Annotated in this window: 50 protein-coding genes, 1 tRNA gene and 1 pseudogene (2 of these 52 running past the window's edge); 23 read left to right on the top strand and 29 right to left on the bottom strand. The window is 72.0% G+C overall.

Translation table 11 applies throughout. The features are described from left to right. Together QSK37_RS02510 and QSK37_RS02505 are read right to left on the bottom strand one after the other, a co-directional pair. Positions 1-2,758, bottom strand: the 5' portion of a protein-coding gene (locus tag QSK37_RS02510) for a helix-turn-helix transcriptional regulator (RefSeq protein ID WP_285617211.1). It extends 143 nt beyond the left edge of the window; the window shows 2,758 of its 2,901 coding nt (coding positions 1-2,758); it begins with the start codon at positions 2,756-2,758; its stop codon lies beyond the left edge, outside the window. 199 nt (positions 2,759-2,957) lie between these two features. Further along, positions 2,958-3,401, bottom strand: coding sequence for an ATP-binding protein (locus tag QSK37_RS02505; RefSeq protein ID WP_285567047.1), 444 nt, complete (start codon positions 3,399-3,401; stop codon positions 2,958-2,960). 439 nt (positions 3,402-3,840) lie between these two features. Between QSK37_RS02505 and QSK37_RS02500 the strand changes: the two genes are divergently transcribed. After that, a tRNA-Ile gene (locus tag QSK37_RS02500) sits at positions 3,841-3,914 on the top strand. A 362-nt stretch (positions 3,915-4,276) separates the two neighbouring features. On the opposite strand, the gene QSK37_RS02495 is transcribed toward QSK37_RS02500, so the two are convergent. Beyond that, positions 4,277-4,924, bottom strand: coding sequence for a choice-of-anchor C family protein (locus QSK37_RS02495; RefSeq protein ID WP_285617210.1), 648 nt, complete (start codon positions 4,922-4,924; stop codon positions 4,277-4,279). Positions 4,925-5,440: 516 nt separating this feature from the next. Between QSK37_RS02495 and QSK37_RS02490 the strand changes: the two genes are divergently transcribed. After that, positions 5,441-6,346 carry a Sco1979 family transcriptional regulator gene (locus QSK37_RS02490; RefSeq protein ID WP_432705517.1) on the top strand — a complete coding sequence of 302 codons (906 nt, stop codon included), beginning with the start codon at positions 5,441-5,443 and terminating at the stop codon, positions 6,344-6,346. A 29-nt stretch (positions 6,347-6,375) separates the two neighbouring features. Here the strand turns inward: QSK37_RS02490 and QSK37_RS02485 are convergent, their stop codons facing one another. The 3 genes from QSK37_RS02485 to QSK37_RS02475 all read right to left on the bottom strand — a co-directional run bounded on the left by QSK37_RS02485 (position 6,376) and on the right by QSK37_RS02475 (position 9,781). Beyond that, a complete protein-coding gene (locus tag QSK37_RS02485) occupies positions 6,376-7,245 on the bottom strand; it encodes a Sco1979 family transcriptional regulator (RefSeq protein WP_285617208.1) in 870 nt (289 codons plus the stop codon). A 259-nt stretch (positions 7,246-7,504) separates the two neighbouring features. Further along, a complete protein-coding gene (locus QSK37_RS02480) occupies positions 7,505-8,467 on the bottom strand; it encodes a questin oxidase family protein (RefSeq protein ID WP_285617206.1) in 963 nt (320 codons plus the stop codon). A gap of 153 nt (positions 8,468-8,620) precedes the next feature. Further along, complete coding sequence (locus QSK37_RS02475) at positions 8,621-9,781, bottom strand: pyridoxal phosphate-dependent aminotransferase (protein ID WP_285617205.1); 1,161 nt, start codon at positions 9,779-9,781, stop codon at positions 8,621-8,623. Positions 9,782-9,842: 61 nt separating this feature from the next. On the opposite strand from QSK37_RS02475, the gene QSK37_RS02470 reads away from it, so the two are divergent. Beyond that, positions 9,843-10,382, top strand: a complete 540-nt coding sequence (locus QSK37_RS02470) for a helix-turn-helix domain-containing protein (protein WP_285617204.1) — start codon at positions 9,843-9,845, stop codon at positions 10,380-10,382. Positions 10,383-10,392: 10 nt separating this feature from the next. Here QSK37_RS02470 and QSK37_RS02465 read toward each other — a convergent pair whose 3' ends face one another. After that, positions 10,393-10,863, bottom strand: a complete 471-nt coding sequence (locus QSK37_RS02465) for a MarR family winged helix-turn-helix transcriptional regulator (RefSeq protein ID WP_285567037.1) — start codon at positions 10,861-10,863, stop codon at positions 10,393-10,395. A 579-nt stretch (positions 10,864-11,442) separates the two neighbouring features. Here QSK37_RS02465 and QSK37_RS02460 point away from each other — a divergent pair. From QSK37_RS02460 to QSK37_RS02450, 3 genes are all read left to right on the top strand, one after another. Beyond that, positions 11,443-12,741 (top strand): cation:proton antiporter, encoded by a 1,299-nt coding sequence (locus QSK37_RS02460; RefSeq protein WP_285617202.1) that lies wholly within the window; start codon positions 11,443-11,445, stop codon positions 12,739-12,741. Between the two features lie 116 nt (positions 12,742-12,857). Beyond that, the gene (locus tag QSK37_RS02455) at positions 12,858-13,355 is read left to right on the top strand and encodes a PH domain-containing protein (RefSeq protein WP_285617200.1); all 498 of its coding nucleotides are present in this window, start codon (positions 12,858-12,860) and stop codon (positions 13,353-13,355) included. After that, positions 13,352-14,848 carry a PH domain-containing protein gene (locus tag QSK37_RS02450; protein ID WP_285617198.1) on the top strand — a complete coding sequence of 499 codons (1,497 nt, stop codon included), beginning with the start codon at positions 13,352-13,354 and terminating at the stop codon, positions 14,846-14,848. Before QSK37_RS02455 ends, QSK37_RS02450 begins: the two co-directional genes overlap by 4 nt. A gap of 12 nt (positions 14,849-14,860) precedes the next feature. On the opposite strand, the gene QSK37_RS02445 is transcribed toward QSK37_RS02450, so the two are convergent. The 6 genes from QSK37_RS02445 to QSK37_RS02420 form a co-directional block, all read right to left on the bottom strand. Next, entirely contained in the window at positions 14,861-15,298 is a 438-nt protein-coding gene (locus tag QSK37_RS02445; protein WP_285617196.1) for a glycine-rich domain-containing protein, read from the bottom strand. A 271-nt stretch (positions 15,299-15,569) separates the two neighbouring features. Next, positions 15,570-16,730 carry an MFS transporter gene (locus QSK37_RS02440; protein WP_285617195.1) on the bottom strand — a complete coding sequence of 387 codons (1,161 nt, stop codon included), beginning with the start codon at positions 16,728-16,730 and terminating at the stop codon, positions 15,570-15,572. Positions 16,731-16,779: 49 nt separating this feature from the next. Further along, a complete protein-coding gene (locus tag QSK37_RS02435) occupies positions 16,780-18,033 on the bottom strand; it encodes an adenylosuccinate synthetase (protein ID WP_285617193.1) in 1,254 nt (417 codons plus the stop codon). A gap of 34 nt (positions 18,034-18,067) precedes the next feature. Then, positions 18,068-19,036 carry a type 1 glutamine amidotransferase family protein gene (locus tag QSK37_RS02430; protein ID WP_285617192.1) on the bottom strand — a complete coding sequence of 323 codons (969 nt, stop codon included), beginning with the start codon at positions 19,034-19,036 and terminating at the stop codon, positions 18,068-18,070. Between the two features lie 3 nt (positions 19,037-19,039). Beyond that, positions 19,040-20,029 carry a molecular chaperone DnaJ gene (locus tag QSK37_RS02425; RefSeq protein WP_285617191.1) on the bottom strand — a complete coding sequence of 330 codons (990 nt, stop codon included), beginning with the start codon at positions 20,027-20,029 and terminating at the stop codon, positions 19,040-19,042. Next, a complete protein-coding gene (locus QSK37_RS02420; RefSeq protein WP_285617190.1) occupies positions 20,026-20,820 on the bottom strand; it encodes an NUDIX hydrolase in 795 nt (264 codons plus the stop codon). The genes QSK37_RS02425 and QSK37_RS02420 overlap by 4 nt, the downstream gene beginning before the upstream one ends. 221 nt (positions 20,821-21,041) lie before the next feature. Here QSK37_RS02420 and ggt point away from each other — a divergent pair, with 221 nt between their 5' ends. The 3 genes from ggt (at position 21,042) to QSK37_RS02405 (ending at position 24,244) form a co-directional block, all read left to right on the top strand. Continuing rightward, the gene (gene ggt / locus QSK37_RS02415; protein WP_285617188.1) at positions 21,042-22,853 is read left to right on the top strand and encodes a gamma-glutamyltransferase; all 1,812 of its coding nucleotides are present in this window, start codon (positions 21,042-21,044) and stop codon (positions 22,851-22,853) included. Positions 22,854-22,975: 122 nt separating this feature from the next. Then, positions 22,976-23,299, top strand: a complete 324-nt coding sequence (cutA, locus tag QSK37_RS02410; RefSeq protein ID WP_285567018.1) for a divalent-cation tolerance protein CutA — start codon at positions 22,976-22,978, stop codon at positions 23,297-23,299. Positions 23,300-23,404: 105 nt separating this feature from the next. After that, positions 23,405-24,244, top strand: coding sequence for an oxygenase MpaB family protein (locus QSK37_RS02405; RefSeq protein WP_285617186.1), 840 nt, complete (start codon positions 23,405-23,407; stop codon positions 24,242-24,244). Positions 24,245-24,251: 7 nt separating this feature from the next. Here QSK37_RS02405 and QSK37_RS02400 read toward each other — a convergent pair whose 3' ends face one another. From QSK37_RS02400 to QSK37_RS02390, 3 genes are all read right to left on the bottom strand, one after another. After that, the gene (locus QSK37_RS02400) at positions 24,252-24,659 is read right to left on the bottom strand and encodes a PPOX class F420-dependent oxidoreductase (RefSeq protein WP_285617185.1); all 408 of its coding nucleotides are present in this window, start codon (positions 24,657-24,659) and stop codon (positions 24,252-24,254) included. A 285-nt stretch (positions 24,660-24,944) separates the two neighbouring features. Then, on the bottom strand, positions 24,945-26,105 hold the full coding sequence (locus QSK37_RS02395; RefSeq protein ID WP_285617184.1) for an epoxide hydrolase family protein: 1,161 nt from the start codon (positions 26,103-26,105) through the stop codon (positions 24,945-24,947). Positions 26,106-26,133: 28 nt separating this feature from the next. Further along, positions 26,134-28,350: an HAD-IA family hydrolase gene (locus QSK37_RS02390; RefSeq protein WP_285617183.1), complete on the bottom strand. Its 2,217-nt coding sequence runs from the start codon at positions 28,348-28,350 to the stop codon at positions 26,134-26,136. Between the two features lie 54 nt (positions 28,351-28,404). On the opposite strand from QSK37_RS02390, the gene QSK37_RS02385 reads away from it, so the two are divergent. Both QSK37_RS02385 and QSK37_RS02380 read left to right on the top strand, forming a co-directional pair. Continuing rightward, the gene (locus tag QSK37_RS02385) at positions 28,405-29,607 is read left to right on the top strand and encodes an ROK family transcriptional regulator (protein ID WP_285617181.1); all 1,203 of its coding nucleotides are present in this window, start codon (positions 28,405-28,407) and stop codon (positions 29,605-29,607) included. 35 nt (positions 29,608-29,642) lie between these two features. Further along, the gene (locus tag QSK37_RS02380; protein ID WP_285617179.1) at positions 29,643-30,086 is read left to right on the top strand and encodes a hypothetical protein; all 444 of its coding nucleotides are present in this window, start codon (positions 29,643-29,645) and stop codon (positions 30,084-30,086) included. A gap of 27 nt (positions 30,087-30,113) precedes the next feature. On the opposite strand, the gene QSK37_RS02375 is transcribed toward QSK37_RS02380, so the two are convergent. From QSK37_RS02375 to QSK37_RS02350, 6 genes are all read right to left on the bottom strand, one after another. After that, positions 30,114-30,692, bottom strand: a complete 579-nt coding sequence (locus QSK37_RS02375; RefSeq protein ID WP_285617177.1) for a histidine phosphatase family protein — start codon at positions 30,690-30,692, stop codon at positions 30,114-30,116. 49 nt (positions 30,693-30,741) lie between these two features. Then, complete coding sequence (gene ald, locus QSK37_RS02370; RefSeq protein ID WP_285567001.1) at positions 30,742-31,857, bottom strand: alanine dehydrogenase; 1,116 nt, start codon at positions 31,855-31,857, stop codon at positions 30,742-30,744. A gap of 101 nt (positions 31,858-31,958) precedes the next feature. After that, complete coding sequence (locus QSK37_RS02365) at positions 31,959-33,431, bottom strand: potassium/proton antiporter (RefSeq protein WP_285617175.1); 1,473 nt, start codon at positions 33,429-33,431, stop codon at positions 31,959-31,961. A gap of 98 nt (positions 33,432-33,529) precedes the next feature. Further along, a complete protein-coding gene (locus QSK37_RS02360; protein ID WP_285617173.1) occupies positions 33,530-34,150 on the bottom strand; it encodes an FMN-binding negative transcriptional regulator in 621 nt (206 codons plus the stop codon). A 78-nt stretch (positions 34,151-34,228) separates the two neighbouring features. Next, entirely contained in the window at positions 34,229-36,538 is a 2,310-nt protein-coding gene (pucD, locus tag QSK37_RS02355) for a xanthine dehydrogenase subunit D (RefSeq protein WP_285617172.1), read from the bottom strand. A gap of 234 nt (positions 36,539-36,772) precedes the next feature. Beyond that, positions 36,773-36,910: a hypothetical protein gene (locus QSK37_RS02350; RefSeq protein WP_285617171.1), complete on the bottom strand. Its 138-nt coding sequence runs from the start codon at positions 36,908-36,910 to the stop codon at positions 36,773-36,775. Between the two features lie 42 nt (positions 36,911-36,952). Here QSK37_RS02350 and QSK37_RS02345 point away from each other — a divergent pair, with 42 nt between their 5' ends. The 4 genes from QSK37_RS02345 to QSK37_RS02330 all read left to right on the top strand — a co-directional run bounded on the left by QSK37_RS02345 (position 36,953) and on the right by QSK37_RS02330 (position 42,169). Beyond that, on the top strand, positions 36,953-38,251 hold the full coding sequence (locus QSK37_RS02345) for a helix-turn-helix domain-containing protein (RefSeq protein WP_285617169.1): 1,299 nt from the start codon (positions 36,953-36,955) through the stop codon (positions 38,249-38,251). 212 nt (positions 38,252-38,463) lie between these two features. Next, positions 38,464-40,503, top strand: coding sequence for a bifunctional copper resistance protein CopD/cytochrome c oxidase assembly protein (locus QSK37_RS02340; RefSeq protein ID WP_285617168.1), 2,040 nt, complete (start codon positions 38,464-38,466; stop codon positions 40,501-40,503). A gap of 78 nt (positions 40,504-40,581) precedes the next feature. Beyond that, positions 40,582-41,538: a TIGR03621 family F420-dependent LLM class oxidoreductase gene (locus QSK37_RS02335; RefSeq protein WP_285617166.1), complete on the top strand. Its 957-nt coding sequence runs from the start codon at positions 40,582-40,584 to the stop codon at positions 41,536-41,538. Positions 41,539-41,620: 82 nt separating this feature from the next. Further along, positions 41,621-42,169 carry a retropepsin-like aspartic protease gene (locus QSK37_RS02330; RefSeq protein WP_285617164.1) on the top strand — a complete coding sequence of 183 codons (549 nt, stop codon included), beginning with the start codon at positions 41,621-41,623 and terminating at the stop codon, positions 42,167-42,169. Between the two features lie 251 nt (positions 42,170-42,420). Here the strand turns inward: QSK37_RS02330 and QSK37_RS02325 are convergent, their stop codons facing one another. Beyond that, the gene (locus QSK37_RS02325) at positions 42,421-43,104 is read right to left on the bottom strand and encodes a response regulator (protein WP_285617162.1); all 684 of its coding nucleotides are present in this window, start codon (positions 43,102-43,104) and stop codon (positions 42,421-42,423) included. Then, positions 43,101-44,255, bottom strand: coding sequence for a sensor histidine kinase (locus tag QSK37_RS02320; RefSeq protein WP_285617161.1), 1,155 nt, complete (start codon positions 44,253-44,255; stop codon positions 43,101-43,103). The genes QSK37_RS02325 and QSK37_RS02320 overlap by 4 nt, the downstream gene beginning before the upstream one ends. Before the next feature lie 142 nt (positions 44,256-44,397). On the opposite strand from QSK37_RS02320, the gene QSK37_RS02315 reads away from it, so the two are divergent. The 4 genes and pseudogenes from QSK37_RS02315 (at position 44,398) to QSK37_RS02300 (ending at position 49,025) form a co-directional block, all read left to right on the top strand. Beyond that, on the top strand, positions 44,398-45,144 hold the full coding sequence (locus QSK37_RS02315; RefSeq protein WP_285617159.1) for an ABC transporter ATP-binding protein: 747 nt from the start codon (positions 44,398-44,400) through the stop codon (positions 45,142-45,144). Between the two features lie 82 nt (positions 45,145-45,226). Then, on the top strand, positions 45,227-47,635 hold the full coding sequence (locus QSK37_RS02310) for an ABC transporter permease (protein ID WP_285617158.1): 2,409 nt from the start codon (positions 45,227-45,229) through the stop codon (positions 47,633-47,635). 449 nt (positions 47,636-48,084) lie between these two features. Next, positions 48,085-48,729: pseudogene (locus QSK37_RS02305) on the top strand (SMI1/KNR4 family protein); the annotation flags it as partial. Then, positions 48,726-49,025: a leucine-rich repeat domain-containing protein gene (locus QSK37_RS02300; protein WP_285617157.1), complete on the top strand. Its 300-nt coding sequence runs from the start codon at positions 48,726-48,728 to the stop codon at positions 49,023-49,025. The pseudogene QSK37_RS02305 and the gene QSK37_RS02300, both read left to right, overlap by 4 nt. Before the next feature lie 141 nt (positions 49,026-49,166). On the opposite strand, the gene QSK37_RS02295 is transcribed toward QSK37_RS02300, so the two are convergent. From QSK37_RS02295 to map, 4 genes are all read right to left on the bottom strand, one after another. Then, a complete protein-coding gene (locus QSK37_RS02295) occupies positions 49,167-50,213 on the bottom strand; it encodes a S1C family serine protease (RefSeq protein ID WP_285617156.1) in 1,047 nt (348 codons plus the stop codon). A 97-nt stretch (positions 50,214-50,310) separates the two neighbouring features. Continuing rightward, the gene (locus QSK37_RS02290; RefSeq protein WP_285618860.1) at positions 50,311-51,054 is read right to left on the bottom strand and encodes a metal-dependent hydrolase; all 744 of its coding nucleotides are present in this window, start codon (positions 51,052-51,054) and stop codon (positions 50,311-50,313) included. 161 nt (positions 51,055-51,215) lie between these two features. Continuing rightward, positions 51,216-52,178, bottom strand: a complete 963-nt coding sequence (locus QSK37_RS02285) for a DNA polymerase ligase N-terminal domain-containing protein (RefSeq protein WP_285566982.1) — start codon at positions 52,176-52,178, stop codon at positions 51,216-51,218. A gap of 33 nt (positions 52,179-52,211) precedes the next feature. Further along, positions 52,212-53,060 (bottom strand): type I methionyl aminopeptidase, encoded by an 849-nt coding sequence (map, locus tag QSK37_RS02280; protein ID WP_285617154.1) that lies wholly within the window; start codon positions 53,058-53,060, stop codon positions 52,212-52,214. A gap of 58 nt (positions 53,061-53,118) precedes the next feature. Between map and QSK37_RS02275 the strand changes: the two genes are divergently transcribed. Continuing rightward, a complete protein-coding gene (locus tag QSK37_RS02275) occupies positions 53,119-53,292 on the top strand; it encodes a hypothetical protein (protein WP_285566978.1) in 174 nt (57 codons plus the stop codon). 36 nt (positions 53,293-53,328) lie between these two features. Here the strand turns inward: QSK37_RS02275 and QSK37_RS02270 are convergent, their stop codons facing one another. Continuing rightward, positions 53,329-53,910, bottom strand: coding sequence for a hypothetical protein (locus QSK37_RS02270; protein WP_285617152.1), 582 nt, complete (start codon positions 53,908-53,910; stop codon positions 53,329-53,331). A 116-nt stretch (positions 53,911-54,026) separates the two neighbouring features. Here QSK37_RS02270 and ppgK point away from each other — a divergent pair, with 116 nt between their 5' ends. The 3 genes from ppgK to QSK37_RS02255 form a co-directional block, all read left to right on the top strand. Continuing rightward, positions 54,027-54,776 carry a polyphosphate--glucose phosphotransferase gene (gene ppgK, locus QSK37_RS02265; RefSeq protein ID WP_285617150.1) on the top strand — a complete coding sequence of 250 codons (750 nt, stop codon included), beginning with the start codon at positions 54,027-54,029 and terminating at the stop codon, positions 54,774-54,776. A gap of 99 nt (positions 54,777-54,875) precedes the next feature. Beyond that, a complete protein-coding gene (gene npdG / locus QSK37_RS02260; RefSeq protein WP_285617148.1) occupies positions 54,876-55,556 on the top strand; it encodes an NADPH-dependent F420 reductase in 681 nt (226 codons plus the stop codon). Further along, positions 55,553-56,320: the 5' portion of a ketopantoate reductase family protein gene (locus QSK37_RS02255; protein ID WP_285617147.1), read on the top strand. It continues 192 nt past the right edge of the window; 768 of the gene's 960 nt are visible here — the first part of the coding sequence; its start codon is at positions 55,553-55,555; the stop codon falls past the right edge of the window. Before npdG ends, QSK37_RS02255 begins: the two co-directional genes overlap by 4 nt.

Below are 56,320 nucleotides of genomic sequence, written 5' to 3'. Positions count from 1 at the left end.
CCTCGGCGACCAGGGCGGCGACCTCGTACTCGCGCCGGGACAGCCCGTGGGCGCCCCGGCCGGTGGCGCCGGGCACCCGCACGCCCTGCCGCCGGAGCTCGCGTACGGCCTGTGCGTAGAGCGTCCGCGCCCCGCAGGCCTCGAAGAGCGCGCTCGCGGCGCGCAGTTCGTCCCGTGCGCGCTCGCGCTCGCCGACCTCGGCGTACGCGAGGCCGGAGGTCAGCCGCGCGCGTCCGGCGTCGACCCGCAGCTCGGCTCCCTCCAGCACCTCGGCCGCCTCGCGGGCGGTCCCGGCCGCGGCGAGCGGGTCGTCCGTCCGCTGAAGGTGGGCGCGCGCCAGCCCGGCGAGGCCGACGTTCGCCGGGACGCTCGGGTGCGCGAGCTTGGCGGCCCGCTCGACCCACACTTGCGCTTCGTCGCACCGCGACCGTTCGGCCTCGATCCGCGCCATCACCTCACAGCACGCCATCAGCGCGGCCGGGTCGAGCTTGGGCCGGACGAATCCGTTGCAGGCCGTCACCAGGGCCTCGGCGCCCTCGTCGACCCGTCCGGCGTTGACGAGCGCGAGCGCGTGGACGTACTGGGCCATCGCGCCCCACCACTCGACCGTGTCGGCCGACCTGGCCATGGCCTGCTCTCCGAAGCGCAGGGCCTCCTCGTCGTCGCCGGTCCAGCTCGCCACGAGGCACTGCTGGGTCATCGCCATGACGAGCTCCTGGCCCGTGCCGAGCAGGCCCGCGACCCCGGCGGCCTCCTCGGCGGCGATCGCCGCGTCGGCGAGCCGGCCGAGCATGACGAGCGTGCGCGCCTGGCCGGCCATCAGGTGGGGGACCATGTAGCTCTGGCCGGTGGACCGGGCGATCGCGATGGCGCGGTCGAAGCGCCGCCGGGCGCTCTGGTGCCGCCCCATCATCGTCTCGGTCCAGCACAGCCAGGTGATGATGTCCATCCACTCGGCGATGTGCTCGTCGGGAGCCGCGGCGACGAGCCGGTCGGCCCGGTCGATGTGCCGCACCGCGTCGGCGATGCGCCCGCCGGCCAGCAGCGGCAGCGGGCGCAGCGAGGCGCTCGCCATCTCCAGGCCGGGCTCCCAGTCGGGCGCGCTGTCGGGCATCAGGTCCAGCACCGCGTTCGCGGCGCGGAAGTCGCTGCGGATCAGGCTGTCGGCGACGAGCCGCAGCCGCAGTCGTACGGCGGCCGCCGAACGCGGGTCGGAGATCCGGTGCAGCTCGTCCAGCAGCACGGTACGACCCTGGTGCGGGCGGCCGAGCATGCGTTCCATCAGCGCACAGACGCGGGCCGCCCGCGACCGCCGGGAGATGTCGTCCGGCGCCAGCAGGCGCAGCGCGTCGCGCGCCATGTCGCGGCCGCTGGTGATCTGGCCGCTCACCGCCTGCACGGTGGCCAGCTCCAGCAGCAGCTCAGGCCGTGACTCGTGGTCGGTCGGCATCAGCCGCAGTCCGGCACGGAACCAGTGCGCCGCGGTGGCGGGCGCCTGCGGCGCGGCGGCGCGCGCCGCCTCGACGAGCGTGGCGATCGCGGTCTCGTCCCCGAACCCGCCGGAGCGCTCGACGTGCCGGGCCCGTACGGTGGCGGGCGCGCCGAGCCGGGTCAGATGGGCGGCGATCCGGGCGTGCGCGGCGTGGCGCCATCCGGCCGCCGCGGACCCGTACACGGCGTTGCGGACCAGCGGATGACGGAACCGAAACCGGCCCGGCGAGGCGGGCCGGACGATGTCACGGGCGGCCAGCTCGCTCAGCGCCTCCAGCGCGACGGGCTCGGGTTTCTCGGCGGCGACCGCGGCCACGGCCGGCTCGAACTCGTCGGCGGCGGCGGCGCCCGCCTGCGCCACGAGCAGCGCGGTCGCCGACAGGCCGTCCAGCTCCATCTGCAGCGCCGCGCGCACCGGCGCCGGCAGCTCGTCCTGGTCGACGCCGTCGCCGGCCGCGGACCGGCGAGCACCGGGCACGCCCTGGTCCATGCGGGCGAGCGCCTCCAGGTAGAACGGGTTGCCGCCGCTCTCCTCGTACAGCCGCCGCCGCAGCTCCGGGCTCGTGCCGGGGCCGAGGAACTCCGTGACCTCGGCCTCGCTGAGCGGACCCACCGTGATCTGGCGGCCGTGCGCCTCGTTGAGCGCTCGCAGCCGCGCCGACGCCTGGGCCGGCCGGTAGGCCACGGCGATGAGCACCGGGCCGTGCGGCGGGTGCCGCAGAAGGTGGTCGAGCAGCTCGACCGAGCTGTCGTCGGCCCAGTGGACGTCGTCGAGGATCAGGACCAGGCCCGACTCGGCGGCCAGCTCACCGAGCAGTTGCCGCACCGCCCGGTAGAGGCGGTACCGCGCCAGGCCGGTCAGGTCGGTGCCGTCGTCCTTCCCGCCGGGCAGCGCCGGGAAGATCGTGGCCAGCAGCGAGGCGGCCTCCTCGCCGACGCCGTCCGGCAGGCCGTTCTCCTCCAGGTGATCGTCGAGCGCGTCGATCACCATGCCGAACGGCATCTCCTGCTCGAACTCGGCCGCCCGGCCCGCCAGGGGGAGCATGCCGTGGCTCCGCGCACCGGAGACCAGCTCGGCGAGGAGTCGTGTCTTTCCCGCACCCGGCTCGCCGGCCAGGCCGACCAGCGCGAACGTGCCGTCGATCGTGTCGAGGAGCCGGCCGAATTCGGCGAGGACCTCGCGGCGCCCGACGAGCGGGGGGTTCGCTTGACTCCCTGGGCCCGCTGCTGACGGTGCACCGGTCGGTCCGCTGGCACGCCAATGCATAGGAAATCCTTGGGGTGGCGGGTACCGCGGGCATACCGAGTCCGAGGATTGGTCAGCGGCAGTTTACCGAGATCGGCCGTCACTTCCTGTGTCAAAGGCCTGACTCTTTATGACCGGTTCCGTACGGGTGGTCCCGTTCGGGCGCGCGCGGATCCGGCTCGGGGCGGCTTTTGAGGAGGTGGGTGGGCGTTCGCCCGGGTCAGCGGATGGAGAGCATGGCCCAGACGGCCTTGCCCGTACCGGGCAGCGGCATCCATCCCCAGGCCCGGCTGAGCGCCTCGATCACGTGCAGGCCGCGGCCGTTCTCGCAGACGTCGTCGGCCGGGCGCTGCTTCGGATCGTCCTCGCTCGGGTCGGACACGATGAGCACGACGAACGTGCCCTGGCGTACGAGGCTGAGCTTGATCGGCGAGTCTCCGGCCGCGGCGGCGTACGGCGGGACGCCGTGCCGTACGGCGTTGGTGACGAGCTCGGAGATGATCACGGTGGCGTCGTCGACGAGGTCGTCCAGCCCCCACGACCGCAGCGTGGTGGTGGCGAACTCCCGCGCCCGGCGGGAGGAGGTGCTCGTCGGCCGCAGCGCGCACACCGCACCGCCGGGCGTGTCCGAACCGGGCTCGAAGACCGCGAGCGGCGGCAGCACATGAGGTCGTTCGCGGGTTACCGCATGCGGACGCCTCGTTACGGGGCGGCCGTCCATGCCGGAACCGCACGCTGTGCTGTACACGGGCATCTGGCGGGCCTCCAGACGGACTCGGGGCGGGACCGAGTGGCTTGATCGGCTATCTTCCTCCGTCCGCCAGAGCTATGCAAGAACTAATGCACACCCAAATGCACGTGCATTTGCTCGCTCGTTTTGGTGATGCGGTGAAGTGCTGAGACCTGAATTGGCTGGTGGTCGCGGTGGTGAGGGATAAAACGGACAGGGCGCGACGTGGCGAATGTGACCGCCGTCACTCAGGTTCCCTGAAAGAAACGTCCACGTCCGGCCGCTTCTCACCCGCTGGGCGGGGCCGGTGTGTCCGAGTTGCGTCCGGCATGACCAGGCGGGCAAGGTAGGGGGGCTTGATACACCAACGTTCGGGGCGGTAGCTCAGCCGGTCAGAGCAGAGGACTCATAATCCTTGGGTCGTGGGTTCGAGTCCCACCCGCCCCACGCGTCTTGGGTGCCCCATGCCCTTGCGGGCCTGGGGCGTCGCGTTCATTTGCCCCAGGGGGGCGACCCCCTGGAACCCCCGATGTGGGGGGCTCCGCCCCCCCACGCCCCCGTGGTGTCGGCGGTCGTTTCCGGGCGCTGCTCTGTGATGCCGGGCTTCCACGCCTCCGTGGTGTCGGTGGTTGTTTCCGGGGGCTGCTCTGTGAGGCCGGCGGTTCGTTTGGTTTTCGTTCTCTTCTGCGTGTGGCGCGGTGGGTGGGTCGTTCGTTGCTTCCGTGGTGTTGGGGGAGTGGTCCTGGAAAGGCGGAGGCCCTTGTCCACCGGGTTCGGTGGGCAAGGGCCTCGTGTTGCCGGGCGGTCCGTTACGGGCGGACGAGGCTGCAGACGGCTGGGTTGGACTGGGTGACGTTCACCGCGTCGATCACCGGGCCGTAACCGCCGCCCGTCGTGCTGGCGAAGGTCAGCGTCGAGGTCGGTGCGAAGGCGCGGAAGCGGAACCGCTGCGGGATGTACCCCATGTTGGTCCGCGACTTGCCCGCCGTGTTGAAGATGAAGTTCTTCTGGACGGTGGGGCGGCCGAGCGTGTGCTGGACCACCCGGGCGTAGCCGCGTTTGATCGTCGGGCCGCCGTCCGGGTTTCCCGCGAGAGCGAAGGTCACCGTGTAGCAGCCGCCGATGTGGGTCGAGAGCTGCTGCTCGATCGTTCCGGACTCGCTGCCCTCCAGGTCCAGCGACTGGCGGCCGTCGGCGGCCTGCCAGAAGTTGGCGCCCGTCAGGTCGACGTTGCCCTGAGTGACGCGCCACGGGCCGATCGTGCTGCCCGTGCCGTACCGGATGAAGGCGTTGGCCGGGATGACCGGGGCCTCGAAACCGCCGTTGGCGAGGGCCGGCACCGGGGCCGGCGCGGTGCGGGCCTGTGCGGCGGGCGTGGCGGCGGCGATGGACAGTGCGGCGGCGCAGACCGGCGGCAGGGCCCTGATCAGGCGGGAGACTTGCGGGCTACGAGGCATGATCCTTCTCCTTGATTGCGATCTGTTCTCGGCCGGGTGATTGGGTCCGAAAACACCCCCAGATCCCGGCGAGCACCTGCTGTAATTGAACAACAGCTCTGCGTGATCGACGGGAGCCACGCCGATCCCGGAAAAGACGAAGTGCCAGTTCAGGCGTTATGTGTGGCGAGGCGGTGACCGGGTGTCGCAATACCTGGGTGGCGCTGGGGAATCCGCGTTATGGTGCGTTCCAATGACCGGATTCGGCCACTCGGTAGGAAATTTCGGACTGACCAGTCAACTGGCTGCAAAGTGCCGGAATATGGGTTGGTTATGGGATCGGGGTGCGCGTGAGGTGCGACGCTCGTCCCCCGGCCGCCGATGCCGCATCCGACGGGTGGCCGGCGGGAGATCGTCGGGGTCCATGCCTCGTTGAAAGTTCTACAACACGCTGACGCGGCGACGCTACCTTGGGGGTTGCATCGGTAACAGCGAGTGGGACACTAGGCCGATTCCAGTGTCCTTAGGGGAAAGCACATGATCGGGTCCCAGCCCGACGGCGACGCGGCCGTCACCAACATGTTCGGTCATCACCGTGGTGGTCCCACCGTGTTGCGGATCGTGCTGGGCTCCCAGCTGCGCCGGTTGCGCGAACAGCGGCAGATCACCTGCGAGGAGGCCGGGGAGGCGATCCGTGCCTCGCACTCGAAGATCAGCCGGATGGAGCTGGGCCGTGTGCGGTTCCGGAGCCGCGACGTCGCCGACCTGCTGACGCTGTACGGGGTGACCGGCCCCGAAGAACGCCAGGCGATGCTCGCGCTGGCCGACCAGGCCAACGAGCCCGGTTGGTGGCACAGCTACTCCGACATCCTCCCGCCGTGGTTCGAGGTGTACATCGGCCTGGAGGAGGCCGCGTCCCGGATCCGCGCGTACGAGGTGCAGTTCGTCCCCGGGCTGCTGCAGACCGAGGACTACGCGCGCGCCGTGACCCTCCTCGGTCACCCGGACGCGCCCGGCCACGAGGTCGAGCGCCGCGTCGGCCTGCGGATGCGGCGGCAGTCGCTGCTGGAGGCCGAGGAACCCCCGCACCTGTGGGCGGTCGTCGACGAGGCCGTGCTGCGGCGTCCGCTCGGCGGCGCGCAGGTCATGCGCAAGCAGCTGAGACATCTGCTGGAGATGACCGAGTCGCCGAACATCACGTTGCAGGTCGTCCCGTTCGAGCTGGGCGGGCACGCCGCCGCGGGCGGGCCGTTCAGCATCCTGCGGTTCGCCGAGCGCGACCTGCCCGACGTGGTCTACCTCGAACAGCTCACCAGCGCTCTCTACCTCGACAAGCGCGAGGACGTCGACCACTACCTCGCGGTCATGGAGCGGCTCTGCATCGACGCCGAGCCGGCCACCGCGATCCGCGACACCCTCAACCGCATCCTCAAGGAGACCTGAGCCCCTCCGGGCCGGGCGGCGACGCCCGCTCAGATCTCCCGGATGATCTTGCTGATCAGGTCCATCGACTCCTGCGGCGACGCGCTCTGCACGCACAGGCGCTCCATGGCGGCGCCGTAGCTGTCCATGTCGTCGTCACGTTCCAAATACATCGCGCCGGTCAGCTGTTCCACGTATGCGATGTCGTGCAGCTCGGGCTCGGGGAAGCGCAGGATCGTGAACGCCCCGGCCTCACCCGCGTGCCCGCCGACGCGGAACGGCATCACCTGCACCGTGATGTGCTGGAGCCGCGCGGCGTCCAGGAGCGCCCGCAGCTGGGCGCGCGCCACCTCCGAGCCGCCGATCGGGCGCCACAGCGCCGCCTCGTCGATGACGGCCCACAGACGCACGGGGTTCGGCGCGGTCAGGATGCGCTGACGCCGCAGGCGCAGCTCGACCCTGCGGTCGATCTCCTCGTTCGACGGCGTCGTCCGGCCCTGGGCGATGACGGCGCGCGCGTAGTCCTCCGTCTGCAGCAGGCCGGGCACGAACTGCACCTCGTACGTGCGGATGACCTGCGCGGCCTCCTCGAGGTCCACGTACGGCCGGAACCAGGCGGGCATCGCGCCGCTGAAGGCCTGGAGCCACCCGGGCCGGTTCGCCTCCTGGACGAGGGTCAGGAGGGCGTCGCGCTCGTCCCGCCGGCTGATGCCGTACAGCTCCAGCAGCCGCTTGACGTCGTCCTCTTCCAGACCGGCCCGGCCGGTCTCGACCCGGCTCAGCCTCGACTCGCCCACGCCGATGGAGTCGGCCGCCTGCCGCCGGCCGAGTCCGCAGGACTCACGCAGCCGGCGCAGCTGTGCGCCCACGATCCGGCGGCGAACGGTGGGACGGTTCGCCGATTGGGCCGCGACCGCCAAGACTCCACCTCCGATCACCACAACGCGGGCAGAGTCTGCCATTGATTACCACCGGTGAACAGTCCCGACGGGAAAACCATTTCGCCCTGGCCTCGCCGATTACACCAAGAGGTGAGGAGACGGGCGAATCGCCCCCTGGTGGGAGGCGCCGCGCCGGGCCGCGGGGAGCGCCGGTGCTCTCGCCGCGAAGCGTTCGCCTGGACCGTCGGAGGATGGATCGTTGTTCGGCGCGAGAACATCTTTCATCTCGGGGAGAGGATCAGAATCCATCGGTCTTCATCCGGCGCAGCAGTGTGTCGGCGGCGGCGCGGTAGCGGGGGTCGGGAAGCAGGGCGTACTCCCGCTTGCACGCCTCGGCCAGCTTGATCGTGTGCTCGTCGCCGAAGTCGACGGCGTCGACGAGGATGCGCTCGGTCGAGGGCGGCTCATAGCCGGGCGCCGACGCGGGGGCGTCGACACCTCCGTTCGGGAAGACGTCCCACATGGCCGCGGCGGCCTGCCGCAGCGTGTCGTACGCGGGCCGGTGAAGGTCGGCCGGGAGGAGCGGGAGGAACAGCCGCAGCGCCGCCGGCGCGGTCACCGAGTGCACGAGCGGGACGGAGGGGCGTGGCGCGCGCTCGGCGTACAGTCCGGCGGTGGTGACGGTCAGCGCGCTCAGCGACAGGCCGATGTCCTCGCACGCGGGCGGCAGGAGCCGCAGGCTTCGCTCGGAGGCCGCCGGAACCGGTGTGTGGCGCGCCGCCCAGTAGCCCAGCCCCTGCGCCAGCTCGCGCAGTTGCAGCGGGCCGGGCTCCTCGGTGGCCTCGAGGCTGCGGACGGCGTGCGCGGTGCGGATGAAGCCGTGGGTGAGCATGCCGTACATGCCGGGCAGCAGGCGTGGCCACCACTCGAGCAGGACGTCGGGCCACGGTCTGTGGGAGAGCCGGGCCTCGAACATGGCGACCCAGTCGAGCACGCGGCGGAAGTCGCCGAGCGCGGCCCGCCATTCGACGGGGTCGTCGCCGGACAGGGGAGTGCCGCCCTCCGGTGGGTCGAGGTAGGCGCGGAGCCGTTTGTTCCGCTCGACCCACGTGGCGACGAGGTCACGGCAGCCGACGGTGGCCAGGGTCTCGGCGACCATGGGGGCGTGGTTGACGAAACCGGGGCCGAACTCGAATCCCACGCCCCGCAGCCGGTCGAGCGCGTCGTTCACGGTGTCGCCGTACGAGATCGTGCCGCTCATCCCGGACCTCCGTGAAAATGGAGAAGTTCGGTCTTGGCCTTTGCATTAATTTTATTAACTCATCTTGACTCTGCCTGTCAACTATCGCCCTATTAATCGCAAATCGGTAAATTCGGATGAGGTAATCGCCATTGGCGCAGGGCGTGCTCGGGGTCAGGCAAGTGCGGCGCGGAAGCGGTCGCCCAACCCGGCGAGGCGGCCTACCGGCTCGTTGGCGAAGACGAACCGCAGGTAGTGGCCGCCACTCGGGCCCCAGCCGTCCATCGGCGTCGCGGCGATCTTCGCGTGGGTCAGCAGCCGTCGTGACAGCGCGGCCGGGGTCAGGCCCAGAGGACGGGTGTCGAGGAGCAGCGACCAGCCGCCGTGCGGGCGCACGACCGGCTGGCCGGCCAGTTCTGCGAGAGTCGTCTCGCAGCGGCGGCGCAGCTCGGCGGTGGCGTTCGCCACGTCCTCGTCGGCGTCGGGCGCGGACAGCGCGGCGGCCACCGCCTCCTGGGCGATGCCGACCTGGCAGACGACGTTGGTCAGGCCGACGAGGCGGATGTCGTTCAGGATGGCGGCCGGGCCGACCACCCAGCCGACGCGCCAGCCGATGAGCCGCAGCTCCTTCGAGGCCGAGCCGACCGTGATCGTGCGCGCGGCCAGGGCCTCGTGCGACGCCGGATGGCTCACCGGCCGTCCGTCGAAGCGGATGCGCTCCATCGCGGCGTCGTAGACGAGCCACGCGTCGTGGCGCTCGCAGGCCTCGGCCAGTGCCGCCCAGTGGTCGTCGCCGAGCACCAGGCCGGTCGGCATCGCCGGGCCCATGACCAGGACGGCCGCGGTGTTCGGCCCGACCGCGGCCGCGAGCTTGCCGGCGTCGACCGACCATCCGGCCGGACCCGCGTGCGCGGTGACGAAGCGCGGGACGCCGCCGGCCAGCAGCACCCGGTTGACCAGGCCCGCGTAGATCGGATCGGTGAGGACGACCTCCTGGCCAGGCTCCACCGTCGCGAGCAGGGTGTTGAGGACCCCGTTCAGGCCGCCGGCGACGCTGACGCACTCGGTGCCGGGGTCGTACGTGCGGCCGGCGAGGCGGCCGACGTGCGCGGCGGCGGCCTCGCGCAGCGACGCGCGCCCCTGGAAGGGCAGGTAGCTGTTGGCGGCGTCGTCGTCGACCGCGGCGCGCGTCATCGCCAGGGCGATCTCGGGCGGCCGGATGTCGGTGTCGAGGTTCTCCAGGCGGAGGATCTCCGGGTCGTTCAGCGCGTCGGCCTCGTCGCCGACCACGTCGACGCCGATGCCGGGGATGTCCCGCAACCTGCTCACCGTCATGCCCGCTCCCCTGAGTTCGCTTTGCCGGTACGCCCGTACCACTATGCTGTTACGCGTGGACATGGCGCAAGTAGTGGGCGGCAACGTACGGCGGCTGCGCGCGGCGGCCGGGATCTCACTCGCCGATCTGGCGGCGACCTGCGGGGTCTCCAAGACCACGCTGCACGGCATCGAGCAGGGGCAGGGCAATCCGACGCTGAGCACGCTCTGGGCGCTGGCGACGGCGCTGGCGGTGCCGCTCGGCGAGCTGCTGGACCCGCCGGAGCCGCCGGTCGAGGTCGTCCGCGCCGCCGACGAGCGGCCGGAGGCGCGAGGCGACGCCGTCGCCGCGCGGCTGCTGCACCGCGTCCGGCTGCGCGGCACGGTTGAGGTGTACGCCATCGATGTCGCGGCGGCGGACCAGCACTCCGACGCGCATCTGCCCGGCGTGGAGGAGTGCCTCGTGCTCACCCGGGGCCGCGTCACGAGCGGGCCCGCCGACGCGCCGGTCGAGCTCGGCGAGGGCGACTCGATCCGGTTCGACGCCGCGCGTCCCCACGTCTACCGGGGCCACGACCGTGACAACCGCGCCGTGCTGCTCATGCTGCACCCCGAGGTCTGAGGCGCGGCGCTCAGCGCCGGGGTGACGGGCTCGCCGGCCCGACGTTCTCGATCAGGCGGTCGAGGTAGCCCGCGAACTCCTCGATCTCCCGTGGAGAGAAGCCCTCGAACACGACGTCGCGGCCCGCGCTCACGATGCCCGACAGCCGGGAGTGCGTCGCCTCCCCGGACTCGGTCAGGCGCACGACGGCCGCGCGACGGTCCGCGCTCGTACGGTGCCGCTCGATCAGCCCCTCGGCCTCCATCCGGGCGAGGTGACGGGTCAGGGTGGGACCCTCGACGTTCAGCATCCCCGCCAGCTCACGCTGGATCAGCGGGCCCCCGGCCTTCAACGCGGACAGCGCCGTCCACACGGCGAAGCTTGATCCGGCGGCGGCCAGCCGGTGTTCGAGATGGCCTCGCGCGGCCTTGGCCGCGAAGTGGAGCCGGCGCGCCAGCGTCTGCCTGGGATCCGGCCCGACGGCGTCCGCCCCCTCACGCATCGCTCACTCCCGGTCGTCGGCGCAGGATCCAGGGCCTGGCCGGCGCGGTGATGTTTCCGCAGGTGATCGCCATCATGCACGTCTCATCGCCGGAAGAGAAGCGTGCCGCGATCTTCGGCGCGTTAGGGCGATGGAGAGCTGGCGCGAGGGTGCCGGCGGTTGTCCGGAAGTGGTCCGTCGACCCTGCGGGCCGTCGCCGTGCACGGGGTACGGCGTGGGCGACTCCCCGGCTTGCTCATGCCAGGCGCGTTCCGCCCGGATCGGGGCGTTTCGGCCCGCCGCGCGGGACCGGCGGCCCGCACGATTACGGATCTTTCCCACCGCCGAGATGGCGAATTGTAACTGCCGCGACGTTTTGCCGATCAGCCGGAAATCGGATGATCTGGACGGGTTTTTCGTCGCCCATTACCGTGACCACCATGTTCAGCCAGGGGCGACAGAAGCGTGCTCGGGAGGTGGCCACACCTCGCTCCGACCGGTTATGCGGGAGTGTCCGCGGATCGGCATGGCTCCTCGCTCGCCACCGGCGACTCAACGCATGTGAGAGCCGAATGACCGAATTCGGGGAAATGGGGTCCGGTGAGAAGCCTTGCTCAGCACTCTGACCTGATCGTCGCTGCCGTCATGGCCGACATCGCCATCGTCCTGGTCGTGGGCGCCGTCCTCGGCCGGCTCGCGAGGTTCGTCCGCCAGCCACCGGTCATGGGAGAGATCGTCGCGGGCATAGCCCTGGGGCCCAGTCTGCTCGGCCTGTTACCCGGACATCTGACCGCCCGCGTCTTCCCGGCCGAGGCGCGGCCGTACCTGAACGCGGTGGCGCAGGTCGGACTGCTCGTGTTCATGTTCGGCATCGGCTGGGAGTTCGACAAACGCCTCCTCAAGGGCCGGCGCGGAGCCGCGGGAGCGGTCTCCCTGAGCTCGATCGCGCTGGCGTTCGGCCTCGGTGTCGTGCTCGCCACGACGCTGTACCACGACCATTCCACGGTGCGGGGTCACCACATCTCGTTCACGGCGTTCGCGCTGTTCATCGGGGCGGCGATGTCCATCACCGCGTTCCCGGTGCTGGCGCGGATGCTGACCGAGCACCGGATGATGGACTCGCCGGTGGGTGCGCTGGCGCTCGCGAGCGCGGCCATCGACGACGTGCTCGCCTGGTGCCTGCTGGCGCTGGTCGCGGCGATCGTGACCGCCTCCGGGTCCGGTGACCTGCTGCAGATCGCCGGGCTGGCGGTGCTCTACGTGGCCGTGCTGGTCCTGGTCGTCCGCCCGCTGCTCGCCTACTTCGTCCGCCGGTGGGCGCGCGACCGCGTCTCACCGCTCTTCGTCGTCGTGCTCATCGCCGGGCTGTTCCTGTCGTCCTACGCCACGACGTGGATCGGCATCCACGCGATCTTCGGCGCCTTCGCCTTCGGGTTCGTCATGCCGCGCGAGCCGGCCGACGTGCTGCGGGAGGGCATCAAGAGGCCCCTCGACCACGTCAGCATGGTGCTGATGCCGGTGTTCTTCATCGTCACCGGCCTGAACGTGGACATCAGCTCGATCTCCGGGCGCGGCTACGTCGAACTGGCCGGCATCATCGCCGTCGCCTGTGCCGGCAAGCTCCTCGGCGCGGCCGCGACGGGGCGGGTGTTCGGGATGCCCTGGCGCGAGGCGCGCACGCTCGGCCTCCTGATGAACACCCGCGGCCTGACCGAACTCGTCATCCTCAACGCCGGAGTGACGCTCGGCGTCCTGGACGGCCGGATGTTCACCATGATGGTGCTGATGGCGCTGGTCACGACCGGTCTGACCGGGCCTCTCCTGCCCAACGCCCCCGTACCGGTGGACGAGGCCACCCGGCTCGCGCCGCACATGGCCGAGACGGGCTCACGGGCGTAGCGGACGGGCCACGCGCAGCCGGGGGCTCCGGCCGACCGGAACATGACATTTGTAACGGTTCAATCAGGGACGTGCCGCTGTTCAGCGAGACGGCATGCTCTGTCAGGATCGACGTCATGGAGTCATCGGAGGCCGGGCTCCGGCCACCACGGCATCGCGTGAGCCCCCGCGCCCGTGCCTACTGGGCGGTCCGCGCCTCGGCCGGCTGGCTGATGCCGGTCGCCGCCCAGGTCATCTGGCTGGCCGCGGACACGGCGCGTCTCGGCCCGCACGTCGCCGGGCTCGTCCTGACGGCGGTCGTGGCCGCGGCGCACGTGACCGTCATGCCGCAGTGGCGATACCGCGTGCACCGGTGGGAGGCGACGCCCGAGGCCGTCTACACCCAGTCCGGCTGGTTCAACCAGGAACGGCGCATCGCGCCCGTCTCGCGCATCCAGACCGTGGACAGCGAGCGCGGGCCGCTCGAGCAGGTGTTCAGGCTCGCCAACGTCACGGTGACGACGGCGTCGGCGGCCGGCCCGTTGAAGATCCACGGCCTCGACCGCGACACCGCGCAGCGTCTCGTCGACGAGCTCACCGAGGGCACCAGCGCCGACCGGAGCGACGCCACATGACCGAGCGGACCGAGTGGCGGCGGCTGTCCGGGCGGATGCTCGTGATCCACCCGATCCAGGAGCTGCTGCGCGCCTGGCCGGTGCTGATCGGCCTGGTCTTCGCCGGTACCGCGGGCGGCCAGAGCTCGTGGTGGAGCCTCGGCGGGGCGATCGCCGTGATCGCGGCGGGCATGCTGCGCTGGTTCACCACGACGTATCGCGTCTCGGCCGAGCAGGTCCAGGTGCGCCGGGGCCTCCTCCGGCGCCGGCTCCTGACCGTTCCCCGCGACCGGATCCGCACCGTCGACGTCACGGCCAACCTCCTGCACCGCTCGCTCGGGCTGGCCAAGGTGGAGGTCGGCACCGGCCGTACCGACCGCAAGGACGACGCGGTCAAGCTCGACGCGCTGCACGTCGACGAAGCCACGCGTCTGCGGGCCGAACTCCTCCACCGCACGCCGGCGCGGCGCGAGACGGCGCGGGAGGAGACGGCGACCCCGAGCGAGGTGCTGCTGGCGGCGGTGCCCGCGGCGTGGGTGCGGTACGGCCCGTTCACGCTGACCGGCCTGGTCACCGTCGGGGTGATCGCCGGTGTCGCCGGGCGGGCCGTGAACGAGGCGCACCTGGACCCCGGGCGGCTCGGCCCGGTGAGCACGCTGCTGGAGCGGTGGGAGCACGCCGGGCTGCCGGCCGAGATCGCGGCGCTGGTGGCCGTGCTGGTCGTCGCCGTCGCGATCGCGTCCACGCTCGGCTACGTCCTGGCGTTCTACGGGTTCCGGCTCACGCGCAACACCCTGGGCACGCTCCACGTCACCCGTGGCCTCATCACCACCCGCTCGATCACGATCGAAGAACGGCGGCTGCACGGCGTCGAGATCAGCGAACCGCTGCTGCTCCGCGCCGTACGCGGCGCACGCTGCCTGGCCATCACCACCGGCCTGCGGGTCGGCCGTGGCGCCGAGCGCGGCGGGTCGCTCCTCCTGCCTCCGGCGCCACGCGCCGAGGCGGTGCGGGTCGGGGCGCTCGTCCTCGGCCCCACCACGCCGCTGACCGCGCCGCTCACCGGGCACGGGCGCCGGGCGGCACGCCGCCGCTACACACGCGCCGTCGGCCTCGCCGCGCTCGTCGTCGCGGCCTTGCTCGTCCTGTCGTGGACGGCCGGGTCGCCGGCATGGATCTGGCGTCTGTCGCTGGTGCTCCTGCCGGTCGCCGCGTTCCTCGCGTGGGACCGAGCGCGGTCCCTGGGCCATGCCCTGATCGAGGCGACTCTGGTGAGCCGCCGGGGCACGCTCGTACGGCGCCGGAGCGCGCTCGCGTGCGAGGGCGTCATCGGCTGGAACCTGCGACGGTCCTTCTTCCAGCGCCGGGCAGGCCTGGCGACACTCGTCGCGACGACCGCGGCCGGCCGCCAGCGGATCGACGTGCAGGACGTCCCGCTCGGCGAGGCGCTCCGCCTCGCGGACGAGGCGCTGCCCGGCCTTCTCACCCCTTTCCTCGACTCCGCGGACTCCTAGAGCTCTCGGGTCCTAGTGGCCGCCGGAGCAGCAGCGTTCGCAGTTGGCCGAGCAGGCGGCCCGGTCCACGTCCCACAGCTCATCGTCCACCGGTACGCCGGACCGTCGCATGACCTCGGTGGTCGTGGCGTTCCGCGCGGCCGCGTCGACGCGCTCGCCGCGCGCGTCCTCGGGCGCGTGGTGGATGAAGTGCCCCGCGACGCGGTCGCAGAAGTCGGCGTACTCCCGCGTGTGCAGGATGAAGGCGTGCCAGCCGTGGTCGACCGCCTTCGACGGTGCGAGCGGAGTCTCCGGGTTGCGGGCGCAGGCGACGAGGAAGGCCAGGGCCTGCCGCATGATGCGCTCGGCGCGCTCCCGGTCGACGTCCGCGTCGCGCTCGACGCGCGCCGCGAGCCGGTCGAACAGGGCGGCCGGGACCAGAGTCTCCACGACGGTCGGCTGCGCGGTCATGGGTCTTCCTCCGTCGGAGGGAGTGACCACTGGGGCCGTGCCTTTGATTCCCTCGCTCCGCTCGGTCACGACAGTCATATCTGCCCACTCCTTGGTGTGTCGGGTGCCTGGCCGTATGCGCACCCCGGTCGGCGCCCCCCACAGCGGGGTCGGCACCGCCGGCCCGGCGGGTCCGTGATCCGCCGCCGGCGACCAGTGATGTTCTCCCTGGCCAGATACCCGCCCGCCGCCCTCCTGACCCCCCGACGGAGATCACCGAGAGCTCGCCGGGTCAGTCGCGGGCGGCTCGCAGGGCGCCCGCGGGTACGGCGATGAGGGCGGTCATCACGGTGACGAGCGTCAGGGCGACCGTCAGGGACGTGCCCTGCGCGACGAAGCCGATGATCGGCGGGGCCAGCAGCCAGCCGGCGTACCCGACCGTGGCGACGGCCGCGACCGCCGTGCCCGGGTCGTGGCCCGGCGTGCGGCCCGCGGCGCTGAACGTCAGCGGAACCACCGTGGCCATGCCGATCCCGAGGACGGCGAACGCGACGATCACCACCGCCGTCACGGGCACCAGGAGGCCGACCGCCAGGCCGGTCGCACCGGTGAGCGCCGCCGCGCGGACGAGCCGGGCCGATCCGAACCGTTCGACGAGCCGGTCGCCCAGCAGGCGGGCACCGGCCATGGCCAGCGAGAACGCGGCGTATCCCCAGGCGGCGACGTCCTGCGGGGCGTCCGTGGCGGTGTGGAGGTAGACCGCGCTCCAGTCCGCGGCGGCGGCCTCGGCGAACAGTCCGCAGAAGATGACCCCGCCGAGCAGGAGCAGGCCGCGGTCGGGGATCGCGAAGACCTTCCCGGCGGCCGCCCGCGGCGCCGGGATGAGCCAGAACCCCGACACGAGGCTCACCACCCCCAGCGCGATCCCGACGATGAGCAGGTGCGTCGGGGCGCCCATGCCGGCGCTGGCGGCCAGGCCCGCGAGCCCGGAGCCCGTCAGGCCGCCGATGCTCCAGATGCCGTGCAGCCCGGACATGATCGAACGCCCGTACCTCTCCTGCACGACGACGCCGTTGGCGTTCATCGCGACGTCGAGCACGCCGCCGGTCGCGCCGAACAGCACCAGCGCCATGAAGATCGTGGGCAGCGCGGGCGCGAACGCGATGAGCGAGACGCTCACCGCCATCGTGATGCCGCCGATCCGCGTCATGCCCCGGCTACCGAACCGCGCGATCAGCCAGGCGGCGAGGGGTGCGGCGATCAGTCCGCCGACGGCGGCCCCCATCAGCGCCACACCCAGCCCGGCGGAGGACAGGTGCCGCGCCTCCTTGACCCAGGGCACGCGGCCGGCCCAGCTCCCCGCCGCCACACCGTGCACTCCGAAGGTGACGGCCACCGCGAGCCGCGCTTGACGGTCACGTCGGACAGGGGCGGCGACGGCGGTCATCGTCATGAGTCAATGATCGCGGACGTACGGGGATGCGCCGGCCACCTCGGCCGCGTCAGGCGACCGCGTGAACCCGACGTGCGGCGGCGTCTCCGCTGCTCGATGCCACCTTGTCCGACGCCGTCGGACCGTACGAACGGATCCAGACCGGAACGCCGAGCGCGTCCTCCACCGCTCCGGCCGGGTCGGCGCCCAGCGGCTCGTAGTGAGGGCGTGCGGTCAGGAGCCGTTCGGTGAGCAGCGCCTGACCGGTCAGGTCCGCGGCCGGCGCAATCCGGTCGCCGATGTCGTAGGAGCGGCAGATGAGCGGGGCGGGCGCGTCGAGGTGCGTGACGGCCAGCGAGTCCGCGCCGCCGGACACCGCGAGCGCGTACCGCAGCGCGACCGCGTCGAGATGCCCGGTGCGGAACGCGCCCTGCCAGCGGCCGTGCCGGTTGTGCGGTTCAGGCCGGTCGAGCCGCGGGTCCTCGGTCACGAACGGGCCCGGCCCGTGCCGCGTCTGGTACGCCCGCAGCACGCCCACGCGCCGTACGCCTCCGCCGCGCGCGGCCGGGCCCGCCTCGTCGAGCAGCGTCTCGGCGTTCGCGAAGGTCGTCGTCGACCACGTGGTGTACGGGTGGAAGCCGAACCGCTCGTCCAGCAGCACGCCCTGCGCGCCCTCGAACACCACGGGGCCGCGGCGCAGCAGCGCCGGCAGGAAGTCCTCCCCGCTGATCCGCACCCGGGCGGCGAAGGCGGTGAACGCGGCGACGCAGTCCTCGATCGCCGGCACGTCGAGCGGGCCGAGCTCGTCGAACAGGTGGTCGCGCAGGAGCCTCAGCCGCCGGCGCAGCCGCGCGGGGGAGCGGCAGTCGCCCACGCGTGGGGCCTCGTCCCCGGCCAGGGCGTACGACGCGGTCTCGCCGATGCCCATGCCGCACGACCCGTGCCGCAGCGCGGTGGCCCGCGCCCGGTTGGCCGCGCGGTGGTACGGCGTGGTGAGCAGCGCGTCGCGGTCGACCGTCAGCCGCTCCAGCGCGTCGCCGGCGCCGACGGACGCCAGGTGAGCCGACTCCGCGGCCAGCGCGAGCGGATCCACCAGCATGAACCGGGACAGGTGCGTCACCACACCCGGCGTGAACGTCCCCGAGCCGAACTGGGCGAACGTGTGGTGCCGCCCGTCGGCGGTCACCACGTTGTGCGCCGCCTGCGCGCCCCCGTTGAACCGCACCACCGCGGCGTACGGGCCGCGGGCGCAGAGCCAGTCGACGACCGTGCCCTTGCCCGCGTCCCCGTACCCGAGATCAACGACGATCACATGTTCGGTCACGGGGCGTGCCTTCTGGTTCGCTCGCTCCGCTCGTTCACAGGCGCGTGACCTCGGTGTCGGCCGGGTCGAGGCCGGTCGGGGCGGGCGTGACCGTGACCCGGCCGCGGTGGGCGCTCAGCGGGGCGAGGGCGCGGGAGACCGACTCGCCCGCGTCGGAGCCGAACTCGCGCAGGTGGTCCAGGCCCTCGTCGAGGTCGACCGCGTCCTCGGCGAGGCCCACGGTGAGGGCGATCGTCTCGCAGACGGCGTCGAGGTCGTCCAGGCGGATGACGTTCTGGCCGAGGTGGCCGCGCCAGAAGTCCAGCAGGCGGTCGTCGCGGGAGTGGCTCGCGCCCTCCGGGATGATGAAGTAGACCTCGAACTTGCGCTTCAGCTCCGCGATGATCGACGCCAGCGGGATGTCCTCGGCCGGCTCACCGCCGATGACCTTCGCGATCTCCCGCGCCTTCACCTTCGGGTAGGCCAGCTCGTCGCCGATGAGGAACAGGTAACCGCGCCGCCCGCGCTTCTCCAGGCAGTCCATGGCCGTGTGCCGCGCCATGAAGTACATGGCCAGCTCGTAGGACTCGGTCATCTGGCCGCCGCCACCGCCCTCGAGCAGGATCTTGCCGAGGTCGTCGTCCATCCGGTTGTCGGACTCGAACTGGCCGACCTGCAGGGGCGCCCGGTCGCAGGTGGCGTCGCCCACCGCGCCGAACAGGATCTGCGGGTGCTCGACGTACCCCTTGCGCATCAGCAGGCCGAGCAGGTCCGGCAGCTTCGACTGGAGCGTGCGCGGCACGGTCAGCATCGAGCCGGTGACGTCGAACAGCACGGCCAGCGCGAGCGACTCGGGGTGCTCGTCGTTGTCGCGGCTCTCGCGCACGGTCACGCCGTGCGGGTCGAGGTCCTCGTGCACCGTGCGCGCGCCGCTGTCGCTGTAGGCGAACGCGCTGACGTTGTGGGCGGCGCGGTAGTGCGCGCCGGCGTTGTAGACGTCCGTGGACCAGGTTCCGCTTCCCATGGGTCAGTTTCCTTCCGGGTGAGAGATGGCAGGCAGGTGGAACGGCCGGAACCGGCGCGGGCCGTACAGCCGTTCGAGCAGCTCGTCGAGTTCGGCGAGGAGCCGCCAGGCGTCCCGCGGCCGGCGGTGCCGCGCGGGGAGCACGCAGCCGCGCGCGAACGCCCGCAGGGCCTTGGGCGCGCGGTCGGCCATGAGGTACGTCATGCAGCGGGTGGCCATGAAGATGTCGGTGCCGCGGCCGGCCGTCTCGCGCGCGGGAACCTCCGGCGGATACCAGTCCGCCCGGCGGGGGACCATGGCCGGCACCCGTCCGCTGCGGTCCGGGTGACATCCGGGCACCGAGTAGCACCAGTCGACCAGCACGAGGCCGTGCCGCTCGGGGTGGATCAGCACGTGCTCGGGCAGCACCGCGCCGTGCAGCACGCCGGCCCGGTGCGCGAAGCCGAGCCCGACCAGCAGCCGCCGCCACATCCACGCGACGTCGCGGGGATCCACGCCGTCGGGGTTGGCGGCGCGCACCTCGGTGAGCGGGTGGAAGCCGTCGAGGCGGGCGATCGCGTTGACGCGGCGTTCGGCGCCCGTCGCCTCGTCGCGGTGCCGGAAGCTCTCCAGCAGGCGCGGGACGTACGGCAGGAACCGCCCGTCGCCGTCCTTCGGCAGCTGCCGCAGCGCGACGGCCTCGCGTTCGAGCAGGTCGTTCACGCCCGGGTCACGCGGAACCTTGACCATCGCGTCGCCCGCGTCGTACAGGTTGGCCAGGTCGCCGCGGACCGGGTCGCCGGCCAGCGTGTACGCGGCGCGGCGCGTGCGGATCGTCACCGGCCCGTACGCCCGCCACAGCGCGGTCAGCCGGTCGAAGGCCTCGCGCGGGCCGCCGGCGTCCGGGTGGACGAGCCGGACCAGCCGCCGGTACGCACGGGGACCGTCGGCGCCGAACAGCTCGGCGGGCGTCCGCGCGGTCTCGATGAGGCGCACGGCCTCGGCCTGGATCATCGGATCTCCTCCTCGCGCGAGGGCCGCAGCAGGGCCGGGTGCAGCAGGCGGGCGTCGCCGGCGCGGTAGAGGCGGGGGCGCGGGCCGCCGCGGCGGCCGCCGCGTTCGGAGGTCCCGCCGGTGCTCTCGACGAACCCGGGCACCGACAGGACCTTGCGGTGGAAGTTGCCGGCGTGCAGCTCCTCGCCCCAGACCGTCTCGTAGACGGCCCGCAGCTCCGGGATGGTGAACTCCGGCGCGCAGAACGTGGTCGCGAGCGCGGTGTACTCCAGCTTCGAGCGGGCCCGTTCGAGCCCGTCGGTGAGGATGGCCGCGTGGTCGAAGGCCAGTCGCCGGGTCGTGCCGGGCCGCTGTGAGCCGTGGCCCGTCAGGCCGAGGGCCGATACGGGCGTCCACGCCGCGGCGGCGGCGTCGCTGCCCGCCTCGGGCTCGGGCATCTCGGGGGCGAAGGCCAGGTAGGCGATGGAGACGACGCGCATGCGCGGGTCGCGCTCCGGCGCGCCGTAGGCCGCGAGCTGCTCCAGGTGGACCCGGTCCAGGGCGTCCGTGCGGACGCCGGTCTCCTCGGCGAGCTCGCGCGCGGCGGCCGCGTCGAGGCCTTCGGCGCGCGCGCCGCTCCGGACGAAGCCGCCGGGCAGTGCCCACCGGCCCTCCTGCGGCGGACCGCCGCGCCGGACGAGCAGCACGTGCAGGGCGCCGTCGCGGATGGTCAGCGCCACCACGTCGATGGCGACCGCGACGGGGTCGTAGGCCCGCGGGTCGTACGCCGCGAGGAACTCCTCTTCACCCATGAGTCCTTCTCAAGTTGAGTCAATCTCTATCTGAGGACAACGTACGTCATGGCGAGATCGTTTGTCGAGTACGTTTTTGCGGTAGTTGGTGGCAGGACGCGGCTCTTGGCCTGTTCTGGACCGTGCTGGGGGTAGCCGGGCGATCTTGTGGATCTCCGGCGCACGGGATGGCACAGTGGGGGACGCGTTCCTCGTGAAGCGCCGGACGATCAGGAGACGCAATGCGCCGACCCGCCGCCGTCATCGCACTCGCCACCGCGGCCCTGGCAACGCTGGTGGTGCCCGCCCAGGCGCGGCAACCCGCCGCTCACGCCCCGCAAGACGAGAAACAGGCGGTCGCGGTCGGGTACGGGGGAGCGGTCGCGAGCGTCGACCTGGACGCCAGCAGGAGCGGTGTCGAGGTGCTCCGCCACGGCGGCAACGCCGTCGACGCCGCGGTGGCCACCGCGGCCACGCTCGGCGTCACCGAGCCGTACGTCTCGGCCATCGGCGGAGGCGGCTACTTCACCTACTACGACGCCCGCACGCACAAGGTCTCCACCTTCGACGGCCGGGAGACCGGCCCGGCGAAGATGACCAAGGACTTCTTCATCGACCCGAAGACCGGCAAGCCGCTGTCGTTCAACGACGCGGTCACGAGCGGACTGTCCGTGGGCGTGCCCGGCACGCTCGCCACCTGGGACTCCGCGCTGCGCCGCTTCGGCTCCCGCCGTCTGGGCGACCTGCTCCAGCCCGCGATCAAGGTGGCGAAGAACGGGTTCACGGTCGACCAGGAGTTCGTCGACCAGACCACGGTCAACCAGGACCGCTTCAAGGACATCGTGCCGACGCGCGAGCTGTTCCTGCCCGGCGGCAAGCCGCCCGCGGTCGGCTCGACGTTCCGCAACCCCGACCTCGCCGCCACGTACGAGCAGATCGCCAAGAAGGGGCTCGGCTGGTTCTACGGCGGCGAGCTGGGCAAGGAGATCGCCACCACGGTGCAGCACCCGCCCGTCGACCCGAACGCCACGCGCGACGTACGGCCGGGCGTGGTGCGGTCGTCCGACCTGGCGCGCTACAAGGTGGTCCCGCGCGACCCCACGCACGTCGACTACCGCGGGCTCGACGTCTACGGCATGGCGCCCTCCTCCTCGGGCGGCTCGACCGTGGGCGAGGCACTGAACATCATGAAGCAGTTCAAGCTCAGCGACCCGGTCGAGGCGCTGCAGGTCTACCTCGAGGCGTCCAAGCTCGCCTACGCCGACCGCGGCGCGTACGTCGGCGACCCCGCGTACGAGAACGTCCCGCTGAAGACGCTGCTGTCGGACCGGTTCGCCCGCTCGCGCGCCTGCCTGATCAAGCCCGGCCAGGCTTTGACGGCGCCGGTCGCGCCCGGTGACCTGAAGGGCGAGGGCTGCACCACTCCGTCGGGCACCGGCCAGCAACTGCCGTACGAGGGTCCGCAGACCACGCACCTGGTCGCCACGGACAAGTGGGGCAACGTCGTCTCCTACACGCTGACGATCGAGCAGTTCGGCGGCAGCGCGCTCACCGTGCCGCACCGCGGGTTCCTGCTGAACAACGAGATGACCGACTTCAACTTCACGTCGTCCACTCCGGCCGGCTACCCCGACCCGAACCTGCCCGCCGCCGGCAAGCGGCCGCGCAGCAGCATGGCGCCGACGATCGTGCTGAAGAACGGCCGCCCGCTGCTGGCCGTCGGCTCGCCGGGCGGTTCGACGATCATCACGACGGTGCTGCAGATCCTGCTGAACCGCATCGACCTCGGCATGACGCTTCCGCAGGCCGTCGAGGCACCGCGCGCCACCCAGCGCAACACGGCCCAGACCGCCGCCGAGCAGGCGTTCATCGACAAGTACGGTGCGGCGCTGAAGGCCAAGGGGCAGGACTTCGTGCTGTTCCCCGGCCCGCCGGCGGGCGTGATCGGCTCGGCCGCGGGCCTGGAGTTCCTCGGCGGCGGCAAGGTGGAGGCGGTCGCGGAGAAGGTCCGCCGCCACGGCGGCAGCGCGCTGGTCGCCGTCCCCGCCCGCTGACCCCGGGCCGCCCCGCGGCCGGTCCGAGGGTGAGGCGGTCCTGACCGGAACGATGGTGTGATCTGTCGCTGCCGGACCGGACCGGGGCGCGGAGCTACGATCAGCGGGGAAGGAGTCGCTGTATGGCCGAGGCGTACGTCCAGGTGACGACGACCACTGATTCGCGCAAGGAGGCCGCCGAGCTCGCGAGGTCGGCGGTCACCGAGCGTCTCGCGGCCTGCGCCCAGCTGATCGGCCCGATCGCCAGCACGTACTGGTGGGAGGGGGAGATCGAGTCCGCCGAAGAATGGATGGTGCTGTTCAAGACCACCACCGACTGCTTCGAGGACCTGGCCGCCCAGATCACCGAACAGCACTCGTACGACACGCCGGAGATCATCGCGACTCCGGTCGTGGCGGGCAGTGCCGAATACCTGTCCTGGGTGCGGGAGCAGACGACCGAGTGACCTGATCCTCCAGGGGCCGCCGGCGTGTGACGGCTGCCATGAGAGGGTAATAAGTCAGTACTTATCCCTGTTTTCGTCGGGGTGCCCCCTCAAGGACGGTGAACGGTGAGCGAGGACTACGGCCTGTTCGGTCCCGGCTCCGTGACCTGGCGCGTGATGGCCGAGCCCGTGCAGATGATCGGCGGCTTCCGCGCCCTCATCCTGCAGGCGCTGCACCCGCCGTCCATGTGGGGCACCGCACAGAACTCCGAGCTCATGGACCCGCGCGCCGCCTGGGCGCGCCTCGGCCGCACGATCGAGTTCGTCCGCGTCCGCACGTACGGCACGCACGACGAGGTCGAGCGGGTCGGCCGCCGGGTCCGCAACCTGCACTCGCGGCTGAGCGGCCTCAACATGGACACCGGCGAGGTGTTCCCGGTCGACGCCCCGGAGAACCTCCTGTGGGTGCACATGGGCGAGGTCGACTCCTACCTCGACGTGGCGCTGCGAGCCGGCATCCCGCTGTCGCGGGCGGACGCCGACGCGTTCGTCGACGAACAGCGCCGCTCCGGCGCGGTCGTCGGCCTGGACCCGGCGGACATCCCCGCGTCGGTCGCCGAGATGCGCGACTACTACGCGGAGATGCGGCCGAGGATCTACGCCTGCCGGGAGGCGAAGGAGGGGCTGCGGCGGCTTTTCAACCCGACCGTGCCCCGCCAGTGGCTGCCGCTGAAGCTGGCCGCTCCGGGCATCGCGACGCTCGTCGTGGCGACTCTGCCCCGCTGGGCCCGCCGCATGTACGGCCTGCCGGCCACGCCGCTCGAGGACGTCTGGGCGACGACCTGGCTGAAGGCCCTGTACCGGGGCACGCAGGTCGTCCCGGAGGCCTGGCGCTACTCCCCGGACGCCCGCCGCGCGCGCGAGCTCACCCGCGGGAACGGCACGGACCTGGCCGTCGCGTCCTGACCCGCTCTCAGGCCTGCCCGCTGGCCACGGTCCGGTTGCCGGCCGCCGGGTCGACGCCGAAGCTGAGGATCCGGCGCGGGTGGACGCGGATGATGGGACCGGCCAGGTTCCCCGCCGAGTCCGCGGGTTCGGTGAGCGCCTCCGCGTCGCCGCGGATCTCCAGGCAGCGCACCGTCCACGGGTCGAACGAGGCGATGTCGTCCACCACGAAGGACACCTTCGACCCCGCCGCCACGTTGCGGAACTTCCGGCTGGCCGCCATGCGGTGCCCGCCGATGTCGATGGTGCCGAGCTCTTCGTTGAAGCCGAAGCCGACCGGATTGTTCTGCACGGTGCCGTCCGGCCGAACCGTGGCCAGCCGCCCCAGCCGCTGCTCGCGCAGGTAGTCCAGTTCCCGTTCGGTGAAGATCGCCATGGCCGCCTCCATCGGTGTCGTGCGTTACGGCCGCCACGGTAGGCCGAAGCCGATCACCGGGCCATCGGGCGAAAGCCGCTGCCGGCCTACGATGAAGGGCCTAGGACCCGGCGGACGGAGACGTCCCCCCCATGCCATCCGCGCCGGCCCTCCCGCGCCAGCGCCTCCATCTCGTTGAAGGCGTGCAGCGGCTTGAGCACCCTCCGGGCGGGGCGTCGCCCGGGGCGGGGTCCGTGCGGTCGGCGGCCGGGACGCCGAAACGCTGCTGGGCGGCCTGGCGGCTCGTCAGCGGACCAGGCGGAAGAAGGCGCGGACCTCCTCCACGAACAGTTCGGGCTGCTCGAAGGCGGCGAAGTGGCCGCCCCGGTCCAGCTCGTTCCAGTGCCGGATGTCGGTGAAGCGTTGCTCCGCCCACCGCCGGGAGGGACGGGGGTTCTCGTGCGGAAAGATCGAGCATCCGGCCGGGACGCCGATCCGATCGGTCGTCGCGCTGGCGAAGAGCCGCTGCACCTGCCGGAAGCTCTCCCAGTACAGCCGGGCGGCGGACGCGCCGCTCCCGGGCAGCCAGTAGAACATCAGGTTGTCGAGAAGCTCGTCCCGGGTGAGCGCGTTCTCCGGATGGCCGTCACAGTCGGTCCAGGAGCGGAACTTCTCGACGATCCAGGCGCACAGCAGCGTGGGCGAGTCCACCAGGCCGTACCCGATGGTCTGCGGCCGCGTGGACTGCTCCAGCGAGTAGCCGTCCTCCCACGCCTGGGCGTGCTCCAGTGCGTCGAGGGCGGCGCGCTCGGCGCCGGTGAGGTCGCCGAACGTGGCCGGATCCGGCGCGGCCAGGGGCGGCGTGAGGTGAATGCCGGCCACGTGCCCCGGGTCCTGCCGGCCGATGATCGTGGTGATCGTGGTGCCCCAGTCGCCGCCCTGCGCGCCGTACCGGTGATAGCCGAGGCGAGCCATCAGCTCGATCCAGGCGGCGGCGATCCGCTCCACGCCCCAGCCGGGTCCGGCCGGCTTGTCGCTGAAGCCGTAGCCGGGCAGCGAGGGGCACACCACGTGGAACGCGTCGCTCGCCCGGCCGCCGTACGCCGGCGGGTCGGTCAATGGGCCGATCACCTTGAGGAACTCCACGATCGAGCCCGGCCAGCCGTGGGTGAGGACGAGCGGCAGCGCGGCCTCGTGCGGCGAACGCACGTGCAGGAAGTGGATGCCGAGCCCGTCGATCGTGGTGCGGAACTGCGGCAGGGCGTTCAGCCGCCGCTCGGTGGCACGCCAGTCGTACTCCTCGGCCCAGTAGCGGCACAGTCGTCGCACGTAGTCCAGGGGGACGCCCTGGGACCAGTCCGCGACGGTCTCGCTCTCGGGCCATCGCGTCCGGGCCAGCCGGTCCCGCAGGTCGGCCAGCTCCGACTCCGGGACGTCGAGGCGGGTCGGGGTCACCGCATCGGACATGTCGTCCTCCTCCGTCGAGGTGGTGGCGTCATCGCGCGGCCAGCACGAGCGCCTGGTACGGGGCCAGCCGGACGCGGCCGGCCCTCGGCCGGTCGAGTCCGACGGCCGGATCGTCGGTGTCGAAGACCGCCGCCGCGGGCAGTTCCACATCGGCCACCGGCGTGTCACGCAGGTTCGCGACCGCCCAGAGCCCGCCTCTGCGGTACGCGACGACCGGTGCGTCGAGGGCGATCCGGCTCACATCGTCGGTGGCGGCCAGGAGATGCGCCAGCCGGCGCCGTGTCGCCAGCAGCCGAGACAGGGTGTTCAGGTGGGACGCCGGGTCGTCCGCCTGGACCGCGACGGTGTCGGGCTCCCCGCGCCCGCCGTCGGGCAGCCACGGCCGTCCGGTGGTGAAGCCCAGGCCCGGGCCCGGACGCCATGGCATCGGGGTGCGCACGACGTCGCGGCTCTCGCCGGGCTCGGCGGCGCCGAGCGGATCCACGGTGCGCTCGGCCGGCACGTGGCCGTCGCCGAGGCCGAGCTCCTCGCCCTGGAAGAGCCAGAACGTCCCCGGCAGAAGCGCCATCAGCACGTGCAGCGCCAGCGACCGGCGCCGGCCAGGCTCCCCGCCGCCGAACCGGGTCACCGCACGGGACCGGTCGTGGTTGCCCTGCACCCACGAGAGACGGGACGACGCCGTCGTCGCGGCTTCGAGCATGGCAGCGATCCGCTCGGCGTCCCAGCCGGTCTCCACCAGGCCGAACCAGAACGACGAGTGGAGCCGTTCATCCTCGACGAAGCGGGCCAGCGCGTGGGGATCGAGCTCGTACACCTCGCCGACGAGAAAGGCGCCGTGCCGGTCGGCGATCCGCCGCCAGCGTTCGTGGACGGCGTGCACGTCCGGCTGATGGATGTCGTGGCGGTGGTCCTGGCGGCGCCAGTCCATCGTCACTCCCCGCGCCGGCAGCACCTGACCCGCGGGAAGGGACGGATTGTCCCGCAGGTCCGCGTCCTTGACGAGGTACGCGGCAGTGTCGATCCGGAACCCGTCGAGCCCGCGCTCGAACCAGTACTCCAGCACCGTGTCGATCTCCGCGGCGAGCGCGGGGTCGCGCCAGTTCAGGTCGGGCTGCTCCGGACGGAACAGGTGGAGGTAGTACTGGCCGGTCGCCGGGCTGAAGGTCCACGCGGGGCCGCCGAAGTGGGAGAGCCAGTTGTTGGGCGGCCCGCCGTCCGGCGCCGGGTCCCGCCAGATGTAGTGCTCGCGGTGCGGGTCGGTCCGGGAGGAGGCGGCCGCCGTGAACCAGGGATGGGCGTCGCTGGTGTGGTTCACGACCAGATCGCCGATCACCCGCATCCCCCGGCGATGCGCCTGGGTGAGCAGTTCGTCCAGGGCGGCCTCGCCGCCGAACGACGGGTCCACGGCGTGGTAGTCGGCGACGTCGTAGCCGTGGTCGCGCATCGGCGAACGGAAGAAGGGGGTCAGCCACAGCACCTCGACGCCCAGCCGGGTCAGGTGATCCAGGTGGGAGCACACCCCGGCCAGGTCGCCCCAGCCGTCGCCGTCGGCGTCGGCGAACGACGGCAGGTACACCTGGTATCCCACGGCGTCGCGCCACCACGGCCGTACCCGGGAGCGCTCCAGCAGGTGGGCCAGCCGGCCGAGGCCGGGCAGGCGGAGGTCGCCGTCGAGCCCGCGCAGGGCCGCGGTGGGCATCCCGGCGGCCCGCCCGGCGGCGAGTCCGGGCGGCGAGTCCTCCACGACCAGGCAGGCGGACGGCGCGATGTCCAGCAGGGCCGCGGCCCGCAGGTACCCCTCGGGGTCGGGCTTGGCCGCCCCTACGTCGTCGAGCGTGACCAGCACCGGCGGGTCGATGCCGGCCGCGTGGAGCCGTTGCTTGGCCAGCCGGTCGTCGGAGGTCGTCACCACCGCCCAGGCGAGCCCCATCCGATCCAGTGCCGCGAGCAGGTCGCGCGCCCCGGCGGCCGCCGTGACGTCGGAGGCGTCGGCGTACTCCAACTCGTACTGGCGCTGTGCCGCGGCCTTGGCCGCCTCCTCGCCGAGTCCGGGCAGCAGGCTCCGTACCACGCGGACCGCCGGGTGGCCGTGCGCGGCAGTGAGCACCGTCTCGACGTCAAGGCCGTACTCGCGGGCCCAGGCCGACCAGGCACGCTCGACGGTGCCGTCGGAGTCGACCAGAGTGCCGTCCATGTCCAAGAGCACGCCCTCGACTCTCGCGAGGTCCAGCGGTCCCTGTCTCACAGCGCCTCCCCGTAATAAACTCGTGCGGCGAGCATAAACGAGGGAGTGGTGTCGATGGCAAGCCCCGCGAACCGATCGGGCTCGGTCCGTGCCCGTAATGCCCGCTGGCGCGGCGCGCTCGCCGTACTGGAGGAGATGCGGCGCGAACCGGGGGTGACGCGCGCCGCGGTGGCGCGCCGGCTCGGCCTGACGACCGGATCGGCCACCGAGATCACCGCCCGCCTGCGCGACCTCGCGCTGCTCGCCGAGACGCAGGCGGCGACGCTCGGGAGGGGCCGTCCGACGACCGTGCTCGGCCCGCACCCGGAGGGCCCGCTGGTCATCGCGGTCGACATCCGGCAGGAGGACTGGCGGTGCGCGGTCGCGGCACTCGACGGCGCACCGGACGTCGTCGAGGCGGAGGCACACGCGGACCGCGACCCGGCCGCCGTGATCGCCGCGATCGGCCGTGCGGTGCGCCGGGTCCACGACCGGCACGGCCATCGCGTCAGAGCGGTCTCGGTGGCGGTCGCGGCGACCGTCCGGAGCGGCGGCGTCGTCCAGGCCGCAAGCCTCGGGTGGGACGCGGTCGATCTCCGCGCGCTCACGGCCGACCCGCGGACGCCGCTGCTGATCGGCAACGACGCGACGCTCGCGGGCGTGGCCGAAGCCCGCCTGGGCGCCGCCGCCGGCGCGGTGGCGGCGCTGCACATCACGATCGAGGTCGGCATCGGCGGCACTCTGGTCGTCGGCGGCCGGCCGGTCGACGGCGCGACCGGCGCGGGCGGGGAGTTCGGCCACCTGCCGTTCGGTGACCCGGCACTTCGCTGCCCGTGCGGTGCCCGCGGCTGCTGGGACATGACGGTCGACGGCCGTGCCATCGCCCGCCACGTGGGCGACCCTCCGCCGCGCGACCCCCGTACCTACGCTCTGGAGGCCCTCCGCCGGGTTCGGGGCGAGCCGGCCGTACGGGCCGCGGTGGGCCGGGCCGCCGAGGCCTTCGGCGGCGGGCTGGCCGGCCTGATCAACGCGCTGGACCCGGACATCGTCACGCTCGGGGGCCTCGCGGAGCCCCTCCGCGCCGCGGCCGAGCCGCGGTTCACCGCCGCGCTGACGGACGGGCTCATGCGGTTCCGCCGCGCCGACCCGCCTCCGGTGGTCGCCGCCGCCCTCGGCGAGGCCGGAGCCCTCCACGGAGCGGCGGCCGCCGCGCTCGACCACGTCCTCACCGAGGACGGCCTGAACGCCTGGGCGGCGTTTGTCGGTGCGGGACGCTAGCTTCGCCCTGGTCGGTCCGAACGGAAGAGGGTGCCGTGGGAGCTTCGAGTTGGCAGTACTTCGTGCCGTATCAGGAGGATCTACAGGACGCTCTGCGGCGGTTGCGGCACAAGGTGTTCGAAGAGCGTGCCTACTACTGGGTGAAGGGAGCCGACTGGCGTCCTGAGAAAGACCGTGAGCCGTGGCCGGCGACCATCGAGGAGCTGTGGGAGGACGAGTGGGTGCATGAGTCCGGTACGCACTCGATCCTGGACATCTTCCGGGTGATCGGACCGGCCGAGCAGCCGGACTACAACACGGTGCAGCCGGTGTCGGCCGATGAGGCGTTCCGGCACCTGGGGGTGCGAGAGCTCACCCGCGCCCACGTCCCCGAGTTCGACGTCTTTCCCCGCGCACGGTGGATGGGCCGTTGCGCGGTCCTGCACGACGACCGGGGCCGGCCTCAGGAGATCTGTTTCTGGGGTCACTCCGGCGACTGACCCCCGACCATCAGCGGTCGTCCATCGTCAGAGCCGCGGGGGGAGGTTCCACGAGCCGATCACCGGCTGCTCGTGTTCGGTGCCCAGCGTGGACAGCGTGCCGGTGCCGAGGCGGAACAGCCGGCCGTCGGCGGGCGGCAGGCCCAGCCAGCGGGCGGTCAGGACGCGCAGGACGTGCCCGTGCGCGGCGAGCACCACGTCGTCGCTCCCGGTCAGCGCCGGCCGCACGCGCTCCAGGACCGCGTCCGCCCGCGCGCCGACCTGCTCGACCGTCTCACCGTCGAGCACGCCGTCACGCCACAGGTACCAGCCGGGCCGCTCCTCGCGGATCGCCGGGGTGCTCCGGCCCTCGTACGCGCCGTAGTCCCACTCCCACAGGCGTTCGTCCGTCTCCGCGCCGGTGAGCCCGGCGAGTTCCGCGGTGCGCCGGGCCCGCTCGGCCGGGCTGGTCAGGACGAGCGCGACCCGGCGGTCGGCGAACAGCGGCGCGAGCGCGCGGGCCTGCTTCTCGCCCTCGGGCGTCAGCGGCACGTCGGTACGGCCGGTGTGCCGGCCCTCACGGGCCCATTCCGTCTCACCGTGCCGCAACAGGATCAGTTCCCCCATACGCGGCACACTACGGGACCGGGACGTGCCGCTTCCCTCGCCCCGGCCCTCAGACGAGAAGGTCGTCCAGCTCCACGTGGTCGAGGCCGTGCGCCTCGGCGACCGGGTAGCTGGTCAGACGGCCCTCGTGCGTGCTGAGGCCCTGCGCCAGCGCGCGGTCGTCGGTCACGGCCTGCCGCCAGCCCTTGCCGGCCAGCGCGAGCGCGTACGGCAGGGTCACGTTGGTCAGCGCGTACGTGGAGGTGTTGGGGACCGAGCCCGGCATGTTCGCGACGCAGTAGAAGACCGAGTCGTGCACCGTGTAGGTCGGCTCGTCGTGCGTCGTCGGACGGGAGTCCTCGAAGCAGCCGCCCTGGTCGATGGCGATGTCGACCAGGACCGATCCTGGCTTCATCCGGGCGACCAGGTGGTTCGAGACCAGCGTGGGCGCCTTCGCGCCGGGGATCAGCACCGCGCCGATGACCAGGTCGGCGTCGACCACGGCACGCTCGATGGCGTACGTGTTGGACATCAGGGTCTTCAGCCGGCCCTGGTAGATCGAGTCGATGTGGCGGAGCCGGTCGATGTTCACGTCCATGATCGTGACGTCGGCGCCCATGCCGACGGCGATCTGGGCGGCGTTCAGGCCGGACACGCCGCCGCCGATGACCACGACCTTGGCTGGAGCCACGCCGGGCACACCGCCGGGCAGCACGCCGCGCCCGCCGTTGAACTTCATCAGGTTGTACGCGCCGACCTGCGGAGCGAGCCGGCCGGCCACCTCGGACATGGGCGCGAGCAGCGGCAGCGACCGGTTCGGCAGCTGCACGGTCTCGTAGGCGATCGAGGTGACACCGGAGCCCAGGAGCGCGTCGGTGCAGGGCCGCGACGCGGCCAGGTGCAGGTAGGTGAAGAGCGTCTGCCCCCGGCGCATCCGGTGGTACTCCGGCTCGATCGGCTCCTTGACCTTCAGGATCAGCTCGCCCGTCTCCCAGACGTCGTCGGCGGTCTCGAGGATCTTGGCCCCGGCGCCGATGTAGTCCTCATCGGGGATGTTCGAGCCCGCGCCCGCGTCACGCTCGACGAAGACCTCGTGGCCGTGGCGCACCAGCTCGTGCGCGCCGGCCGGCGTCACGGCGACGCGGTACTCATTGTTCTTGATCTCGCGCGGTACGCCGACCCTCACGATGCCTCCTCAGTTCATGTTCCTCACCAAGGGTGCGACGAGGATGACCAGGAGCGCGATGAGCAGCATGTATTGCTATTCCCAAGGATGCTGACACATTGTCACGTCCCGGGCGTGTCGTCCGCCTTCGTGAAGACGGTCTCGAGATGCGGGGCGTCGTCGGCCAGGACCAGCACCTCGTCGCCCGCCCGCATCTCGGTGCCGGAGCGGACCGGGACCAGGCGGCCCTCGCGGATCACGAAGCTGACCCAGGCGTCCTCGCCGCACGGAAGCTCGTCGACGGTCGCCCCGTCGGCGGCGGAGCCCGGCGCGACCTGGTAGCGGTGCAGCCCCTCCGGCTCCTCCTGAAAGCGTACGCCCAGGCTCCAGGGCTCGGGTTCGACGACCCGCAGCGGTATGCCCAGCCGGTGCGTGAGAGTGGGGACCGTCCCGCCCTGCACGATCACCGAGAACGCCACGACCACGAAGATGATCGCGTACGCCCGCGACGCGTCCGGCACGCCGGCCTGCACGATGAAGGTGCCGAGCAGGATCGGCACCGCGCCCTTCAGCCCCGTCCAGAGCACGAAGATCCGCTCCTGCCGCCGGAGCCGGACCGGCAGCAGCACGAGCCCGACGAAGACCGGGCGGATGACGAGGGCGAGCGCGAGCGCGAGCAGCAGGCCGATCCAGATCGCCCCACCGTGCGGCAGGTCGCGAATCTTGATCGTCAACCCGAGCATCGTGAACGCGACGATCTCGCCGAGGCTCGCCAGCGACGAGTGGAACCGCTCGATCTCCCGCTTGTACGGCGCGCGCTCGTCGCCGAGCACGATGCCGGCCGTGAACACCGCCAGGAAGCCCGAGCCGTGCGCCGCGGTCGCCAGTCCGTAGATCACCAGAGCGCCGAAGAGGACCCGCAGCGCGTACAGACCCCCGGACGGGAGCGGGACGCGGCGCATGAAGGTCAGCAGGAGCAGGCCGCCCGCGACGCCGACGGCCGCCCCGATCACCATCTGCCGGCAGAACTCGACGACGACCTCTCCGGCGGAGTGCCAGCCGGCGCCGCCGGCGCCCAGCAGCGCCACCATCAGCGCGATGCCGACGGGATCGTTCGCGCCCGACTCGCCCTCCAGCAGGGTGCCGGTGCGCCCGGCGATCTCCCGCCGCCCCAGCACGGAGAAGACCACGGCAGGGTCGGTGGGGGAGAGCGCGGTGCCGAGCAGCATCGCGATGCGCCAGTCGAGGCCGAACGCCTCGTGGGCCAGGACCGCCACGGCCACGGCGGTGACGAGCGTGCCGGCCACCCCGAGCCACAGCGTGGCCCCGGCCGCCGAGCGGAACCGGCGGCGGCCGATGTTCATGCCGCCGTCGAAGAGGATCACGGTCAGCGCGACGGTGACGACCTCTTCGACGACGGGCATCCCCACCCTGCCGAGGCCGGGCCAGATGTCGGAGGCGACCGCCGCGCACACCAGGAACATCGCCGGCGCCGGTACCCGTAGCCGCTCGCCGAACCGGCTCGAGAGCACCGCCAGGGTGCCGATCAGCGCGACCAGGAGGATGGCCCGGCCGAAGGGCTCGACGTCGGTCATGGCACTGCCTTCCCATTGGGGACACCAAGGACAGCGCCGACCAGACTTCCCGGCACACCTGTTCTTAACGTTATCTATATGTGCCTTCCGGGCGGTACTTAACGGCGCCGCAGCGCGTGGTCGCGGGCCGCGATGTCGGCCCGGGTGCCGCGTTCCTCGAGCCGGTCGGCGATCTCCCGCACGTGCTCGGCCTCCTTGTTCCCGCCGTACTTGAACTTGGCCCGCACGCCGGTCACGGTCAGCTCGAGCCCGCGGATGCCGGGCATCAGCCGCCGGTCCGGGTCCTCCTCGGCCGCGACCGGGAGCCGGCCGGAACCCGGCTCGAAGTGGGCGAGCTGCCGGTCGAGGATCGCGGCCTTCTCCGCGGGGTCGTCCACGACGCGGACGTCGCAGGCCAGCTGCACGGTCGCGTAGTACGACGTCGGCACTCCGCGCTCGATCGCGTCGCCGGGCGCGGTGTTCCAGTCCGAGCGGATGTAGGTGTAGTCGTCGATCACGGTGAGCAGGGCGCGCGGACGCTCGCCGAGCGGTTCCCACACCGGGTTGGGCCGCGCGAGGTGCAGCCACACGGTCCGCTCGCCGTCGAAGACGAAGTGGGTGGGGACCACGACCGGCAGGTCGCGGTCGCGGCCACCGGCGATCAGCTGGCCGAAGTCACGCCCGGCGAGCCAGGCGCGCCATTCGTCGTCCTCGGCCGAGTCCCAGGGGTGTACGAGCACTGCGAAACCTCCGATCGGGGGGCGATGCGGAGCAGATTAGAGGATCGGCCACCCGGCGCATGGAAGGCCACGAAGGTCTCAGACCGGGATTCCGCGGACGTACGCCCCCACGATGTGTTCCGGGCGCACCGGCACCCGCGTGAGCGGCGCGCCGCACGCGTCGCGGACGGCGGCCACGATCGCCGGCGTCGAGGACAGCGTCGGCGGCTCGCCGGCGCCGCGAAGCCCGTACGGCGCGTGCGGATCGGGGTGTTCGAGGATCCGCAGGCGCATCGGCGGCATGTCGAGGATCGTGGGGATGAGGTAGTCGGTGAAGGAGGGGTTGCGGATGCGCCCGTCCCGCACCTGGACCTCCTCCATCAGCGCGAGGCCGAGCCCCTGGGCCGTGCCGCCGTGGATCTGGCCCTCCAGCGCGATCGGATTGAGGATCTTGCCGACGTCCTGCACGGCGGCCAGCTCGACCACCTTGACCAGGCCCAGCTCGACGTCCACGTCGACCACGGCCCGGTGCACGCAGAAGGCGAACTGCGTGTGGGAGTCGCCCTGACCGGTGCGCGGGTCCAGCGGCGCCGTCGGCCGGTGGTGGAACTCCCGCGTCTCCTCGACGGCCCGGCCGCCGAGCACCTCGGCCAGCGGGACCGCGACGTCGCCGGCGACGACGTGCCCGCCGCGGAGCGTGCCGCCGGGCATGCCGGCGAGACGGAGCACTCGCTCCCGTACGGCCTCGCAGGCGGCGCGCACGGCGCCGCCGGTCATGTACGACTGGCGCGACGCGCTGGAGGAGCCCGCGGAGCCGACGGTCGTGTCCGCGGGCGCGACGGTCACCTGGTCGACGCCCAGCTCGGTACGGGCGATCTGCGCCTGGAGGGTGACCAGGCCCTGCCCGACCTCGGCGGCGGCGGTGTGCACCAGCACGACCGGTTCGCCGCCGGACACCTCCAGCCGCACCCGGGCGGTGGACAGGTCGTCGAACCCTTCGGAGTAGCAGATGTTCTTGATGCCGATGCCGTACCCGACGCCGCGGACGACGCCCTCGCCGTGCGTCGTGTTGGACACGCCGCCGGGGAGGTTCCGCAGGTCACCGGTGTCGGACGGCGGAGGAGGCGGGAGGTCGCGGACGCGGCGCAGCATGTCGGTGAGCGGCGCGGGCATGTCGACGACCTGCCCGGTCGGCAGGCGTGAGCCCTCCGACAGCGCGTTGCGCACCCGGATCTCAACTGGGTCCAGCCCGCACGCCTCGGCGAGGCGGTCCATCTGGGACTCGTAGGCGAAGCAGGCCTGCACGGCGCCGAAGCCGCGCATCGCCCCGCACGGCGGGTTGTTGGTGTACACGCCGTAGGCGTCGATCATGACGTTGGGCACGTCGTACGGGCCCGCGCCGAGCGAGGCGGCGTTGCCGACCACCGCCGGCGTGGAGGAGCAGTACGCCCCGCCGTCCAGGACGATCTCGGCCTTGACGTAGACCAGCCGGCCGTCCCGGTCGGCGCCGTGCTCGTAGCGGAGGGTCGCCGGGTGGCGGTGGACGTGGCCGGAGAAGGACTCTTCGCGGCCGTAAACGATCTTGACCGGGCGGGCCGTGCGCAGGGCGAGCAGGCAGGCGTGGACCTGCATGGACAGGTCCTCGCGCGCGCCGAACGCGCCGCCCACGCCGGACAGGGTGAGCCGCACCTTCTCCGGGGGCAGGCCCAGGACCGGCGCGATCTGCTCCTGGTCGACGTGCAGCCACTGGGTGGCGATGAACAGGTCCACGCCGCCGTCCTCGGCCGGCACGGCGAGCCCCGACTCCGGGCCGAGGAACGCCTGATCCTGCATGCCGACCTCGTACTCGCCGGTGACGACCACGTCGGCGGTGAACACCTCGCCGGTCCGCACCGGCTGGTGCCGCACGATGTTGCCGCGCTCGTGCACCTTCGGGCAGGCCGGGTCGAGCGCGGCGGCCCGCGCGTCGGTCACCGGCTCGCGTACCTCGTAGTCCACCCTGATCAGGTCGCAGGCCCGGCGGGCGGTCTCGGGGTGGTCGGCGGCCACGATCGCCACGGCCTCGCCCTGGTAGCGGACCCGGTCGATGGCGAGCACGGGCTGGTCCCGCAGCTCCAGGCCGTAGTGCTTGGCGCCGGGGACGTCCTCGTGCGTGAGCACCGCGTGCACGCCGGGGAGCCGGACCGCCTCGGTGAGGTCGATACCGCGGATCACGGCGCTGGGGTACGGGCTGCGCAGCGTGGCGCCCCACAGCATGCCGTCCATCCACAGGTCGGAGGAGTAGGCGAAGGCGCCCCGCACCTTCAGCACCCCGTCCGGCCGGACCGCGCTGTCGCCGACGCCGCCCGCGAACGACCGCCCGGTGACCGGCGCGCCCTCTCTCGCGTACGGACCGTCCTGCTGCGTCACGACGCCCACCTCCTGTCCCTACCCCTCACCGCAGTAGAGCAGGCGCGGAGGAGAAAGAGACAGGGACGATCTCACGAAACCGCCACTGGTCTTTGGCGAGATCTCCCGATATGCCGCATATGGGTCGGTCCGCGGGGCCGATGCCGGCTGGACCCCGCGGACGCGCCTCCGCCATCTTTCGCCAGATGCTTCTGGTAGAAGCCGGAGAAAACTATCCTTTTGAAGAGAAGGACGTCAGCAGCAGTGGAACACTCCTGGTGGACCGGAGTGACCGTCGCTGGTGACGGCGGCGGTCGCGGGCGTGCTCCCGGCGCCGAGCGAAATACCGGTCACCACCACGAGCATGGTCACGGCTCTCTTGAGTCGGTTCATGCGAACGGCCTCCATTAAGCGTTCGAGTAAAAGCAGGTAAATGTGGACAGTCAAGTAACACTCGGGCAAAGAATCCGGATGACGCGGATTCGTCAGGGTCTGTCACAGGCGCAGTTGGCCCTCCCGGAGCTGTCCGATAGTTACGTTTCCCTGATCGAGAGCGGTAAGCGCGTACCGACGCCCGACGTCGTGCGGCTGCTGGCCCGCAAGCTCGGCTGTTCGCCCTCCTACCTGTCCAGCGGCATCGACGAGGACGTCCAGGACCGGATGCGCGTGACCCTCGAGTACGCCGAGATCGCCCTGCAGAACGGCGAGGCCGCGGAGGCCCGTGACCGGCTCGGCGAGCTGCTGGCCGACCCCGACCTTTCCTCGCTGCCGGAGTACGCCCGGCGGGCCCGCTGGGCGCACGCGCTCGCGCTGGAGGCGACGGGCGGGCTCGACGAGGCGATCGGGGAGTTCGCGGCCCTGGCCGCGGTGCTGTCACCGGACTACGACACCGAAGAATGGATCCGGCTCAACATCGCGATGTCGCGCTGCCACCGGGAGAAGGGCGACGCCGCGCGCAGCGTCGCCGTGGCCGAGGGCGCCTTCACCCGCGTCACCGGCCGGCCCGGTCCGTGGAGCGACGAGACGGTCAAGCTCGGCGCGACACTGGTCGGCGCCTACCTCGAACGCGGTGACCTGGTCAGCGGCGGCCAGCTCGCCGAGCGCCTGATCGAGCAGGCGGACGCGATCGGCAGCCCGGCCGCCCGCATGGCCGCCTACTGGGAGGCGGCCATCGTCGCCCGCTACCAGGCCGACTTCGAGAAGGCCGTGACGTACGGGGAACGCGCCCTGGCGCTGCTCGGCGAGGCCGCCGACCTGCGCAACCTCAGCCGCCTGCGCGGCGAGTACGGCACGCTGATGCTCCTGGCCCGGCCGGACGCCGCCGAACGCGCCCGCGACGAGCTGCAGCGGGCGACGCGGGAGATGGCCGCCACGGCGGCCGGCGGCATCGACATCGCCCGGTGTCTGACCGAGCTGGCCCGGGCCGAGCTCGCCCTCGGCCAGCCGCGCAAGGCGGCCGACCGGGCCGCCGAGGCGCTCGACCTGCTCGGCGACGAGCCGCGCCCGGCCACCGCCGGCGCGCTCGTCGTGCTGGCGGAGGCCCGCATCCGCCTGGGCCGCGCGGACTCCGCGGTCGAGATACTCGACCGGGCCATGGCGTGCCTGCGGCGGATGGAGCCCTCCCGCGAGGCGGCCGAGGGCTGGTTCAACCTCGCCGAGCTGCTGTCGCAGACCGGCGACGAAGAACGCCGCACCGAGGCGTACCGGAACGCCCTGACCTGCGCGGGCCTGTAAGGGAAGCGGTGAGAGTGACCTGACGCGTAAAGTGGGCATGCCGAAAAGGCCACTCGGCGCGGCCCGTTGCCCGGTGGTGAATAAGGTGGGAAGGTCCCCGGTGCCCGTCCACCTCTGAGAGATCGACCTCGCCTCCATGACAAACCTTGACCGGCCCGAGCGCCGTCCGCGCCGCACGCCAGCAGCCCTTCGCGCTCCGGAGGCCGGGGCCCGTGCGTAGGCAGGGCGTGATCACCGCGCTGGTGGCCGCTCTCGCGGGCGTCGGCGCCATGGTCGCCGCGGGGCTCCTCGGCGGCGCGCTGCGCGAGCAGGTGATCCCCGGGCTGAGCGACGCCGGCACGCTGACGCGCTGGGGGCTGCCCCTCTCCCGCTTCGTCATGGAGGCCGGCGGCACGCTGACCGTCGGCGTGCTGCTCGGCGCCGCGGTCCTGCTCCCGTCCACGCGCGGCGTGCTCGACCCGCAGGCCGTCCGCTACCTGCGGGGCGCCTCGTGGATCGCGGCCGTCTGGGCGGCGGGCGCCGCCGCCACGCTGATCTTCACGGTCTCCGACATCCTCGGCCTGCCCGCCGGCAAGATCGTCGGCGGCAGCGAGCTGTCCAGCTACGTCGGCCAGATCCCGCAGGGCACGGCACTGATGTTCGTGGTGCTGCTCGCCGCGCTCATCGCGCTGCTGGCCCGCACCGCCGTCACACTGGGCAGCGCGGCGGGCCTGCTGGTCGTGGCGCTCGTCGCGCTGCTGCCGCCCCCGCTCACCGGGCACTCCTCGTCCTCGCCCAACCACGAGCTGGCCATCAGCGGCCTGGCGATGCACATCGTGGCGCTGTCGCCCTGGGTGGGCGGACTGCTCGCGCTCGTCTGGCACGCCACGCACGACGGCGACCACCTCGGCGTCGCCGCGGGGCGGTTCAGCCGGATGGCCCTGTGGTGCTACGTCGCGGTGGGCGTCAGCGGAGTCGCCAACGTCCTCTCCCGGCTGCCCGACCCGTCGCTGCTCTACACCACCGACTACGGGCGGCTGGTCCTGGTCAAGCTGGCCCTGTTCATCGTTCTCGGGATCTTCGGTTACCTCCACCGCGAGCGCACCCTGCCGGCCCTCATGGCGCACAACCCCAAGGGCTACGCCCGCCCGGCCGTGACCCGCCCGCCGTGGGCGTTCGTCCGCCTCGCCGGGGCCGAGGTCCTGCTCATGGCCGCGACCCTCGGCGTCGCCGTCGCGCTCGCCCGCACCGCCCCGCCCGCCGTGAACCTCGACGAGGACGCGGTCACCAGCATGATCGGGTTCCCGATGCCGCCGCCGATCACGGTCGCCCGGCTGGCGACGATGTGGCGGCCGGACCTGTTCTTCGCCGTGCTCGTCGTCGTGCTCGGCGGCCTGTACGCCGCGGGCGTCGCGCGGCTCCGCGCACGCGGCGACGCCTGGCCGCCCGGCCGGACGATCGCCTGGGGCGTCGGCCTGCTCACGATCGTCGCGGTCACGATGACCGGGATCGCGACGTACTCCCCGGTGCTGTTCAGCACGCACATGATCCAGCACATGGTCCTGTCGATGCTGAGCCCGATCCTGCTCGTGCTCGGCGCCCCGGTGACGCTCGCGCTGCGGGCACTGAAGCCCGCCGCGATCCGCGGCGACCGCGGGCCGCGTGAATGGCTGACGGTCATCCTGCACAGCCGGGCCCTGCGGTTCATCGGCCATCCCGCCACGGCCACCGTCATCTTCGTCGGCAGCACGTACGCGGTGTACTTCACGCCGCTGTTCGGCTACCTCATGCGCGCCCACGTCGGGCACCTGGCGATGCTCGTGCACTTCCTCGCCTCCGGCAGCCTGTTCTTCTGGGTGCTGATCGGCGTCGACCCGACACCCCGCAAGCTGCCGTACGTGGCCAAGATGCTGCTGCTGTTCGTGACGATGCCGTTCCACGCGTTCTTCGGCATCGCGCTGATGAACCTCGGCAAGCCGCTCGCGGCCGGGTGGTACACCTCCCTGCACCGCCCGTGGGGCACCTCGGTGCTGGCCGACCAGCACACCGGCGGCTCGATCGCCTGGGCGTTCGGCGAGATCCCGACGTTCATCGTGCTGATCGCGATGGTGCTGCAGTGGTACGCCGACGACCAGCGCCTGGCGCGGCGCCTCGAACGGCAGGCCGACCGGACGGCGGGGAAGACCGACGACGAACTGGCCGAGTACAACGCCTACCTCGCCTCGCTCGACAAGCGGCCCCCGTCGGCCTCCTCCTCTCCGCCCCAGGAATAGCGCGGTTCCGCTCCGGGCGATTCCGCCCCCGGCGTACGGCCATGGCGCCGGGCCGCGGGGTGCGACAGCGTGATGGGCATGGCTGACTTCCGGTTCTCGTTCAACGTCCTCGACATCGGCTCACGCGAACGGTTCATCGAGATCTGCCGGCGCGGCGAGGCGTACGGGTACGACACGGTCTTCGCCGCCGACCACCTGGGCTTCGCCGCCCCGTTCCCGGCCCTGGTCGCCGCGGCGGCGGCCACCGAACGCCTGAAGGTCGGCACGCTCGTGCTGAACGCCGCGTTCTGGAATCCCGCCCTGCTGGCCCGCGAGGTGGCCACGACCGACGTGCTCACCGGCGGGCGCCTGGAGCTCGGCCTCGGCTCCGGGCACATGAAGTGGGAGTTCGACGAGGCCGGCATCCCGTGGGAGTCCTTCGGCCCGCGCGCGGACCGGCTGGAGTCGACGATCCAGGAACTGGGGCGGCTGTTCGCCTCGGACGGGTACCCGCAGCAGGCGGCGACGCGGGAGGCACTGGGCCTGCCGCGGTTCGGACCCGTCCAGCGGCAGGGCTTCGGCGGGTACGGACCGCCGCTGATCGTCGGCGGCACGGGCGATCGGATCCTGCGGATCGCCGCCGACCACGCCGACGTCATCGCGATCGCCGGGCTGTACCAGATCAAGGGACGGCCACCGGGCACCTTCCGGCTCGGCACCGCCGAAGAGGCCGCCGAGCGCGTCCGGTACGCCCGTGAGCGGGCGGGCGACCGCGCCGGGCAGATCGAGTGGCACGCGCTGGTCCAGATGGTCATGGAGACCGACGACCGCGAGGCCGCCGCCGCGGGCCTGCTGGAGCGGTACGGCCACACGATGACCGCCGAGGAGATCCTCGACACCCCCTTCCTGCTCATCGGCACGGTCGAGGAGATGGCCGAGCAGATGCTGCGGAACCGCGAGCGCTTCGGGTTCACCTACTACACCGTCCACGGCCCGTTCATGGACGCGTTCGCACCCGTGATCGAACGGGTCCGTGCGCGCACGAAACCCTCGTGAACAGCGAAAACGTCCCTTTCGGTAACGTGACCAGCGCCGCTGATTACGGGTAAGGAAAGCCTCGTGCGGGAACGTCCGTCGTGTGTCCCGCACTGTGATCACCGGTCTGCTGCTGACGGCCGCGTTGCAGATCGCCATCGGCTGCGCCCACTCTCGCGTCGGCGCGATCCAGACCCCGCGTCCGGTCGGCCGGACGATGGTCGCGCCGCCGTCGCCGACGCCCCCGCCGACGATGCGTCCGGACGAGGTCACGCTGCCGATGCGGGTGGTCCGCGGGAACGGAGGCACGCTCGTCTACGTGCCGATGAAGGTCAACGGCCACGGGCCGTACGAGTTCGTGCTGGACACCGGCTCCTCCAACTCGTCGGTGGACCGCAGCCTGGTGCGCCGGCTGGGCCTGCCGCGCACCGGGCAGCAGCATCCCGTGCAGGGGGTGACGGGCAGTGGCATGGTGCCGGTCGTCCGGGTGCACCACTGGACACTCGGCGGGCTGCCCATGCACAGCACGTCGCTGTCGGTCGTCGACCTCGGCATCGGCGTGGCCGGCCTGCTGGGCTCGGACGAGCTGTGCCGGTTCGGCAACGTGATCCTCGACTTCCGGCACAACAGGCTCGTCATCCAGCGCCGCTGAACAACCCGCGGTCCTCCGGATGAGCGAGCGCGGCCGCACCGACCGTCGAATGAATATGGCGCAGCACCGCGAGCACCAGCACCGCGATCTGTCCGGCCGAGCGGGACCGCCACCGGGAGCCGATCGCCTTCAGGCGGACGCGCAGCAGGTCGGCGACGTAGTTGACGGTGTTCGAAGGCGATCGTGAATCGGCCGTCAGCGAGTTTCCGCAGCCAGGCCCGGTCTGCCAGCCGGTTCGGCTTCGCCTGCCCCTACCGTCTACGCGGCACGAGTCCGGTTTCGAAGGCGATGATCGCCAGGTGGACGCGGTCCCGAGCCTTGAGCTTGGCGAACAGACGCGCGACATGGGTCTTCGCGGTCGCCGCGCTGATCACCAGCCGCTCGGCTATCTCAGTGTTCGACAGTCCCTGTCCGACCAGTGCCAGCACCTCGCGCTCCCGGTCGGTGATCCCCGCGATGGGACTCGAGTCCGCGGCGGGCCCGGGGTCCGGTGCGGGGGCCGCGGGGCCGGTCGTTCCGGCGAAGTCCGCGATCAGCCGTCGGGTCACGCTCGGCGCGATCAGCGCGTCGCCCGCGGCCACCACGCGGATCGCTTCCAGGATCGCGTCCAGAGCCATGCTCTTGAGCAGGAATCCGCTGGCCCCTGCGCGCAGTGCGCCGTAGACGTACTCGTCGTGGTCGAAGGTCGTCAGCACCAAGACCTTGGGCGGGTCCGGCTCGGCGGTCGCCTGCCGGGTCGCCTCGATCCCGTCCATGCCCGGCATGCGGATGTCCATCACCACGACGTCCGGCCGCAGTTCACGCACCAGGCGCACCGCCTCGCGGCCGTCGTGGGCCTGGCCGACCACCTCCAGGTCGTCGGTGTCGCCGATCAGGATCGCGAGCCCGACCAGCAGCAGGGGTTGGTCGTCGGCCAGCAGCACCCGTACGCTCATGCCGGGAGGCTCGCCGTCACCCGGAATCCGCCCTCCGGACGCTGGCCGGCGCTGAACTGGCCGGACAGCAACGTCACTCGTTCGCGCATGCCGAGCAGGCCGAAGCCGCTCCCGCCGGCTGCGGTGAGCCTCGGACGGCCCGGCCCGCCGAGACCGTCGTCCCCGTCGTCCACCACCTCGATCGTCACTCCTTTCGGCTCGTAACCGACCGCGACCCGGCACGTCCGCGCCCTGGAATGCCGCACCACGTTCGTCACCGACTCCTGGATGATCCGGAACGCCGACAGTTCGATCTCCGGCGGCAGTGGACGCTGCTCGCCCCGCCAGGTCACGTGGACCCGCACCCCGGCGTCGGCCGTGCGTTCGGCGAGCTGCGGGACGTCGGCCAGGCTGCCGACCGGCGCCAGCGGAGCGGCCTGCGGCATGGCGTCGTCCGGCTCGGCGCGGCGGAGCGCCCCGAGCATGCGCTGCAGCTCGAGCAGCGTCTCCCGGCTGGTGGTCTCGATGCCGGTCAGCGCCTGCCGCGTCTGCTCGGGCTTGGTCTCCACGACCCGTGCCGCCGCTCCCGACAGCACCGTGATGATCCCGATGCTGTGCGCGACGCTGTCGTGCAGTTCGCGGGCGATCCGCAGCCGCTCGGTCAGGACGGCGCGGGCCGCCCTCTGCTCGTGCAGGGCTTCGAGGTATTCACGGCGTTTGCGATACACCCCCCCGACGACCCACGCGAGCGCGAACCACAACGCGAGCCCCCCGGCGAACTGGGCCGCGTCGCTGACGGTCTCCCCGGGGATGTGGGTGACGTTGACGAACGCGGCCGCGACGGCCGCGACGAAGCCGACGGCGGCAGCCTTCGGCCGCCGGACAGCGAGGTACCCGCCCAAGGCGACGAGCATGACGAACACGATCGAGGGCCGCGCGCCGAAGATGTCGCCGAGGACTGCTTCGCCCAGGACCGCCGCGAAGACCACCGCCGGCAGACGGCGCACGAGCAGGACCGGAAGGGCGAGCACGAAGAAGAGCCCGGTCCGAGAGGCCGGCATCGTCCAGGCGAGCATCAGCGCGTAGAAGGAGGTGGTGGCCAGCACCGCGGCCTGTGACATCAGCCAGGTCACGCGCTTCGATGTCGAGAGACGCCGGAGAAGCTCTTCCATACGGAGATCGTATTCAGCGACGTCGGCTCCGCGCGTCGGCCCGGCGATGTACGCGCCGTACACCGCCGAGCCGATGACCTGGGGAACGGTGACATCCACCGGCCGACGCGACGGATGGCGTTCTGTTCCTAGGTTCGTGGACATGACGAACGCACCGCTGATCGATCTTCGCGATACGACGAAGAAATACGACGACGGCCCGCCCGCGCTGGCCGGCGTGACCTTGTCCGTGGCGTCCGGTGAGTGCGTGGCGATCCTCGGCCATTCCGGCAGCGGGAAGTCCACGCTGCTGAATCTGATCGCCGGCCTGGACAGGCCCTCCAGCGGCAGCGTCACCGTCGACGGCACCCGCGTCGACCGGCTCGGTGAGGCCGGTTCGGCGAAGTACCGCCGGGCCTCGATCGGCATGATCTTCCAGTTCTTCAATCTGCTCGACGACCTGACCGTGTTGGACAACGTCATGGTTCCGGCGCAGCTGGCCGGGATGGGCAAGGGCGAAGCGAAGCGGCGGGCCGTCGAGCTGCTCGGCTCGCTGGGCATGGACCGGCATGCCAAGGCCTACCCGCAGCGGCTGTCCGGCGGGCAACGGCAGCGGGTGGCGGTGGCCAGGGCCCTGATGAACAAGCCGGCGCTGCTGCTGGCCGACGAGCCCACCGGCGCGCTGGACTCGAGCTCGGCCGAGGACGTGCGCCGGCTGCTGCTGGACCTGAACGGCGAGGGCCAGACCATCTTGTTGGTGACCCACGACGTGCAGCTGGCCGCGAGCACCGCGCGCCGCACGATCGAGCTGGTGGACGGCGCGGTCGAGCGGGACGTCATCAATGACGGCCGCGGTGCCGGCCTGGCCGCCGGCACGCCGACGACCCGTCCGACGGGAGCGGTCGGATGACACTGCGCAAGCCGCCGATGCCCCGGCGCCTCTTCGAGGTCGGATTCCATGCCATGGCCCGCCTGCTGCCGGCGGTGAGCCGGTGAGCGCCTTGGGCAAGGTCGTACGCTCCGGCGTGGGCCGTCGTCGGGTCCAGTCCCTCGTCATGGCCCTGACGACGTTCGCCGCGGTGACATCCTCAGTACTCTCCCTCGGCCTGCTGGCCGTCGTGCAGGCCCCGTTCGACCACGCCTTCAGCGCTCGGAACGGGGCGCACCTGGCGGTCCAGTTCGACGGCTCGAAGGCCACGGCCGCGCAGGCCGCCGCCACCGCGCACGCCGCCGGCGTCACCGAGGCGGCCGGACCGTACCCGATCGCCGCCGCCCTGGACACGACCGTCGGCACGGACTGTCCCAAGAAGGATTGGGCCGGTCACGACAACGGTCCGATCACCGTCACCACCCGGTCCGGCCTGGGCAGCACCTCCGGGATGGACCAGCTGGCGCTGACCCAGGGGCGCTGGCCGACGAGCCCGGGCGAGATCGCCCTTCCGCGGCAGCACTATGCCGCCGACTGCTTCGGCAGTTCGGTGGTGTTCTCCTCCCTGCCGGGCAAGCCGTCGTTCAAGGTCGTCGGCTTCGCCGACTCGGTGACCAACAGCGCGACCGCCTTCGCCACCGCCGACGGTTTCGCGCGGCTCACCGCTGCCGGTGCCAAGTCCGACGAGCAGATGCTCTACCGGTTCGCCAAGGCCGGGACCGCCGCCGACATCGCCACCGACAAGCAGGCGGTGGCCGCCGCCGCGCCGGCCGGCGCGGTCGAGGGCGGACAGTCGTACCTGACCGCGGAGCAGCAGGCGACCGGCAACGCCAAGGCCTACGTGCCGTTCCTGATCGGCTTCGGGTTCCTCGGGCTGTTCATGTCGGTGCTGATCATCTCGATCGTGGTCAGCGGGGCTGTGGCCTCGGGAATCCGGCGCATCGGGATTCTGAAGTCGTTGGGCTTCACCCCTTCGCAGGTGGCCCGCGCCTACACCGCGCAGGCCATGATCCCGGCGACATTCGGCCTGGTGCTCGGCACGGTTTTCGGCAACCTCCTGGCCGTGCCGATCCTGGGCGGGGCCACCAAGCAGCTCGGCGCGGCCAGTGCCGCGATTCCGTTGTGGGTCAGCGCCGTGGTGCCGCTGGGCACCCTGCTGATCGTCGGCGTCACGGCTGTGATCCCGGCGCTGCGGGCCGGCCGGATGCCGACGGTGCGGGCTCTGGTGGTCGGCCGCGCCCCCAAGGCCGGGGGCGGTCAGGCGGCGCAGCGTCTGGCCTCGCGGCTGCCGCTGCCCCGGGCCGTGTCGCTGGGGCTGGCCCAGCCGTTCGCCCGGCCGGCCCGGGCCGTACTGGTCGGTGCGGCGGTGCTGTTCGGCGTGGTGAGTGCCACGTTCGCGGTGGGGCTGGAGTCCGGGTTCAACAAGTACCTGGACACCAGTACCTCAGGCTTCAACGTCGCGTCGGAGTTCGTGGAACCCACCGCCGACGTGGGCGTGCCCTGGGGTCTCTACGGCCCCAACGACCCGCGCACCCCGCACCTGGACGCCGCCAAGGTGGCCGCCGCGCTCGCCGGGATCCCGGGCACGAAGGCCGCGTTCGGCTGGGGCGAAAGCGGCGCGACCATGGTCGGCGCCCCGCCCGGCGGCGAACCGACGCGGGTGTTCACGGTCACCGGCGACTTCTCCTGGACGCACCTGGAGCTGCTGTCCGGCCGCTGGTACTCGGCGCCCGGCGAGGCCGTGGTCGGCGACAAGCTGGCCTCGGCGGTGGGGATCCACGTCGGTGACGACGTCACCGTGGTGCAGCAGAACAAGCAACGGTCGCTGAAGGTCGTCGGCATCAACTTCGACACCAACCAGGGCGACTACACGGTCATGACGGATGCGGCCACCTTCACCGCCGCCGGTCTGACCCCGCGCATCGACCAGTTCAACGTCGAGCTGGCCTCGAACGTCAGCGGATCGGACTGGTCCACCTCGGCCGCCGCCGCGCTGACCCCGCTGAACGCCTCGGTCCAGGCGAACTCGGGCGGGGGCAAGAACATCATAGTGATCACCATGGGCGCCCTGGTGGCCACGCTCACGCTGATGATGATGGCGGTCGCCGCGCTCGGGGTGCTGAGCATGGTGGTGCAGGACACTCGGGAGCGGGTTCATGATCTGGGGATCTTCAAGGCCCTCGGGATGACACCCAAGCAGACCATTGCGATGGTTCTGGCCTCGGTGACACTCACCGGCCTGATCGCCGGGCTGATCGGGGTCCCGCTCGGGGTCGCGGTGGAGAAGGCGACGCTGACCCCGATGGGGAACGCGATCGGCCGGCACCTGCCGCCGAGCGTGTCCCACGTCTACACCGCCGGGCTGCTCATCCCCCTGCTGGCCGGCGGGATCGTGATCGCCCTGCTCGGGGCACTGCTGCCGGCCGGCTGGGCGGCCCGGTCGCGGACCGCCACCGCGCTGCGGACCGAGTAGGACCGAGCAGAGCCGCTGGTCGCCGCGGTGAAAGCGGTGCTGGGCACTGCACGGCGAGGCAAGAACGCCAATGCCGACCTCCCCAGGTTGACACCCTCGGGAGGTCGGCATTGCGGCGTTTTCCCTCAACACAGAGGCGTGAGAGGCACCCGGCATGGCGGGCAGCGTTTTCGACCTGTGCTCGATCGGCATCGGCCCGTAGAGGTCACAGACAGTCGACCCGATGCGCGCGGCCCGTATGTCAGCGTTCCCCCCTTCCGAGGGGGCGGGTTCGAGGTGGTGCTGGTTCCCGGCCACCGGTTCGTCCCGTCGGGTCTCCGGCAGGAGGCGGGCACCGCTCCCGGCGGGCGATCCGGAGCCGGCGGTGCGGCGGCTGCGTGACCACCTCGCGCGGCGGTCGGCGATCCTAAGGGCGGCCCGAGCAACGGTCGCCGGCGGCTTCTCCCGCCGCGATCGAGGAGGCCGAACATCGCCCGGGTTTTCCCCTGCCCGCCGATCTGAAGGCCATGTACCTGGTCGCCGACGGGGAGGACCCGCGAGGCCCCGACCGAAGCCTGTTCGCGAACGCCTGCTGGCTGAGCCTGGAGAGCCTGATCAGGGAACATCTCGAGCAGACGGTCCCGGGCTGTGCGGACCCGGACGCGGACTGGGACGAGGTCTTCCTGCACGCCGATCCGCCGCACACGGTCCGGCGCTGCGCAGCCCACCCCGGCTGGGTGACCTTCGCCATGGCGAACGACGGCGACGCCCTGGCGGTCGACCTGGCCCCGGCCCGTGACGGCCGCCCCGGCCAGGTCATCAAGTACGGCCCCGATCCGCCCGACCATCCGATCTACGTGGCCGACTCGGTGACGTCGCTGCTGGGCGGCTACCTGGACCGGTTGGAACAGGGCGCCTACACCCCTGACACGCGCCGGCCCGGCGGCCTCGATCTGTGGGCGGACGTCTACGAGGACGAGGTCCCGAGCACGGTGACCGGCGCCATCCCGAACCCGGTCCCGCCCGGACTCCAGGAGGTCCACGTCAACGACCCCGCAGACCTGGTCGACCTGACCCCACTGACCGCGGCACCCACCTGCTGCGCCTGCGCATGAACCGCGGCACGACCGCCGACCTGACCCCCATCGGCGAACTGCCCGTCGAAGACCTACGGCTCACCGTGGACGGCGCGGCCCTCACCCCGCTCGCCGACCACCCCGCCCTCACCTCACTGGACCTGGGCATTATCGGCCAGGTTGACCTCACGCCGCTGCGCACCATCCCCAACCTGCACGGCCTCGACCTGTCCCGCGCCGACGCCCGCGACCTGACCGACCTGGCCGTCCTGTCCAGCCTGCCCGGCCTTCGTTACCTGGCGCTCACCCGCCGGCAGTGGGCCCACCTCCGCTAGACCGGATCGACCCCGCCCACCCTCACCGACGTCCTCGCCTGGGCGGCCGGCCTCGGCCTCGACCTAGAACCGGTCAGTGAACTGACCGGCGACCTGCGCACATGACCCAAGGCTCAGAAGGCGACTTTTGAGACGGGGCGCTCAGCCCGGGAGCTGCCCGAGTGTGATGGTCACCGTCTGACGCGCGCCGTCGGGGCGCATGATCTGTGCCTTCACCTTCTGGCCGGGCTTGAGGGTGGCGAGCGCCTCGGACAGGGCCGTCGTCGTCTGGGTGCGGACGCCGTTGACCGACAGGATGACGTCGTCCGCGACGATTCCGGCATTCGCCGCGGGGCCGCCCGGTGTCACGGAGACGACGCCGACGCCCTCGACGTCGCCCCGCAGGTCGACCACCGTGCGCACCTTGGCGCCGATCGCGGCGCGTCCGGACTCCTTCACGCGCCCCGACGCGATGAGCTGGTCGGCGATCAGCTTGACCGTGTTGCTCGGGATGGCGAACCCGATGCCCGCCGCCGCGCCGCCGATCTGCGGGTCCGTGACGGTCAGCGTCGGGATGCCGACCACCTGGTTGCTCAGGGTGACCAGAGCCCCGCCGCTGTTGCCCGGGTTGATCGGCGCGCTCGTCTGGACGGCGCCGGCGATCGTCGCGCCGGGGAAGGACCCCTCGCGCTGGGAGCTGACCGTACGCCCCAGGGCGGAGACGATGCCGTTGGTGACGCTCCCGGACAGGCCCAGCGGGTTGCCCATCGCCAGCACGATCTGGCCCACGGCCAGCCGCCCGGAGTCGCCGAACGTCGCCCGGGTGAGCGGAGCGTTCCTCACCCGGACGACGGCGAGGTCGTTCGCGGCGAACTCCCCGACGAGCGTCGCGGGCAGCGGCGTCTTGGAGCTGGGCGAGGTCACCTGCAGGCGCTGCGCGCCCGCCACGACGTGATCGTTGGTGACGATGTCGCCCTTGTCGTCATAGACGATGCCCGACCCGAGACCCGAGTCGGTGTTGATCTGCACGACGGAGGGCAGCACCCTCTTGACGACCTGCTCGAACTGCTGCTCGAGCACGTCGCCGGAGACGGGCGTTCCCGCGCCCACCGCGCCGGGCCGGGTGTCCCGCCGCACCTCGGTGCCGCAGCCCGCGATCAGCGCCAGCCCGGCGACCACCGCCGAGGCGGACCGCGTGTGTCGCTTCATGCAGACTGCTGTTCCCCGCAGTCACGGACGGCAAGCGGTACGGCAGGCCGGACCGGCCCATCCTTTGCCGGAGACAGGAGATGGGCCGGTTTCGCGCTCAGCCGCTTTTGTGCTGGAGCCAGTGCACGGCGAAGCCGCCGACCGACGTGCGGATCGCCAGGATGACCACGCCGAGGGTGAGGATCGGGAGGACCACCCACTTCTCCATGAGGCCGTTGGTGCGCGGTACGAGCGGGATGTTGAACCGCTTGTTCCACGGCCAGAAGATCGGGCAGCCCTCCGGCGTCAGGCAGTCGGTGAAAATGTGCATGAGGCAGCCGAGCCCCACCGACAGACCCGCCCAGCCCAGGTAGTAGTGGCCCATGAACAGGTCGATCCCCGGCCCGGCGAAGTGCATGCCGATCATGAGATAGGTCAGGCCGAGTGCCAGGGCGCCGTTGATGATCACGTTGAAGTGCTCGCGCTCGGGGACGTGGATTCCGACCCCTCGCAGCCCCAGACAGATGAGCAGGAAGAGCTCGACCCACCAGCCGGGCCGGAAGTACTGGGCGAGCAGGTCGGTGCCGAACGTCATCAGCACGATGAAGAACAGTGAGTGCGTCGCGTGCCGGTGCCCGCCGGAGATCCACGCGACGCCCTTGCACAGGACCTTCGTGACCGGCCCGAGCGCCTGTGCGATCGAACCGCTGTGGTGGTCGATGTCGGGCAGCAGCGCCGCCCCCGCACAGACGACGGAGCCGGCGACGATCTCACCGGGCGTCATCTTCATTCCATAGTCCGCGAGGAAGGGCACCACTCCCAGCCACGCGACAGCCCCCGCCAGGGCGTGAGTATGCCCCATCATGCGTACATCACTCGCTTTGCCCACGTATTAACCACGCGCGGACTGTAACGGGCCGAGGGCCTTCGATGCTGGACGACGCGCCGGAGCAGATGCGCACGTTCACCGTGTGTCAGCGGAATTCGTCAGATTAACCCAGCAACACGGTCGAACCGCGCAGCTCAGACCGGGATCAGGCGCCAGTCGGCCTTACCCGGACGGTACGGCGCGTCGAGGCGCTTGGCGACGACGCCCGGAAGGTGTTGTTCGCGCGCAGCCTCGCGTACCGCCTCGCCGTCGTCGAACCAGGGTGCGGTCTGCCAGTGCGGCCCGGACAGCTCCAGGTCGCCGAGCAGCTCACGGCGCCGCTCGTACGGCTCGTCCAGCAGCGACCGCCCGTCCAGGTAGAGCAGGTCGTAGATCATGTACGTGTCGCCGCCGGTGTCGGTCAGCTCTCCGTCGAGGACCGCACGGTGGATCCCGAGCGCCTCGCCGAGCCCGCGCGGCGCCTTCGCGGGCCTGCCGTCCGCGGCGACGACACGCGCCGGCCCTCGCTCGCCGTACGCGATCAGCCGCCGCCCGCCCCAGGCGAACTCGTATCCGTACTCGTCATGCCGCTGCGGCAGCCGCGCGCGCTTCTCGGGCACGATCGGGCGTACGTCCTCGGGCATCGGGTCGGCGTCGGGGGAGACCGGCGGATCCATCCGGTGGATCATCCAGTTCTTGCCGTTCGTGGGGAACAGGACGTACCGGCCCGAGACCCGGCCGCCGTGCAGCACGATCTTGACCTCGCGCTCGGTCCACTTCTCGGTCTCGTACGTGCCGCGGTCCCAGATCATCACCTGGCCGCCGCCGTACTCGCCCTGCGGGATCTCCCCGGCGAACGAGGCGTACTCCAGCGGGTGGTCCTCGGTGTGCACGGCGAGGTGGTTGACCTTCGGGTCGTCCGGCACACCCTTGGGCAGGGCCCACGAGACCAGCACGCCGTCGCGTTCGAGCCGGAAGTCCCAGTGCAGCCGCCGCGCGTGGTGCTCCTGGATGACGAACGTGTCGTCGTTGCCCTCGGGCAGCGGACCCTCCGCCGGGACCGGCTCCGGCGTACGGCGCGCGTCGCGTTTGCTGCGGTAGGTCCGTAGTTCCGCCATACGGCGTTGCGTACCCCGCCGCGCGGCGTTATCTCAGGGGAGGGTGAGGATCTCCGCGCCGTCGTCGGTGACGAGGAGCGTGTGCTCGAACTGGGCGGTGCGCTTGCGGTCCTTCGTCACGACCGTCCACTTGTCGGGCCAGATCTCGTACTCGATCGTGCCGAGGGTCAGCATCGGCTCGATGGTGAACGTCATGCCCGTCTCGATGACGGTCGAGGCGTTCGGGTCGTCGTAGTGCGGCACGATCAGCCCGGAGTGGAACGTCGTGCCGATGCCGTGGCCGGTGAAGTCGCGGACCACGCCGTACCCGAACCGCTTGGCGTAGGACTCGATCACCCGGCCGATGACGTTGAGCCGCCGGCCGGGGCGCACCGCCTTGATGGCGCGGGCCAGGGCCTCCTGGGTGCGCTCGACGAGCAGCCGGGACTCCTCGTCGACGTCGCCGACGAGGTACGTCGCGTCGGTGTCGCCGTGCACGCCGTCCTTGAACGCGGTGATGTCGATGTTGATGATGTCGCCGTCGCGCACGACCGTGTCGTCCGGGATGCCGTGGCAGATCACCTCGTTCAGCGAGGTGCACAGCGACTTGGGGAACCCGCGGTAGCCGAGCGTCGAGGGGTAGGCGCCGTGGTCGAGCATGAACTCGTGCCCGATGCGGTCGAGCTCGTCGGTGGTGACGCCGGGCTCGATGTGCTTGGCGACCTCGGCCATCGCCTGCGCCGCGATCCGGCCGGCCACCCGCATCCGCTCGATGATCTCCGGCGTCTTGACGTCGGGCTCGCCGGTGCGGGGGAACTTCTTGCCGACGTACTCCGGGCGGGAAATCTCTGCGGGCACCGTGCGCATCGGCGAGACGCGGCCGGGACGGAGTTGCGTCGTCATGGTGTTGGAGTGTAGTTGCCCGTGAGGGGAAGGATGACAAGTCGATCAGGAGGCGATGATGAGCGACGACGGCGAGTGGTTCTTCTGTCTCAAGCACATGCGGGTCGAGCACGGCCCCGGGTGCCCCGACCGCGACCGGATGGGCCCGTACGCCACGGAGGCCCAGGCCGCGAACGCGCTCCAGCACGCCCGCGAGCGCAACGAACAGTGGGAGGCCCAAGACGACAACTGACGCGAGCGCGAGAGGGGGCCGTCGGGCCGGAGACGGTCAGCCGGCCGGCGGGCCGGTGATCGTGTCGAGGAGGCCGGCCAGGCGGTCGCGCAGGCCGCGTTTGACGCGCGGTTCGCCCGTCGCGGCGCTCACCAGGTGCTGGGCGGCGTCGAAGGAGATCGCGGACTCGCTCGGCGGCACGGACAGTGACTCGTGCGCGAGCCCGCGCAGCTCCTCGTCGCCCCCCTCCAGCGCGAAGACCGTCGCGCCGATCCGGCGGGCGTCGTCGACGCGTTCGAGCACGCCCTCCGGGGCGGTCTCCTCCGACACGACGAGGAGCGTCTCGCCGCGGCGTGCGGCCTCCAGCCGGTCGAGCCCGATCCTCAGATGGGCCGGCGCGCCGGGCGGCGGGTCCCAGCGGACGAGTGTGGGGCTGATCTCCGGCAGCCCGCACAGGCGGCTCTCGTCGTCCAGGTGTGCGGCGAGGTGCCACGGCTCGTCGTCGCGCGGGCCGAACAGCAGCAGGCCGCCCGGCACCCGGGCGGAAGCGCGCAGAGAGCGGGCGAAGTCCTGGGTGCGCTCCGGCCAGCCGGTGGTCGCCAGCAGCTCTCGCAGAGCCCTGACCTGACTCGCGTCCATGGTTCCCATCGTGCCGTACGGACCCCGGAGTCTCACCCTCATCGGCGGCGAGGTGGGAAGGTCACGTGTCCCGAGCCGGGCGCATCGGGCGAGACGGCGTGGTGTACGCATGTGTCATGGAGATTCTCGGCATCGACATCGGCGGCAGCGGCATCAAGGGCGCGCCCGTCGACGTGGTCACGGGCCGGTTCACCCGTGACCGCATGCGCGTGGAGACGCCGGCGCCCGCCGCGTCCCGTCCGGTCGTCTCGGCGGTCGCGCAGATCGTCCGGCACTTCGACTGGACCGGTCCGGTCGGGGTCACCTTCCCGGGCGTGGTCACCGACGGCGTCACCCGCACCGCGGTGAACCTGACCGACGAATGGGAGGGCCTCGCGGCGCGCGACCTGCTCGCCGACGAGTGCGGCACGCCGGTCACGCTGCTGAACGACGCCGACGCGGCGGGCGTGGCGGAGATGGCGCACGGCGCCGGGCGCGGACGGTCGGGCACGGTGCTGCTGGTGACCCTCGGCACGGGCGTCGGCACCGCGCTGTTCAACGACGGCACGCTGGTGCCCAATACCGAGCTGGGGCACATCGAGATCCGCGGCAAGGACGCCGAGCGCCGCGCCTCCGCGCACGCCCGGGAGGTGCACGACTGGAGCTGGCACAAGTGGGCCGGGAAGCTGGAGGAGTACCTGCGGCGGGTCGAGGACCTGCTCTGGCCCTCGCTGATCATCATCGGGGGCGGCGTGAGCAAGCGTGCCGAACACTTCCTCCCGCACCTGAAGGACGTACGGGCCGAGGTGGTGGCGGCCGAGTTGCACAACGACGCCGGCATCGTCGGCGCCGCCATGGCCGCCGCACCCCGGTCGCCGGCCGGATGACGGGCGCGCTCGGCTCCTCGCTCGCTCCGCGGCCGGCTCGTGCCTCACCGGCCACTCCGCTCGCTCGTCGCCTCACCGCTCCGTGGCAGGATCGGCCCCATGACCATTTCGCAGGCTGAATCACCGGACGTCAGCGGGCTGTCCGTCGGGATCCTCGGCGGTACCGGAGACCAGGGCAAGGGGCTGGCCCGCCGTTTCGCGCTCGCGGGCCACTCCGTGATCATCGGCTCGCGCAGCGCCGAGCGTGCCCGGCAGGCGGCCGAGAGTCTCGGCGACGGGCTGCAGGCCCGGGGCGAGGAGAACGCCGTCGCCGCGCGCGAGGCCGACGTCGTGATCGTCGCCGTGCCGTGGGACGGGCACCGGGCGCTGCTGGAGTCGCTGCGCGACGACCTCGACGGCAAGATCGTCGTGGACTGCGTCAACCCGCTCGGGTTCGACAAGCAGGGCGCGTACGCGCTGCCCGTCGAGGAGGGCAGCGCCGCCCAGCAGGCCGCGGCCGTGCTCACCGGCAGCACCGTCGTCGCCGCGTTCCACCACGTCTCGGCGGTCGTACTGCTCGACCCGGACGTCGACGAGGTGGACCTCGACGTCCTCGTGCTCGGCGATGACCGCGAGGCCACCGGCACCGTGCAGGCGCTCGCCGGCCGGATCCCCGGGGTGCGCGGCGTGTACGGGGGCCGGCTGCGCAACGCCCACCAGGTCGAGGCGCTGACCGCCAACCTCATCTCGGTGAACCGCCGTTACAAGACGCACGCGGGCGTACGGGTGACCGGCCTATGAGGTTCGTCGTCTACGGCGCGGGCGCCATCGGGGGAACGATCGGCGCCCAGCTGTTCCGGCAGGGACACGACGTCACGCTGATCGCCCGCGGCGCCCACTACGAGGCGATCCGCGACCACGGCCTGCGGCTCGACACGCCGGACGAGAGCGTCACGCTGGAGATCCCGGTCGCCTCCCGCCCGGCCGACGTGAAGTTCGCGCCGGGCGACGTGGTGCTGCTCGCCATGAAGACCCAGGACACCCTGCCCGCCCTCGCGGAGCTGTACGCCGCCGCCCCACCCGAGATCGTCGTGGCGTGCGCCCAGAACGGCGTGGAGAACGAGCGCCTCGCCCTCCGGCTGTTCCCGGACGTCTACGGCATGTGCGTGGTGCTGCCGGCGGCGTTCCTGGAGCCGGGGGTGATCGAGGCGTACATGGCCCCCGTCAGCGGCGCCCTCGACGTCGGGCGCTATCCGCGCGGCGACGACGAGACGGCGCGCTCGCTCGCGGAGGCGTTCGCCGGCGCGACCTTCGAGTCGCGGGCGCGGCCGGACATCATGGGCTACAAGTACGGCAAGCTGCTGAACAACCTCGGCAACGCGGTCGAGGCGCTGCTCGGCCCCGGCGACCAGGGCAAGGAGATCGTCCGCCGGGCCCGCGAGGAGGGCACCGCCTGCCTGCGCGCGGCGGGCGTCGACCCGCCGGACGTCCAGCCCCTCATCTCCCAGTCCCGGCCGGTACGGGGCCGCCGCCGCTCCGGCGGCTCGACGTACCAGAGCCTCCAG

Source organism: Actinoallomurus iriomotensis, assembly GCF_030269445.1.
Taxonomy (GTDB): domain Bacteria; phylum Actinomycetota; class Actinomycetes; order Streptosporangiales; family Streptosporangiaceae; genus Actinoallomurus; species Actinoallomurus iriomotensis.
Note: the sequence above shows the minus strand (reverse complement) of the source record. Positions and strands in the feature narration are given on the sequence as shown.

What these genes read in the sequence shown, in the direction of transcription:
- QSK37_RS02495 (WP_285617210.1), bottom strand. Translation starts at nt 4,924, where the DNA reads ATGCCTCGTAGCCCGCAAGTCTCCCGCCTGATCAGGGCCCTGCCGCCG.
- QSK37_RS02490 (WP_432705517.1), top strand. Translation starts at nt 5,441, where the DNA reads ATGATCGGGTCCCAGCCCGACGGCGACGCGGCCGTCACCAACATGTTC.
- QSK37_RS02480 (WP_285617206.1), bottom strand. Translation starts at nt 8,467, where the DNA reads ATGAGCGGCACGATCTCGTACGGCGACACCGTGAACGACGCGCTCGAC.
- QSK37_RS02475 (WP_285617205.1), bottom strand. Translation starts at nt 9,781, where the DNA reads ATGACGGTGAGCAGGTTGCGGGACATCCCCGGCATCGGCGTCGACGTG.
- QSK37_RS02470 (WP_285617204.1), top strand. Translation starts at nt 9,843, where the DNA reads ATGGCGCAAGTAGTGGGCGGCAACGTACGGCGGCTGCGCGCGGCGGCC.
- QSK37_RS02465 (WP_285567037.1), bottom strand. Translation starts at nt 10,863, where the DNA reads ATGCGTGAGGGGGCGGACGCCGTCGGGCCGGATCCCAGGCAGACGCTG.
- QSK37_RS02455 (WP_285617200.1), top strand. Translation starts at nt 12,858, where the DNA reads ATGGAGTCATCGGAGGCCGGGCTCCGGCCACCACGGCATCGCGTGAGC.
- QSK37_RS02450 (WP_285617198.1), top strand. Translation starts at nt 13,352, where the DNA reads ATGACCGAGCGGACCGAGTGGCGGCGGCTGTCCGGGCGGATGCTCGTG.
- QSK37_RS02445 (WP_285617196.1), bottom strand. Translation starts at nt 15,298, where the DNA reads ATGACCGCGCAGCCGACCGTCGTGGAGACTCTGGTCCCGGCCGCCCTG.
- QSK37_RS02440 (WP_285617195.1), bottom strand. Translation starts at nt 16,730, where the DNA reads ATGACGATGACCGCCGTCGCCGCCCCTGTCCGACGTGACCGTCAAGCG.
- QSK37_RS02430 (WP_285617192.1), bottom strand. Translation starts at nt 19,036, where the DNA reads ATGGGAAGCGGAACCTGGTCCACGGACGTCTACAACGCCGGCGCGCAC.
- QSK37_RS02425 (WP_285617191.1), bottom strand. Translation starts at nt 20,029, where the DNA reads ATGATCCAGGCCGAGGCCGTGCGCCTCATCGAGACCGCGCGGACGCCC.
- QSK37_RS02420 (WP_285617190.1), bottom strand. Translation starts at nt 20,820, where the DNA reads ATGGGTGAAGAGGAGTTCCTCGCGGCGTACGACCCGCGGGCCTACGAC.
- ggt (WP_285617188.1), top strand. Translation starts at nt 21,042, where the DNA reads ATGCGCCGACCCGCCGCCGTCATCGCACTCGCCACCGCGGCCCTGGCA.
- cutA (WP_285567018.1), top strand. Translation starts at nt 22,976, where the DNA reads ATGGCCGAGGCGTACGTCCAGGTGACGACGACCACTGATTCGCGCAAG.
- QSK37_RS02400 (WP_285617185.1), bottom strand. Translation starts at nt 24,659, where the DNA reads ATGGCGATCTTCACCGAACGGGAACTGGACTACCTGCGCGAGCAGCGG.
- QSK37_RS02395 (WP_285617184.1), bottom strand. Translation starts at nt 26,105, where the DNA reads ATGTCCGATGCGGTGACCCCGACCCGCCTCGACGTCCCGGAGTCGGAG.
- QSK37_RS02385 (WP_285617181.1), top strand. Translation starts at nt 28,405, where the DNA reads ATGGCAAGCCCCGCGAACCGATCGGGCTCGGTCCGTGCCCGTAATGCC.
- QSK37_RS02375 (WP_285617177.1), bottom strand. Translation starts at nt 30,692, where the DNA reads ATGGGGGAACTGATCCTGTTGCGGCACGGTGAGACGGAATGGGCCCGT.
- QSK37_RS02365 (WP_285617175.1), bottom strand. Translation starts at nt 33,431, where the DNA reads ATGACCGACGTCGAGCCCTTCGGCCGGGCCATCCTCCTGGTCGCGCTG.
- QSK37_RS02350 (WP_285617171.1), bottom strand. Translation starts at nt 36,910, where the DNA reads ATGAACCGACTCAAGAGAGCCGTGACCATGCTCGTGGTGGTGACCGGT.
- QSK37_RS02335 (WP_285617166.1), top strand. Translation starts at nt 40,582, where the DNA reads ATGGCTGACTTCCGGTTCTCGTTCAACGTCCTCGACATCGGCTCACGC.
- QSK37_RS02325 (WP_285617162.1), bottom strand. Translation starts at nt 43,104, where the DNA reads ATGAGCGTACGGGTGCTGCTGGCCGACGACCAACCCCTGCTGCTGGTC.
- QSK37_RS02320 (WP_285617161.1), bottom strand. Translation starts at nt 44,255, where the DNA reads ATGGAAGAGCTTCTCCGGCGTCTCTCGACATCGAAGCGCGTGACCTGG.
- QSK37_RS02315 (WP_285617159.1), top strand. Translation starts at nt 44,398, where the DNA reads ATGACGAACGCACCGCTGATCGATCTTCGCGATACGACGAAGAAATAC.
- QSK37_RS02300 (WP_285617157.1), top strand. Translation starts at nt 48,726, where the DNA reads ATGAACCGCGGCACGACCGCCGACCTGACCCCCATCGGCGAACTGCCC.
- QSK37_RS02295 (WP_285617156.1), bottom strand. Translation starts at nt 50,213, where the DNA reads ATGAAGCGACACACGCGGTCCGCCTCGGCGGTGGTCGCCGGGCTGGCG.
- QSK37_RS02290 (WP_285618860.1), bottom strand. Translation starts at nt 51,054, where the DNA reads ATGGGGCATACTCACGCCCTGGCGGGGGCTGTCGCGTGGCTGGGAGTG.
- QSK37_RS02285 (WP_285566982.1), bottom strand. Translation starts at nt 52,178, where the DNA reads ATGGCGGAACTACGGACCTACCGCAGCAAACGCGACGCGCGCCGTACG.
- map (WP_285617154.1), bottom strand. Translation starts at nt 53,060, where the DNA reads ATGACGACGCAACTCCGTCCCGGCCGCGTCTCGCCGATGCGCACGGTG.
- QSK37_RS02275 (WP_285566978.1), top strand. Translation starts at nt 53,119, where the DNA reads ATGAGCGACGACGGCGAGTGGTTCTTCTGTCTCAAGCACATGCGGGTC.
- QSK37_RS02270 (WP_285617152.1), bottom strand. Translation starts at nt 53,910, where the DNA reads ATGGACGCGAGTCAGGTCAGGGCTCTGCGAGAGCTGCTGGCGACCACC.
- ppgK (WP_285617150.1), top strand. Translation starts at nt 54,027, where the DNA reads ATGGAGATTCTCGGCATCGACATCGGCGGCAGCGGCATCAAGGGCGCG.
- npdG (WP_285617148.1), top strand. Translation starts at nt 54,876, where the DNA reads ATGACCATTTCGCAGGCTGAATCACCGGACGTCAGCGGGCTGTCCGTC.